Source organism: Bacillus sp. FSL R5-0820 (assembly GCF_038593385.1).
GTDB classification, from domain to species: domain Bacteria; phylum Bacillota; class Bacilli; order Bacillales; family Bacillaceae; genus Bacillus; species Bacillus altitudinis.
This window is the reverse complement of record NZ_CP151991.1, coordinates 2,604,736-2,662,406: the sequence shown is the minus strand read 5'-3', so window position 1 is coordinate 2,662,406 and position 57,671 is coordinate 2,604,736. Positions and strand designations below refer to the sequence as shown.

The following is a 57,671-nucleotide window of genomic DNA, read 5'->3' as shown; positions in this document are numbered from 1 at the left end:
TTATTTGTAACAATTCCAGCTGCTTGTCCGTCTTGATACAGAACGGTTTTAATCTTTTCATTCGTTCGAATGGTCACATTGAGCACGCGGAGCCTATCTAATAGGGCATCCACAACAGATTGTGCTTTGTTTGAGACAGGGAACATACGTCCATGGTCTTCTTCTTTTAGTTCAATACCTAGTTTTTCAAAGAACGAAATAATATCCTCGTTATTGAACTCAGAAAATGCACTATATAGAAAACGGCCGTTTCCGGGAATATGCTTGATGATTTCTTCTACTGGAAGGCGATTGGTCACATTGCAGCGTCCACCGCCAGAAATGGCGAGCTTTCTGCCAAGTTTGTTTCCTTTGTCAATTAACAGAACCGATGCACCGTGTTCTGCCGATGCAATCGCGGCCATCAGTCCAGAAGGTCCACCGCCAATGACAATGACATCATAATGTTTCATGTTACATTCCTCTTTCTACTTTCAGTCATTTCTCTATTATAACGAAGATTGGGGAAGGCTGAAATATGAATTGATTGGTTTTGTGACTTCTGTATTGGATTTGTTACCTGTGCGATGAAATGATGTGTTAAAATAGTTAAGTTGAATATTCATTAGAAAAATGGTGGTTAAGCGCATGTCTAATAAACTGCTTCGTGGTACGTTGGTTTTAACGATTGGGACTTATCTCTCTCGTATTCTTGGTATGATTTACTTAATTCCATTTAGCGCAATGGTCGGAGCGACTGGTGGTGCGCTATTCCAATATGGATACAATCAGTATACGATCTTTTTAAGTATTGCTACGCTCGGTTTTCCAACAGCGGTATCGAAATTCGTCTCTAAATATAATGCAATCGGCGATTATGAGACAACAAGAAAAATGTTCAGGGCGGGTATGTCGGTCATGCTTGTCACCGGTATTATCGCCTTTTCTATTTTATATTTGACCGCACCGATTTTCGCCAAGATTCAGCTTGGAGGATCGAATGAAACGGGCGGTTTGACGGTCGATCAAGTGGTTTATGTGATTCGGATGGTCAGTTTGGGTCTATTGGTTGTACCCATTATGAGTCTTGTGCGAGGGTTTTTCCAAGGGCACTCGATGATGGGCCCGACAGCTGTTTCCCAAGTCATCGAACAACTTGTCAGAATCATCTTCCTATTAACAGCGACGTTTATCATTTTAAAAGTGCTTGACGGCGGTCTTGTTATTGCGGTTGGTTATGCCACATTTGCCGCACTCATTGGTGCGTTTGGCGGTCTATTTACGCTTTATTTATATTGGCTGAAGCGGAAAGATCGGCTTTTGGCAATGCAGCCGAATACAGGGGACTATTCTGGATTATCTTATAAGCAAATGTTTACAGAGCTGTTCAGTTATGCAGCACCCTATGTGTTTGTTGGGCTTGCCATTCCGATTTATTCTTATATTGATACAAATACAATTAACAGAGCGATGATTGCATCAGGACATCAGGATATTAGTACAGCGGTCCTGTCTATTGTGACGTTATATTTACCGAAGCTCGTCATGATTCCAGTGTCACTTGCAACTGCATTTGGTTTAACATTGATTCCAACCATTACGGAATCCTTTACAGCACGTAATTACAAGCTGTTGAATCGGCAAATTGATCAAACGATGCAGGTTATTTTATTCTTCGTTCTGCCTGCTTCATTTGGTATCTCGGCATTGGCTGGACCAGTTTATTGGTTTTTCTATCCGTCTGTGCATCCTGAGATTGGAACTTCTATTTTGTTTTGGTATGCACCTGTTGCGTTATTGTTTTCTTTATTCACCATTAACGCAGCGATTTTACAGGGGATTAACAAACAAAAATTTGCGATCGTCAGTCTTTTGTTAGGGATCATCATTAAAACGGTTCTTAATATCCCGCTGATTAGCTGGCTGCAAGGAAACGGTTCTGTGCTTGCAACGGCATTAGGCTACAGCGCCTCGATTTTGTATATGTTCATCATGATCAAGCGCCATGCAGGCTATTCGTTCCGCAGGATTTTCAAACGGTTTATTTTAATTGGTATTTTAACGGCAATCATGGCTGTAGTGGCTTATGTGACATGTCAGCTTGTGAGTCAAGTCATTTCATATGAAGGTGGAATCGTACAAGCTGGTATTGTTATTTTGATTTCAATGATTACTGGCGGCGGTGTGTATATGTTCTTATCTTATAAAGTTGGATTGTTAGAGCGTGTACTTGGCAGCCGGATGCCGTCATTTTTAAGAAAAAAGAGTTAAGAAGAGGTGGAGAAGCATGAGGCTTGATAAATTGCTGGCCAATACCGGCTTTGGTTCAAGGAAAGATGTAAAGAAGCTGGTCAAGGCCCGGGCTGTCACAGTGAATGGAGAAGTGGCGAAGCAGGTGAAAGATCATGTCGATCCAACAAATGATGAAGTGCTCGTGCATGGAGAGCGTGTAGAGTATAAAGAATTCATTTATCTCATGATGAACAAGCCAGATGGCGTCATTTCAGCAACGGAGGATCTGCGAGATGAGACGGTTGTTGATTTACTAGAGCCAGAGGATATTGCAAGGGAGCCATTCCCTGTGGGGAGACTGGATAAGGATACAGTTGGTCTCCTCCTCCTTACAAATGACGGCCAGCTTGCTCATCAATTGTTATCTCCGAAAAAGCATGTTCCGAAAACGTATGAAGTTCATCTAAAATACCCGCTTGGAGATCAAGACATCACTCGTCTTGAAGAGGGAGTTGTGATTTTAGACGACTACCGGACGAAGCCGGCGAAGGTTGAAGTAGATGCCAATCAAGAGGCAGATACACGGATCCGTTTAACGATTACTGAAGGGAAATACCATCAAGTGAAGCTGATGGCACAAGCAGTGGGCAATGAAGTGATCTTTTTAAAACGGCTCTCAATGGGGGCTGTTTCATTAGACGAAGATTTGGCGCCTGGAGAATACCGTGAATTGACGGAAGAAGAGTTAGACAGCTTAATCAATCGTGATTAATATAGAGAAAAAGAAAAGAACCGGCATCCGCCGGTTCTTTTTGTTATATGGAAGTTCATTATTCGCTTATGATGATATTTTTACTTTTTTTCTCGTTGTTTCCCATTTGCCTCTGCTTGGACTATGAACAAGATCGTTATAGGCAAGCACGTTTAAGTCTCTTTGGATGGTTCTAGGTGTGATCCCGAATTCATCAACCAGCTCTTGTGTCGTCACAAGACCTTTCTCTTGAATGAACATATAAACTGATTTTATTCGAGTCATCATACGGTTTGTTGAAGGTTTCAAAAAACCACTCCCTATCAATAAGATCGGATGGACTTGACTAACCACAACTTACTACACTAAAACTGCGAAATAAGGACATGCAACAATGGTAAATGTTCGTGTTTCTTAATGTTTTATTCTATTATACACGTTATTATGCATCTAGTTCCACCAAAAAGTCAACTTTACGTGTTTTTAAACTTGTCTTCATGAATGAAATTATGGTATATATCATGATTTGAATCCGGTTACAACCCAATAAACACAAGGCGTATAAAGAAAATTGCCACTTGAGAAAGATCAAAAAATAAACACAGAAAATTTACAAAATAAAAAATCATTCATACAAAAAAGACACATTCAAATGAGAAATGTGTCTTTTTATTTTGGTTATCCTTCTAAGAAAAAGAGCTGCACGAAAAATAAGACGGCAAAAATGAGCACAAGAATATGCACTTCTTTCCATTTTCCTTTTGCCAGCTTCACAAGTGGATATGAAATAAATCCTAGTGAAATCCCAGTAGAGATGCTAGATGTCAGCGGCATGGAAAGAATCACAAGAAAAGCAGGAAATGCTTCGTCAAGCTCATTCCAGCGAATACGTGACACTGAATTCATCATCAAACAGCCGACAATGATTAAGACAGGTGAAGTGATGGACGGTAAAGCCGAAATGACTTTAATGAGTGGACCAAAAAACAAGGCCACAATAAACAATGCAGCAACAGTTAAAGAGGTCAGTCCAGTTCTTCCACCAGCGGCAACTCCTGATGAGGATTCAATGTAAGCTGTGGTTGGGCTTGTTCCAAACATTGAGCCAATTGTCGTCGCAGCAGAGTCAGCAAGTAAGGCTCTGCGTACTTTTGGGAGCTGACCATTTTTCATTAAACCTGCTTGTTCCGCAACCCCTATCATTGTTCCTGTTGTATCAAAAATTGTTACAAGTAAAAAGGAGAAGACAACAGCATACAAGTGATGGGAAAATACATCGCCAAACGCAGCGAATGGATTTGTAATCAGCATTCCTTCAGGCAGTGCTGGGGTATCCACTAACACTTTAGGAAAATGAAGCTGACCTGTTGCAAGTGCAATTAACGTGGTTGCTAACATGCCGATAAACAGCGCTCCGTTCACTTGAAGAACCATTAATATGACAGAAATCATTAAACCAACGAATGTCAAAATGACAACAGGTGAGCTTAAATTGCCAAGCTTCACAAGGTTTTGTGGATCAGCAGTGATGATTCCAGACTGTCTTAGCCCAATGAATGCAATAAATAGTCCGATACCTGCTGTAATCCCGTACTTTAAATTATCTGGAATCGCCTCAATGAGTTGTTTTCTAAGGGATGTTAACGATAAAATAATAAAGAGTATTCCAGCAACAAATACCGCACTAAATGCTGTTTGATAGCTGAGACCCCCACCACCGACAACAGTGACGGTGAAATAGACATTCAGCCCCATACCTGGTGCAATGGCAATCGGATAGTTTGCAAAGAGTGCCATCCAGAGGGTACCGACAACAGCAGCGATAATGGTTGCAGTAAAAACTTGGTCAAAAGGAATGCCTGCATCTGAAAGGATTCCTGGATTGACGGCTACAATATATACCATCGTAAAGAATGTCGTCATACCAGCGAGTAATTCTTTCTTTATGTTGGTTTGGTTCTCTTTTAACTGAAACATAAAATCCTCCATTTACGAACATTATTACAAAACACTTAATATAATATTCGTTTTAAGGGTGGATTGCAACCTTTTTTCAAGGAGGAATGGAAAAATGAATTGGGAAGCAGAAGTCATACGAAAAAAAGACAATTTGATTCAGGATACACAATCTTTTTTACAAATTGAAAGTGTCTTGGATGAAGAAGGCGGCACAGAAGGAAAACCGTTCGGTGAAAAAGTGGATGAGGCTCTTCAGTATATGCTCAAAAAAGGGCAGGACGAGGGCTTCAAAGTGAAAAATGTTGATGGTTATGCTGGTCATATTGAATATGGAGAAGGCGAAGATATCGTCGGTGTGCTATGCCATGTGGATGTCGTGCCTGCGGGAGACGGCTGGACAACCCCGCCATTTTCAGCGGACATAAGAGAAAATAAAATCTTTGCAAGAGGAGCCATTGATGATAAAGGGCCGACCATGGCGGCGTTTTACGCATTGAAAATGTTAAAAGATGCCGGTCTGCCGCTGTCGAAAAAGATTCGAATCATCATTGGCACAGATGAAGAAAGCGATTGGAGATGCGTCGATCACTATTTCAAGCATGAGACGATGCCGCAAATCGGGTTTGCGCCAGATGCTGATTTTCCAATTATTCATGCTGAAAAAGGGATCATAGATGCCATCGTATCCTTTACATACGAACAATCAGAAGAAAACAAGCGTTACATCCTCAAGCAATTCACATCAGGCATGAGGCTTAATATGGTCCCAGATGAGGCTCGAGCGATTGTGGCAGCAGCAAATGATCACGATGCTGAAGCCTTAAAAACGGCTTTTGCAGCCTATCTTGCGGAAAATCAGTTAACCGGTGAGACAAACCATACAGCAGATGGACTGACATTCACATTAAAAGGTGTATCAGTTCATGCAATGGAGCCGGCGAATGGCACAAATGCGGGCATTCATATGGCGAATTTCTTATGTGCGCATGAATTAGATGAAAGAGGGCTCGCTTTTACATCACAAATAAATGCTTTATTTGATCAAGACACAAGAGGACAAAAACTCGGCATCGCTTGTAAGGATGATATTAGTGGTGACTTGACCTTGAATGTTGGCACAATCCGCTATTCGCAAAACGAAGAAGCGAAGCTTGGGCTGAATGTCCGCTATCCCGTAACAGCGGACGGTGAGGAAGTCAAAAAAGGGATTGAACGAATAAAAGGGGCAGCGATTGAGAAATTTGATGACAGTCCTCCTCACCACGTCTCAAAAGACCATCCACTTGTGAAAACATTACAGCGTGTCTACGAAGAACAAACAGGAGATCCTGCCCATCTTATTGCGATTGGGGGAGGAACGTATGCAAGGTCATTAGAAGCAGGCGTTGCCTTTGGCCCTCTATTCCCTGGAAGACCTGATTGCGCACACCAAAAGGATGAATATATCGAAATCGATGATTTACTACGAGCAACTGCGCTATATGCACAAGCCATGTATGAATTGGCGAAATAAAAAAGGAAAGAGAAGAGGGGATTCACCGTGAAAAAAATGTTCTTATGCTCTTCATTCAAAGACAGCTATTCTCTCTTGTCTGACTTTGCAGGCGACACCTTAAAAGGAAAAAGTGTGACATTCATTCCGGTAGCCAGTGAAGTGGAAGAAGTCACGCATTATGTCGATGCAGCAAAAGAAGCCTTTCATCAATTAGAAATGCGTGTAGAGACTGTTCAGCTGACCGGGCAAACGGTTCAGGAGATCACACAGATCATTAGGAAGAATGATGTCATGTATGTATCTGGCGGCAATACCTTTTATTTGCTGCAAGAATTAAGAAAGCACGGGCTCGATCGTATATTGAAAGAAGAGATCAGCAAAGGCAAGCTGTATATCGGAGAATCCGCAGGGAGTATTATCATGGCGCCAAGCATTGAATACATCTCACTGATGGATGATCAGGAGAAAGCGCTAGAATTATCTTCCTTTGAAGGATTCAATGAGATCAACAGCTATCCGGTACCGCATATAAACAATCCTTATTTAGGTGAAGCCGCGCAGCACATCATAGAGAAAGATCAAAATACGCTCTCTTTATGCCCGCTCACTGATGAACAAGTTTTACTTGTGACAGGCGAACAGACTGAGGTCAAGACGGTCTTGTAGGAGTTGTTCATATGAAACGAAGAAAAAGGAACAGGAGCATACGCCCTGTTCCTTTTTTAATCTTGAAACACATCACTTGATAAATAACGTTCACCCGTGTCTGCTGTCATACAAATGACAATGTGATCCTTTGGCATTTGCTTGGCTGCTTCAATCGCTGCATAGCATGCCGCACCAGATGATGGACCGACTAAAATACCTTCAAGACGGGCGAGCTTTCGTGTGATGTCGTAAGCATCTTCATCACTCACTTGCACAATCTCATCATACACCTGTTCGTTTAAAATATGTGGGATAAATCCTGGACTTGTGCCAACAAGCTTATGTTTGCCAGGTTTCCCCCCTGATAAAACAGGAGACCCCTTTGGCTCTGCCACATGTATCGTCAATTCCGGGAATGCTTTTTTGAGTTCCTCTCCAGTGCCTGTAATGGTTCCGCCCGTTCCAGCAGTTGCGACAAAAGCGGCAAGCGGCTGCCCGATCTGTTGCACTGCATCGATAATTTCTACAGCCGTTGTCCCTCTATGAGCATCGGGGTTCGCACCGTTGTCAAATTGCATGGGAATAAAGCTGTTAGGAATTTGAGCAGCTAATTCTTCTGCCTTGCGAATACAGCCTGGCATTTTTTCCTCCCCTGGGGTTAAAACGACCTGTGCGCCGTATGCCTTTAAAATATTGATTCTTTCTTGGGTCATCGTATCAGGCATGACCAGAATGGCTTTGTAGCCTCTTGCAGCAGCGTTCATCGCTAAGCCAATTCCTGTATTCCCGCTTGTTGGTTCAATAATCGTTGCCCCTTTTGTGAGCTTTCCTTGTTTTTCTGCCTCAAGGATCATATTGTAAGCAGCCCGATCTTTTACACTTCCGCTAGGATTAAATGATTCCAGTTTTAAATAAACAGCAGCGCCATGTTCTGGCTGAAGGCGCTGTAATTTTACAAGTGGTGTATGACCTATTAATTCAGCTATATTTTGTGCAACCTTCATCATGTGACACCCTTTCTTCTCATTCCGCATTACTTTAGTTATACTATCATCAATGGGGATTCGTAAAGTTTGTTAAAAAGGACAGGTGAAAATATGGCCGAAAGCCGTCATTATTTTATCGGGATTCCAATCCCTGAACAACTCGCGCATCAAATAAAAGCGGATATAGACAAGAGGAGCGGACTTTCCTTTCAAAAATGGACAGCACCCATTGATTATCATGTCACTCTTGTGTTTTTAGGTGCGATTCAAGAGGACCGTTTAAATAAGATGTCTGAGCTACTTGCACAGCTGTCTCATGAGGTGTCTGCTTTCCCGCTGAAGCTCAATGAGGTAGGGGTATTTGGTCAAAAGGAGCGCCCGAGAGTCTTTTTTGCAAAGCCTAGCGAAAGTAAGCCTTTGATGGATCTAAGAGAAAAGGTGAAAGCAGCCGTTTTGACAGCAGGTCATCCTGTCGAAAAGAGACCCTTTCATCCACATATGACGATTGCGCGCAAATGGAATAGAGAACAGCCCTATATAGAACAAGCGCCCTTACGGAAAGAACCATATTCGATGGAGGTTTCTAGTATCGCTTTATTTGAAATTCGTCTAAAAGAAACCCCACGTTATCACGCGATCAAACAATTTACATTACATAAATGATTCTAGAGGTTGGAGTGAGCAGCAGATGGCGCAAATTATTAAAATCCAAGATTATATATCACGATATGAACAAGACCCGCATCATTACATCAATCAGTTTATTCGGTTGAAAAAACAAAGATGGGACGAGTTAAAAAAGGCTTCCAAAGAGCAGGTGCAAAAGCAGGCTGACCAAGCCACCGAGCAAGCACCTGAACAAGAGGAAGAAAAGAGAAAGAAATTCTCCTTAAAAAGAAAGCAAAAAGAAGCCGATATGAAAAAGGAACGGGACCTGAGTCTTTTTAACGAGCCAACAGATATAGAACAAGGTGTTTTTACGAACGTTCCTACCGATGAAACGAAGCTGATTCACTTTTTTAAAGATCATCTTTACGATGTTCAGTTAAAATGGGCTAGCTCGACGATCTCTCATATTTCAACTGTCTCCCATCACATTCGCTATGATGAAAAGCTGCGGATGCTTGCAAGGCAGCTGCCAGATTCTTATTTTGTGATGTACAAGCCGGTGCTGCTCATTCAAAAAGCTGAGATGGAATTGTGTCCAGTGCTCATTACGCCGCTTGAAGTCATCTGTTTATCTTTCTTAGAAGCAGAGCCAGACAGCGTATATATTGGATCGAAGGAACGTTTTTGGGAAAAGCGGGCGACGGGAAAAGCTGTTCAATCCGTTTTAAACCCTTGTGCAAGCCTTCTTCGCTCTGGAACTGTTGTGTCAAAAATTTTACAGCAAAGTGGTGTAGAACTTCCTGTGAAAAAAATCCTCATCAGCCGCACCTCGTATATTGATTTGCCCGAAGTTCCATTCGGGATGGAGGTTGTCGATAAGAAGAAAGCGCAGGATTGGTTTGACAAGCAGCGGAAAAACACCGCGCCGACAAAGCACCAGCAATTCAAAGCGACAAAGGCATTGCTCGCTTATGGTGAATCAGACAGCAAAAGAAGGCAGGAATGGCTCGATTAAAGGCATATCAAGGTCACCAAAAAAATGAGACCTGAGTGGAGCTAATATATGAATGAATGGTACTTTATCGTCAATCCAGCAGCAGGACAAGGAAAAGGACTCCGCACTTGGAGAAGCATAGAGAAAGAATTACAAAAGGTAGAGATCTCCTACAGATCGTTTCTTACCCAGCATGAAGGACATGCCGAAGTTTTGGCGAGACAGATTAGCGCTATGCAAGACGACAGATTGAAACGGTTGATCGTCATTGGCGGTGACGGCACATTTCATGAAGTACTGAATGGTTTAAAAGAAATTGATCATGTGCAGCTAAGCTTTGTCCCAGCAGGCCATTGGAATGATGCTGCGAAGGGGCTGGGCATCCAGCGTCATGATGTGATCAAAGAAGTGAGAAAACAAAAGAGGATGCTGACGAAAACATTTTCTCTCGGTTCCTTTCAAGATCATGCAGAAAGTCCGCAATCTGTTCTTTTTCTCAATCATATTGGTGTTGGGTTTGATGCGCATGTCTTGAAGAGAACGGTCCATTTTAGAGGGAAAAAGTGGCTCAACCGACTCAAACTCGGGTTTATCATCTACCCGCTGTCTTTTCTACATTCGTTATGGTCTTTCAAACCGTTTGACCTTGCTCTTTTTATTGAAAATGAGAGAAAAGTTTTTCGCCAAGTGTGGTTTGTGATCGTATGTAATCACCCATATTATGGAGGCGGGCTGGAAGCAGCGCCGGAAGCAAGTGCGAGGCAATCAGGATTTCAAACAATCGTTGTCACTGATTTGAATCCATTGAAAGTCCTCTTATTTTTAAGTGCAATGGTTTTTAAAAAGCACCTTGTAATGGAGGGAGTCACCCTTTTTCAGCATGAAGAAGCCTACTTGGAGGCAGATGAAAAAATCTTATTTCATGCCGATGGAGAAGTGATTGGCGCCACTCCAGTGTTTGTTAAGGCTAGTGAGCGATCGTTAAAATTACGTGGCTAAGAAGTAGCCAGTGTGCGCACGAGCAAAAGAAACATGAAAAAAGACTTCCCTTTTCATAAGGTTCTTGTCCTGTTTTTCTAGTTTTGCTTGACGAGTATAAGAAGGTAGCGATAAAATCTAAAGGACGGCTATTGTTTAGCATCTCATTCTCAATAGCTGTCCTTTTTGTTTTTATGATCATATAAATAAAAAATAAACAGCCAATTGATCTCAATCGGCTGAATTTTGTCGACTAAAAAAGCATGATTTAAAATATTTTAAGAAATGATGGGTTGAAAATTGATATGAACTGGTTGGGACAAATATTAGGTAGCGAATGGCACATCTCTCCTGCTGGAGGCGCTACGGGAGATGCGTACTTCGCAACACACAATGACCAAAAGCTATTTTTAAAACGCAATACGTCACCGTTTCTTGCGGTTTTGTCAGCTGAAGGCATTGTGCCGAAGCTTGTCTGGACAAAACGGATGGAAAATGGGGATGTCATCACTGCACAGCACTGGCTGAGCGGCAGAGAGCTGAAGCCAAAGGACATGAATGACCGTCCTGTAGCGGAGCAGCTAAGAAAAATTCATACATCAAAAGAGCTGCTCGATATGCTGAAACGATTAGAAAAGCACTCGCTTGACCCGGCATCGATCTTGATGCATCTCAAGGCATCGATCTTAAAAGAGCAGATTGACTCACATGATATCACGCGTGCCATCCAGTATTTAGAGAAACATGTGGAGGCAGTTCATTTCGAGGATAAGGTCGTATGCCATTGTGACCTCAACCATAATAATTGGCTGCTGACAGATGAAAATCAGCTCTATTTAATTGATTGGGACGGGGCAATGATTGCGGATCCAGCGATTGATCTTGGACCGCTCTTATACCATTATGTTGAAGAAGAGAACTGGGAAAGCTGGCTCTCTATGTATGGTGCTCCGCTGACCGACAACTTGCGAAAACGCATGGCATGGTATGTGCTGGCTGAAACCGTTTCGTTTGTCGTTTGGCATAAAAGAAAAGGAAATGAAAAGGCGCAAAAAGAAGTGCAAGCCGAGCTACATGCACTCTTAAAACGGTTAAACATCCATTAAGACAGTGGAATGTTCTCGACCCAGTTAGATAGATGAGATTGATGCGCTTCGATATGTGCATCAATTGAACTGACAGAGGTACCTTTTTGGCTGTAATCATAAATATCTGTTAGTAGCTGACGAACGTCAGTATCCAAATCTTCTTTTGCCAGCATTAATTGAATTACGCGTCCCACCTGTTCATATTCTGCAACAGTCCCGCAGCAATCCAGCTGGTGATCAGTTAAAATATCTTTGATTAATTGAAGCTGATGTTGGCGGTTTAATCCCATACGTATGCTCCTTTCAAGGCGTGTCATTTATGTGGTTAAACTGTGCATTCAGCTTTGATTTTATACATGAAGCAGACCAGCCCAATTAGCAGCTGGTCTTTTTCATATGTGCGGATAAGATGCTGTCTTGCGGCTCTTTATGTTTCATGGTATCTTGATAAAATGTAAAGAAAATAGAGGTGTATCAAATTGAGAATGCGACATAAACCATGGGCGGATGATTATTTAGCTGAAAATGCTCATATTGCTTTAGCCAACCCTGAACAATACAAAGGGAAATGGCATGAGCTGTTTGAAAATGATCATCCAATCCATATCGAAGTCGGTACAGGAAAAGGGAGCTTTATTGCCGGAATGGGCAAGCTTCATCCTGAGATAAACTATATCGGCATTGAATTATTTAAAAGTGTCATTGTGACGGCAGTCGATAAAATCAAAGAAACAGATGTAGAAAACGTAAAGCTTCTGAACATCAACGCAGAGACACTGACAGATGTCTTTGCGGAAAATGAGATTGACCGGGTGTATTTAAACTTCTCTGATCCGTGGCCAAAATCAAGGCATGAAAAACGTAGGTTGACGTTTAAAGCCTTTTTAAAGCGATATGAACAGATCCTCCGTCCAGGCGGTGAATTACATTTCAAAACCGATAACCGCGGACTATTTGAATATTCCTTGAAAAGCTTTTCGTCTTACGGACTCCTTTTAACGTATGTGAGCCTTGATTTACATGAGGATGGTCTCGAAGGAAATGTCATGACAGAATATGAAGAGAAATTCTCTTCCATGGGACAACCGATCTATCGATCAGAAGTAAAATTCCCTGAATAACAAGCGAACAAAGCTGGCTGCAACGAACGATTGCGGTCAGCCTTTTTTTGATAAAAAGATTAGCACATGCGATTTTCCTTTGTATTTGCTACGATAGAAAAAGGAGGGATGACAGCAATGGAGACAATGAAAATAGGTGAAATGGAACTGTTCTGGTTAAATGGGGGAGATACACACATGGATGGCGGTGCCATGTTTGGCGTGGTGCCAAAGCCATTATGGTCAAAAAAATACCCTGTGAATGATCGAAATCAAATTGAATTACGGTGTGATCCAATACTCATACGGTCGAACGGTCTTCATCTGTTAGTAGATTCCGGCATCGGGTCAGGGAAGCTGACAGAGAAACAAAAACGCAATTATGGCGTCACAGAGGAAACGAAAATAGAAGAATCACTTGCGGCTCTCGGTTTGCGCCCATCTGATATAGATTACGTCTTAATGACTCATTTGCATTTTGATCATGCAAGCGGGCTGACAAAACGTGAAGACGATAAGCTCGTGTCTGTTTTTCAACAGGCAAAAATCATCACGTCCAAAATTGAATGGGACGAAATGAGAGCACCGAACATCCGCTCAAGAAATACATATTGGAAAGAAAACTGGGAGCCTGTTGCCGATCAAGTCATGACATTTGAAGATAGCATTGAAGTAACAGAAGGCATTCGCCTGCATCATACAGGTGGACATAGCGATGGGCATAGCATCTTAACGCTCACAAGTCAGGGAGAAACAGCTATTCATTTAGCGGATATCATGCCGACACACGCTCATAAAAACCCGCTTTGGGTCTTGGCATACGATGATTATCCAATGACCTCGATCCCAGCGAAGCAAAAATGGCAGGCATTCGCCGAAGAAAACAATGCATGGTACTTGTTTTATCATGATGCCATCTACCGTGCTGTAAAGTGGGATGAAGACGGGGCAATGACCCATGAGGTCAAAAGAGAAACCGGAAGATAAAAGATCATCTGTATGTTTTTTCGCCTTTCACACAAAATAACGACAAAATGAACTTGTGAAAGGAAGAGTGCAGGTGAATCAATTTTATCGTGTACATGGTGATGTCATCGAGACACCGTTAAGAGGGATGGAAGTCATGTCTGTCCCTTATTTAAACAAAGGGGTCGCATTTACAAAGGAAGAGCGGGAAGAGCTTGGGTTAAAGGGATTTCTGCCGCCGAAGGTGTTAACACTAGAGGATCAAGCAAAGCGTGCATATGAGCAGTTCAAAGCACAGCCAGACGCACTTGGGAAAAATGTCTATTTAACTGCGCTTCATGACAGAAATGAAGTGCTCTTTTATAAATTATTAAATGAGCATTTGGCAGAAATGCTGCCGATTGTTTACACACCGACCGTAGGAACAGCGATTCAGCGTTACAGCCACGAGTATAGAAAGCCAAGAGGAATTTATTTATCCATTGATGACCTAGAAGGAATGGAAGAAATTTTTGCATCTTACGGAGTGGATGAATCAATTGATCTCATTGTCGCAACAGATGCAGAAGGAATTTTAGGCATCGGCGACTGGGGTGTTGGCGGAATTGCCATTTCAGTCGGGAAGCTGGCTGTTTATACAGCCGCAGCAGGGATTGATCCTAGCCGTGTGCTGGCAGTGGTGCTTGATGCTGGGACCAACCAGGAAAGCCTTTTAAATGATCCGCTTTATGTGGGAAATCAGCACTCCCGCGTTCGAGGAGAGCGCTATGATCAGTTTATTGATCAATATGTTGAGCTTGCCCGTGCGACTTTTCCAAATGCACTTCTTCACTGGGAAGACTTCGGTACAAAAAATGCCCGCGCCATTTTGGAAAAATATAAGGACCGTATTTGTACATTTAATGATGATATTCAAGGAACTGGAGCCGTCTCACTTGCTGCCGTTCTGGCTTGTGCAAAAGCATCGAAGGTTCCGCTGAAAGATCACCGAATCGTGATCTTTGGAGCAGGTACAGCAGGGATTGGTATAGCCGAGCAAATTCGTGATGCGATCGTGCGAGACGGTGTCAAAGAAGAGGAATCATATGATCATTTCTGGTGTATTGATAAAACGGGATTGCTCACAGATGATTCACCCGACATTCAGCCATTTCAAAAGCCGTATGCAAGACGTTCTGATGAAGTGAAGGATTATGCACGTAATGGTCCAAAGCATTCAATTGATTTGTTAGAGGTCGTGAAGCAGGCGAAACCTACGATCTTAATTGGTACCTCAACTGTAGGTGGGGCATTTACAGAGGAAATTGTGAAAGAAATGGCGTCACATGTAGAGCGGCCAGCGATTTTACCGATGTCAAACCCGACACCTCTTTCAGAGGCAAAGCCGGAAGATCTCATTGAATGGACAGAAGGACGTGCGCTTGTCACAACGGGAAGCCCGTTTGATCCGGTTGAATATGGTGGTGTGACATATGAAATTGGGCAGGCAAATAATGCTCTTGTGTTTCCAGGGCTTGGTCTTGGAACGATTGTGTGTAAAGCCCGCCTCATGACAGACAGCATGTTTGTTGCGAGTGCTGAAGCGATTGCGAGCATGGTCAATGTCGGAAAACCGGGTGCTGCGATGCTTCCAAGTGTTGATCAGCTCAGAACAGTTTCAGCGACAGTGGCTGTCCGTGTGGCACAAGCAGCGATTGACGAAGGAATTGCGGAAGAAACCCCTGATGATCTCATTCAGGCTGTGCAAGACGCCATGTGGCACCCTGTATACAAAAAAATCAAAGCCATCTAAAAAAAGCTTCGCAAGGACTTGTCTTTGCGAAGCTTTCTTATTAAGCAACAGAATCAATGACATCAACGATCATGCCTGTTTTTGCATCAATCATGACTTCATACTGTTCCAGCTCGCCAAAGGCGGAGCGTGTAATGCCAGATTTGTACACATCAATCGTTTCACCATTTACGGTATACGGTTCTGGTACAGTATAAATCCAAGAGCCATCAATCGGGCCGCGCTGTTTAAAAGCAGATTTCACAATTTTTAACGCTTTTTCAGACGAGATATACGTCGGGAAAAAGACTTTCTTTGCAACAATTGCAGCGGCTACGCCAATACTCGCACCAATCAGAACATGTTTTAACTTCAACGTGCTGCACCTCCGTATTGCTGTTTTTTCCATTATACAAAACTTGTCCAGCGATGTTAAGAAATCCGAATACTTGAAAGCATATTCAAAATTTCTGGAGAGATACTTGGAAAACCGAAAGAATTCTTATAGTATAAAGTGAGTGTTATTTTTATAGGAATTTATATGGTCATTACATAGAAATGAGGGTAACTGTCAAATGAACGAAGAAACAATGTCGCTTTTCCGAAATTTAACAGAATTACAAGGGGCTCCAGGTAATGAGCACCATGTGCGTGCTTTTATGAAAAAGGAACTTGAGAAATATTCCGATGAACTCATACAGGATCGTCTTGGCGGAGTGTTTGGTGTCCGCAAAGGCCCAGAGAACGCGCCGAAGATTATGGTGGCTGGTCATATGGATGAAGTCGGCTTTATGGTGTCATCCATTACGAAAAATGGAATGATTCGTTTTCAAACACTTGGCGGCTGGTGGAGTCAAGTGATGCTTGCGCAGCGTGTGGATGTTCATACGGATCACGGGCCAATTCCGGGCGTTGTATCGAGCACACCTCCTCATCTTCTGACACCAGAACAAAAAAGCAAACCAGTAAAACCGTCAGATATGCTGATTGATATTGGTGCAGACAGTGAAGAAGAAGCGAAAGAGCTTGGCGTTCGCCCAGGGCAGCAAATCGTTCCTGCAACGGTCTTTACCCCAATGGCCAATCCGAAAAAGATTTTAGCCAAAGCTTGGGATAACCGCTATGGGTGCGGACTTGCCATTGAATTATTGAAAGAATTAAAAGACGAAGCTCTTTCATGTCAGCTATATTCAGGCGCAACCGTCCAAGAGGAAGTAGGGCTCAGAGGGGCTGAGGTAGCTGCGAATATGATTAAACCGGATCTGTTCTTTGCTCTAGATGCGAGTCCTGCAAATGATGTGACGGGAGACAAATCACAATTTGGCCAGCTTGGAAAAGGTGCACTTCTTCGTATTTATGATCGCACGATGATTACGCACCGAGGCATGAGAGAATTTGTCCTCGATACAGCCGAAACAAACAATATTCCATATCAATATTTCGTATCGCCAGGCGGTACGGATGCTGGACGTGTTCATATCTCAAATCAAGGTGTACCATCTGCTGTTATTGGTGTATGTGCGCGTTACATTCATACAAGTCACTCTGTCTTGCATGTGGATGATTATGCAGCGGCAAAAGAATTAATTGTTCGTCTTGTGAAAAATTGTGATCAAAGCACGGTGGATTCGATTTATCAACAAGTGTAAACGATAAGAAAAAGGCTGCCTCTTTTAAGAGCACAGCCTTCAGCGTGTAGACAAACCCTCGCATTCGGTGTCAGTCCTGCGTGCTGGTGCTCACGAATGTGAAATTCGCTCCGCGCCAGTACTCGTCCTTCCTAGAGCTGCAAAGGTTTTCTATCACGCTGAAAAGAAGACAAAGGGCTAAAATAAAGTTCATTTTAGCCCTTTGTCAATAATATGAAGGCTGTCTCATTAAGAGCACAGCCTTTTTCTTATTCCTGTTCAAACACGTATGACAACGCCTTAATCGCTTGATTCACTGTTTCGACAGTGATATTTGCTTTGTTTGATAGTTCCTTTAGGGGATGATGTAATTCTTTAGGACGAATCAAAATAAGGGGTTTTCCTTTGGCGATGGCAGAAGAAGCATCCATTGCAGTATTCCACTGTTTATATTTCTCACCAAAGCGGGCGATGACGACGTCTGCCTTATTTAATAATAGTTCGGTGCGGAAATTGTTCAAATCAGAAGCCGCATCGTCTTTCAAGATGGCATTTGGCTGTCCGCCTAAAATATCTTCTCCGATGTTATCTGATCGGTCATGATTCTCCATTGGACCAACAAACGTCACTGGCAGTTTCAAAGACTGGCTTTTTTCCTTAATTTCATCGCGCCACTGGCTGTGAATTTCTCCAGCTAAATAAACCGTTAATTGCATAACAATCTCCTCCTTGTGCACAAACTTAGTAAAGGTTTGCCCTGTTTCTTTTCATGTTACACAAGAAGTGCTTGATAAAGCAAAAAAAATATGATTATGATATTCATGGTAGAGACTATTTTTCATCGTAAGAAGACTACATATAATGGGAAGGACAGGCCTCTTCGTCTTTCCTATGAGAAAGCAGGAAGACGACGTTGATGACTTATTTAAAAAGAAAGGGTATTTCCCTTTCGCCAAAGGTGTATTTTATTGATGCACTCTCTTATATGGCTTTAGGTCTATTTGCTACATTAGTGGTAGGGCTGATTTTAAAAACAGCAGGCGGCCTGTTATCATTTCCTCTCATCGTGGAAATGGGAACGCTCGCAATGGGGCTAATGGGACCAGCAATTGGCGTAGCGGTTGCTTATCGCTTAAACGCTTCTCCTTTAATTATTTTCGCAAGTGTTGTTTCAGGTGCCGCTGGAGCAGAGCTTGGGGGACCTGCTGGAAGCTTCGTGGCTGCTCTCATTGGTGTGGAATTAGGCAAACTGATCAGTGGTGAGACAAGAATTGATATTATTTTAACGCCGCTTGTTACGATTATCACAGGTTTTCTCACCGCTGCTTTCATCGGCCCTGGAATTCAGGCGGTGATGACAGGGCTCGGCAGGCTGATCGTATGGGGGACTGACCAAAGTCCACTCATCATGGGCATGCTGGTTGCAACCATTGTTGGACTTGCTCTTAGCTCACCGATTTCAAGTGCTGCGCTTGCGCTGATGCTTGATTTAAGCGGTCTTGCTGCTGGTGCGGCAACGATTGGCTGCTGCGCTCAGATGGTCGGCTTTGCTGCTGCAGGATTTAGGGAAAATCGTTTTGGCGGTCTTGCTGCGGTAGGCATTGGAACATCAAAACTACAGCTGCCAAACATTGTGAAAAATCCGCTCATTCTCATTCCGCCGACGATTGCAGGACTGATTCTTGCGCCAATTGGTATTATTGGCTTTGGGATGGTCAATAATGCGGCAGGAGCGGGTATGGGAACGAGCGGTCTTGTCGGCCAGCTCATGACACTCACAGTCATGGGATTTCATCCATCCGTTTTCCTCGCAATTGCTCTTTTGCATATCGTTGGCCCGGCAGTGATTAGTTTGGTAGTATCAGAATGGATGAGAAAGAAAGGCTATATACAATTCGGAGATTTAAGTATACAAACTGGAGGAATCAAACATGAAAAAAATTGAATCAAACGAAGAATTACAAAAAGTGATTCAAGAAGACTTAACCGTATTACTATTTTCAGCTGACTGGTGTCCGGACTGCACATTTATTGAGCCGTTTTTGCCAGAGCTTGAAGCAAACTATCCAGAATTTGAATACTTCTATGTGGATAGAGATCAGTTCATCGACACTTGTGCAGAGTGGGAAATTTACGGAATTCCAAGCTTTTTAGTCTTTAAAAACGGACAAGAGATCAACCGTTTTGTCAGCAAAGATCGTAAGACAAAGGAAGAGATTGAAGCATTTTTAACAGATTCTCTTTCTAAATAACGAAAGGAGGGTCTTATCATGGCGAAAATGACATCAAGACAGCTTGCCAATCAATTGAAAAGCCGTCTGACGAACGACAGCTGGACCCACCAGTTTGACAGGGAAAAAGATACGCTTCGTGTGGAAGATAAACATACAGGAAAGGGCATCACGCTTGAGCTCCCGCCGATTATTGCAAAATGGGAAGTAAAGCCTGATGAAACACTGGATGAGGTCGTTTATTATGTGAAAGAGGCGCTCAGCGCTATGAAAGGTGAAGCGCAGCATATCTCAGGTAAAGAGAAGCACATTTATCCGGTCATTCGTTCAACGTCCTTTCCAGAAACATCGAGTGATGAGATTCCGCTCGTTTTTGATGAGCATACAGCAGAGACAAGAATCTACTATGCACTTGACCTTGGAAGCACCTACAGATTAATTGACGAGAAGATGCTGCAAAAGGAAAACTGGACAAAAGAACGAATCAGAGAAACCGCAAGTTTTAACGTCCGTTCACTAAAGACTGTCGTGAAAATGGATGAAGTGGCGGGCAACCGTTTTTATTTCTTCCGTGCAAACGACGGGTACGATGCAAGCAGAATATTAAATGAATCGATTTTACAAGAATACGCGCAAAAAGTAGAGGGGCAAATGGCTATTTCCGTTCCCCATCAAGATGTGTTCATCATTGCAGATGTACGCAATGAATCAGGCTATGATATTTTAGGGCAAATGTCGATGAGCTTCTTCGCCAGCGGCACGGTTCCGATTACGGCCTTGTCATTTTTATATGACGAAGGCAAGCTTGAACCGATCTTTATTCTTGCAAAAAGCAGACCAAAACAGCAGTAGAAGGGAATTTTGAAGAATGAACGTTTTTTATAATGCAGAAGGTGTCGGCGACACACTCCTTATTTCATTGAAAGATGTAACAAGAGAAGAAGTAGGTCATGAAACGTTTGGAGATGTCGTAAGAATCTTCAATCAAGACACAAAAGAAACAACAGGTTTTAATATTTTCAATGCATCTACTTACATGAAAATTGAAGAAAACGGATCTGTACCGCTTTCTGAAACGCTTGTTCAAGATATCAATGAAATTTTGAACCGCAACGGTGTCAGTGAAACATTAACAGTTGATCTATCACCTAAGTTTGTGGTCGGTTATGTGAAGGAAAAAGAAAAACATCCGAATGCAGATAAACTGAACATTTGCCAAGTAGATGTTGGCGATGAAACCTTACAAATCGTGTGCGGTGCACCAAACGTTGATCAAGGTCAATATGTTGTGGTTGCAAAGGTCGGTGCTGTGATGCCAAGCGGTTTGGTGATCAAAGATGCTGAACTAAGAGGTGTTCCTTCAAGCGGAATGATTTGTTCTGCAAAAGAATTAGATCTTCCGAATGCGCCTGCTGAAAAAGGAATCCTTGTTCTAGAAGGAAGCCGCCAAGCTGGCGAACCATTTGAAGCGTAACCTCCCATAAACGGGTACAAATGAGCGAAGAATGTGTTATACCAAAAGTCACTAAGTACGTACTTAGTGACTTTTTTTCATCTACAGACAGCATGAACAGCAAAGTGTAGCACTTTTCTCGCTTTTCTGCATGAAAAAGCAATGGTATACTAAAAATCGCCCAAGAAAACGTAAGGGGAGTTAAAGTGAGTGATAAATGATGAGTTGGTTAGATAAATTTTTTAGTGTATTTTTAGGAGAAGAAAAAAAAGAAGAAAAAGCTGAGAGGCCTGAAACAGGTCCGATTGCACCAAAGCAGCCAGCTGTTGAACAGCATAAAGAATATAAAAAAGTTGAAGATACGAAAGTGTATTATGAATATCCAAAAGGCAATTTCCGCTTTCCTCTCGTTCCAGATGAACCTGCACGTGAGGCAGCAAAGCAGCAAGAAAGAAGGCGCACGCGGCCAAGTCAGCCAAAGGCAAAGCAGACGACCTATCAGCCAAAACAAACGGTGCAGCCTGATCTCAATAAAAAGCCTTTTAAACCAGAGCAAATCCCTTCACCCATCTATGGCTACCACCAGGATATGCGTCCAAAACATGCAGCAGCCAAAGAAGACACATCTTCTGTCAAAATGAAATCGGCAGAAGAAACGTCACAGCGTGTCACACTGTTATCAGAAGAAGCAGAGCGTGAACGGAATGTAAGACAGCAAATGAACATCCCGTCTATACGAAAAGAACAACGTATGGAAGACATGATGTCAGCCCAAACAGAAGAACAAGTACAGAAGCAACCTGTCACGACGCCGCTTACTTTGCAAGAGGAACTCGCTTATCAAGATCACGTTCAATCAACGATGGAACGTTTATATGACGAGCCTTTCAGTGAGACAGAGGATCAAGATCAAGCTTTGTCACAGACCAAAGACGATCGGGAAGCATTCTTACATATGGAGCAAGCTGAAGCATCTAACGAGCCTCTAGAGATGGAGCAAGAACAGGCAGTCACCATTGAACAAGAAGAGCCGATGATTCCGCTTGAAGATGATGCTGAGAAAAAAGAGAGCTTTACATTTGAAACAGCTGAAAGCCCATCACCAGCACTCGACATGGAGATAGAAAGCCCAGTAGAAGAAACTGCGGTGCTGGAAGAGAAGAACATAGAGGCTATGGAAGAAACAACAGAGTCTGCATGGATAGAAGAAAGTCAAGCAGACGTGTCAGTGGCAGCATTTGAACAAGAAGAACCGGTGATCATACAGGATTCGCAAGATGATGATTCTATGCCGGAAGAAGAAATGACAGATGATGAAGTCATGCCTGTATCAGAAGGATTCGCTGACTCTGGACAAGCAGAGATCGCCGCGGATATGGCAGAGCAGCATGAAGTAAAACGAGAAGCACCGAATCGTGAAGAACCAAAACAGGAAGAACCAAAACCGTCTTCTCCACAGCCAAAGCGCTCAAGCGGTCAAACCTCCACCGTTCCTTTTAACGTCATGATGTTAAAAAGTGATCAGCGCGTGCAAGGACAGAAGAAAACGGCAGATGCACAAGGATATGTATTTCCTAGTTTAGCCCTTCTAGACGTTCCGCCAGCACAAAAAGAAGAGGACGGAACATGGGTGAAAGAACGGGCAGAACTGCTCAATGCCACACTGAAAAACTTCAATGTCAGAGCAAGTGTTGTTCATGTGACGCAAGGTCCTTCTGTTACAAGGTTTGAAGTACATCCTGAACCAGGCGTGAAAGTGAACAAAATTACAAACCTGTCAGATGATATCAAACTTAGTTTGTCTGCAAAAGATATTCGAATCGAAGCGCCGATTCCTGGGAAGAACACGATTGGAATCGAAGTGCCGAACCTTCACAGTAAAATGGTTTTCTTAAGAGAAATGATCAGAAGCAGTGCCTTCAGAGACAATCCATCTCCATTAACGGCGGCGCTCGGATTGGATATTTCCGGTCAGCCCGTTGTGGTTGATTTGCAAAAAATGCCGCACGGCTTAATTGCCGGAGCAACAGGTTCAGGGAAAAGTGTCTGTATTAATACCATTCTCGTAAGCCTGATGTTTAAAGCCTCACCTGATGAAGTGAAAATGCTGTTAATCGACCCTAAAATGGTCGAACTCGCGCCGTATAATCACATTCCGCATCTTGTGAGCCCAGTTATTACTGATGCCAAGACAGCAACAGCTGCCCTGAAATGGGTAGTAGATGAAATGGAAAGACGCTACGAACTGTTTGCACACTCTGGTGTGAGAGAAATCAAACGATTTAACGAACTGGTGAAAGAAAAACAAATGGGTGAAAAACTACCATATCTTGTCGTTGTCATTGATGAGCTGGCTGATTTAATGATGGTCGCACCAAATGAAGTCGAAGAAAGCATTTGCCGAATTGCCCAAAAAGCAAGAGCATGCGGGATTCACTTACTCATTGCGACGCAAAGACCTTCTGTTGATGTCATTACAGGCCTCATTAAAGCAAACATCCCAACAAGAATTGCTTTCTCTGTTTCAAGCCAAGTGGATTCAAGAACGATCATTGATATGGCAGGTGCTGAAAAGCTTCTCGGAAAAGGAGACATGCTGTTCTTAGAAAATGGCTCTGGCAAACCGACAAGGCTACAAGGGAACTTTGTATCAGATCGAGAGATTGATGAAGTGGTAGCGCATGTGAGAAAACAGCGCAAACCTGTGTTTCTTTTTGAACAGGAAGAATTGATGCTCCAAGGCTCTGCCATTACAGACGAAGATGAATTGTTTATGGACGCATGCAGATTTGCCATCGAGCAAAATAGTGCAAGTACATCCAGTTTGCAAAGAAGGTTTAGAATTGGCTACAATCGAGCAGCGAGATTGATTGATATGATGGAACGTGAAGGGATGATCTCTGGGGCAAAAGGTAGTAAGCCAAGAGAGGTCCTCATGACACTGAGTGACTTAGAACAATTGATCTAAACAAACCACTTCATTTTTTTGATAAACATGGTATGATAGCACATAGGTGCAATTTTTGAATTGGACGCTTTTCGCATGCCTGTCTGAACGCTTTTTAACGAAAATGAGCGAAAGCAGGTGTTAGAAATGGGAAAGTTGTCGGATACTAATCATAGTTAATATTGATTAGAATAGGAAGATCGGAAAAAAATCTTTATTTGGAGCTGCGATTTGTGATCAGCTAGAGACAAAAATCACAAGTTGCAAATTGAAATGAGCGTCATATACTGTAAGTCAGATAGACGTTTGTTGGAGGTACAATTATGACTGTTTATCATTTTGTTGGAATAAAAGGGACAGGTATGAGTCCACTGGCCCAAATTCTTCATGATACTGGGTATACTGTCCAAGGATCGGATATCGAAAAACATATCTTTACACAAAAAGCATTAGAAGAACGAAATATTAAAATTCTTCCATTTGACCCAGATAATATTCAGCCAGGGATGACGGTGATTGCAGGAAATGCATTCCCAGATACACACCCTGAGATTGAGCGTGCTCTTTCTGAAGGGATTCCTGTTATTCGTTATCATAAATTTCTTGGAGAATACATGGATTCATTCACAAACGTTGCAATTACTGGTGCTCATGGTAAAACATCGACAACAGGTCTGCTTGCACATGTGATGCAAGCGGCAAAACCAACTTCCTACTTAATCGGTGATGGATCTGGAATGGGGAAAGAAAACAGCGAGTATTTTGTATTTGAAGCGTGCGAATACCGCAGACATTTCCTCAGCTACCATCCAGACTATGCGATCATGACCAATATTGATTTTGATCACCCTGATTATTTCACGGATATTGATGACGTGTTTGATGCGTTTCAAAACATGGCACTTCAAGTGAAAAAAGCCATTATCGCCTGCGGTGATGATGAGCATCTTCTCAAGATCCAAGCAAAAGTACCTGTTGTGTACTACGGATTCAATGAAGAAAATGATTTCCAAGCACGAAATGTTGTGAAAAACACAGAAGGCACCACATTTGATGTATTTGTACGTAATACGTTTTATGATACCTTCTACATTCCTGCTTACGGAAACCACAATGTCCTTAACTCATTAGCGGTTATTGCATTATGCCACTATGAGGCCATTGATGTAGAGCTCATCAAAGGTGCTTTAACGACATTTGGCGGTGTGAAACGACGCTTTAATGAAAAAGTAGTCGGTGAACAAGTCTTAATTGACGATTATGCGCACCATCCGACTGAAATTGAAGTCACGATCGAAGCAGCTCGCCAGAAGTATCCAGACCGTGATATTGTAGCAGTCTTCCAGCCGCACACTTTCACTCGTACACAGCAATTTTTAAGTGAATTTGCAGACAGTCTGAAAAAAGCGGACTATGTGTACCTCTGTGATATTTTCGGTTCAGCTCGTGAAAACATTGGGAAACTAAGCATTGAAGACTTGCGGGAAAAAATTCCGCAAGCCCAATTGATTGAAGAAGAAGAGACATCTGTGCTAAAAGCACATGAAAATGCGATCTTGGTCTTTATGGGAGCAGGAGATATTCAAAAGTATCTTCGTGCTTATGAGAAAGTCGCAGTATAATTGCCTGTCAAAAAGTGCCGATTCAATCGGCACTTTTTTATTTTGAATAGAATGTGACAAAGGGGCTAAATGTGACAAAGGGGCTAAATGTGACAAGATGTGCCGCTTTTTTTCGTTCGCTGTGGACAGGAATTGGCGAATAAGTGTAGAATTATTATTCAATCGGTCATTCTAGGCGATGTTTGAATGATACAACGAGAGGGTATTGAATTGAATATGCCCGCAGCAAAGGAGGTATCAGATGATTATTATTCTCTATTTAAGCGTTGCACTTATCGCAATTGCTTTCCTCATTCTTGTCATCTACTTGTCCAAAACATTGAAATCCTTACAGCTGACATTAAAGAATGTCGCATCAACTTTAGAAGGTCTTGAAGGACAGATGCAAGGCATCACCACAGAGACAGCACAGTTGCTACATAAGACCAATCAGCTTGCTGAAGATATTCAAGACAAATCGGCAAAACTTAACACAGTTGTGGATGCGGTGCAGGGAATTGGCGGCTCGATCAACCAATTTAATACAAGCATAAAGCAGGCAGCTGGTGCGGTTTCTTCATCCGTTGAACGAAATCAGGAGAAAGTCACGGATGTGGTAAGCTGGAGTAACGCAGCACTTGAAATCTATAAAAAATGGAAACAGCGTAAACAACAATAATCAACCATTTTCGCATAGGAGGAATAATCATGAGCAAAGACGGAATCAATAGCAAAGACTTTTTGATCGGAACACTTATCGGTGGCATTATCGGTGCAACAACGGCATTATTTTTAGCACCAAAGTCAGGGAAAGAGCTTCGCGATGATTTGAACACCCAAGCGAATGCCCTAAAAGAAAAAACAGATCGTCTTACAACAGATGCAAAGGAAAAAGGCACTGAATATGTGACGATTGCGAAAGACAAAACATCTGAGTTGTCTCAGCTCGTAGCAGAGCAGTCAAACCAGATTTTAGACAAAGTAAAAGACATAAAAGATCGTACAGCTGGAAAAGCTAAACAAGTAAAAAGCGAAGCAGAAGATGCTGCAGCAAATATTGCAAATGAAGCTTCAGATGTAGCAGATGAAGCAAAAGTAAGAGCACAAGAAGCAAAAGCAGACATTGAAGACGGCATCAAAGATGTCAAAGAAAAAGTAGAACAATCTACGAAAGGCTAACTCGCTGCTTAAGTTAGGAAGGAGCACATCATGTCTAAACAACTCATAGAAACAGAAGAACAGTTTGACCAACTAACAAATCAAGACGGAACCTTTGTCTTTTTTAAGCACAGTTTGACATGTCCAATCAGCCAAGCTGCTTTTCAAGAGTTTGAAGCGTTTGCGTCAGAACATGAGGATGTTCCTGCTTATTTCTTGCAAATTCAAAACACAAGAGAGCTTTCATCCTATGTGACTGAAAAGTCAGGGATCAAGCATGAAAGCCCGCAGGCACTCATCTTTAGCGGTGGCAAAGTAAAGTGGCATGCTTCTCACTCAAGCATTACAAAAGAAGCGCTTGAACATAACATGTAGAAAAACGTCAGCGATTGCTGACGTTTTTTTTATAAAAAAGGTTTACTTGTATCAAAAGTATGCTATAATCTTACACATAATACTTTATCGCTTAAAAGCGTTTGGGTAATAAAGAATTTTTTCGTGACAATTCCGAAATCTTTGTTTATAATAAACCCTATTATAAGAGATCAAAAATAAAAAGCGAGAGCGGGCAGAGGAAAGGATGACAAAAATGAGCAACAATGAATTGGAACAATTGAGACAGCAAGCAGATGAACTAAATCTTCAAATCTTAAAACTGATCAATGAAAGAGGAAACATTGTAAAAGAAATTGGAAAGGCAAAAGAAGCGCAAGGTGTCAACCGTTATGACCCTGTCAGAGAGCGCACAATGCTTAATCAAATTCTTGAAGAAAATGATGGCCCATTTGAAAATTCAACGATTCAACATATTTTCAAAGAAATTTTCAAAGCAGGTTTAGAGCTTCAAGAAGATGACCACAGCAAAGCACTTCTTGTTTCTCGTAAGAAAAAACCTGAAAATACAATTGTAAATATCAATGGAGAAGCGATCGGTGACGGAAAACAACGTTTCATCGTTGGACCATGTGCCGTTGAAAGCTACGAGCAAGTTGCAGAAGTAGCGGCAGCAGCGAAACAGCAGGGACTAAAACTTCTTCGCGGTGGGGCATTTAAGCCTCGAACAAGTCCATACGACTTCCAAGGACTTGGCGTAGACGGTCTAAAAATTCTAAAACGTGTAGCAGATGAATACGGTCTTGCAGTTATTAGTGAAATCGTGAATCCTGCTCATATTGAAGAAGCGATTGAGCATATCGATGTCATCCAAATTGGAGCACGTAACATGCAGAACTTCGAGCTTTTAAAAGAAGCTGGATCAGTGAACAAACCAGTTCTTTTAAAACGCGGTCTAGCAGCAACAATTTCAGAATTCATCAATGCAGCTGAATACATCATCGCACAAGGAAATGACCAAATCATCCTTTGCGAGCGAGGCATCCGCACATACGAAACAGCCACAAGAAATACACTAGATATCTCGGCTGTGCCAATCTTGAAACAAGAGACACATTTACCAGTCTTTGTTGACGTGACACACTCAACAGGACGCAGAGATCTACTTCTTCCAACAGCTAAAGCAGCTCTTGCGATTGGAGCAGACGGTGTGATGGCAGAAGTGCATCCAGATCCATCTGTTGCCCTATCTGACTCAGCGCAGCAAATGGACATTCCACAATTCGAAAAATGGTTAGATGCGTTAAGACCACTTGTCAACATTCACGCATAATCATAAATAGAAAAGCCGCCGGATGACAGCCCGGCGGTTTTTTCATGAAAAAATACGATTAAGATTGGCAATGAAAGGAAGAGAGCACATTGCAAGCTAAAAATATGCTTGTTCACAATGTTTTCATTTTTAAAATTCGATAGAATCTGCTAAGATCATTGTCATAGCTGACGTTCGCGACGATTTTTGGTGAAATATGATTCAATTTACAGGTAACAAGCTCATTAAAGTTTGTTTAATTTAGTTATAAAAAGAAAGGGAACGTTTTCATATGAAGAAAAAACGTGTATAATTTCATAAAAGAATGTCATTTTGATGTAGATTGAAAAATTATGTGTCTCTTTTCATCGTTTTAATGACAAATAGGATATTATTTTCCTCGTATCTGACATGTCTCTATCCAATTGGTGAATGCTATAGATATGAAGTGTATTTGAAGGAGTGATTTATGTGAATAATGTTACAATATATGATGTAGCAAGAGAAGCAAACGTAAGTATGGCAACGGTATCACGCGTTGTTAATGGTAATCCAAACGTAAAACCAACAACAAGAAAAAAGGTGCTTGAAGCAATTGATCGTCTCGGCTACCGTCCGAACGCAGTCGCACGAGGCCTTGCAAGTAAAAAGACTACAACAGTTGGGGTTATCATCCCTGATATTTCAAGTATCTTCTATTCAGAGCTTGCACGAGGAATTGAAGATATTGCGACGATGTACAAGTACAACATTATTTTGAGCAACTCAGACCAAAATACTGATAAAGAACTTCATTTGTTAAACACAATGCTTGGCAAACAAGTAGATGGAATCGTTTTTATGGGCGGAAACATTACAGATGTGCATGTGGAAGAATTTAAGCGCTCTCCTGTACCAATTGTACTTGCTGCATCTGTTGAAGAGCAGGCACAAACACCATCAGTCAACATTAACTATGAACAAGCCATTTATGATTCAGTTCAGCTATTAGTTGAAAAAGGACATAAACGAATTGCGTTTGTATCTGGACCAATGTCAGAACCAATTAACTCTATGAGAAAGCTTGCTGGTTATAAGCGTGCGCTTGAAGAAGCTGGTATCGCGTTTGACGAAGCGCTTGTTGCTGAAGGAGACTACTCATATGACTCTGGTATTGAAGCGCTCGCTAATCTGCTTGAGCAATCTGACAAGCCGACGGCTGTGATTGCAGCGACTGACGAAATGGCGCTAGGTGTCATTCATGGAGCGCAGGACAGAGGCGTATCAATTCCTGAAGATTTAGAAGTGATTGGCTTTGATAACACAAGACTATCCCTCATGGTGCGCCCTCAATTGACAACAGTTGTTCAGCCGACTTACGATATTGGCGCTGTTGCGATGAGACTTTTGACAAAGCTCATGAACAAAGAACAAGTAGAAGATCAAATTGTTGAATTACCACATAGAATTGAAGAAAGACAATCGACGAAATAAAAAAGAAAGCAGGCTCACTTGATCAGTGGACGCCTGCTTTTTTTATGCCTTTTTCTTTTCTCGTCGAACAGGCATGAGTGCTTTTTCTACCGTTTGCGCATTTTTTTCTGTAATTTCTGCTCTTCTTGGAATCGGTGGATATAAATCGTCAGGATCTAGCCATGTGGATGGAAGCGGAACAGGTGATTGTTTTTCCCATGCACGAATCCATTCCAGAGGAAGCACATCTGGTGGTGTAATGCCTTTCATCTCAAGCCAAATGTGGCTCCATGCTCTTGGGACGACACGCCAAATATCATAGCCGCCTCCGCCCACAGCGATCCATTTTCCATCACAATATTGATGCGCCAGCTCATGGGCAATTCTAGGAATTTCCTCATATATTTTCATGGTAGCAGATAAATGCGTCAAAGGGTCATAATAGTGGGCATCTGCTCCATTTTGCGTCAAAATGACATCTGGTTTAAAAAAAGCAGCAATCTCTGTCACTGCTGTTCGATAGGCTTCTAAAAATGATTCGTCTTCTGTAAATGCGTCAAGCGGGATATTATATGCATAGCCATAGCCTTTATCATGACCCCTTTCCTGTACTTGTCCAGTTCCAGGGAACAAATAGCGCCCTGTTTCATGAATGGAAACAGTACATACCTCTGGATCATCATAGAAGCTAAATTGTACACCATCGCCATGATGAGCATCTGTATCAATATATAAAATTCTAGCGCCATATGTCTTTTGAATATACTGAATGGCCACCGAGCTGTCATTATAAATACAAAAGCCAGAGGCACGTCCTTTAAATCCATGATGAAGCCCGCCGCCAAGATTGAGCGCATGCTGCGAATGTCCAAGCATCACTTGATCAACCGCTGTTAATGTCCCGCCAACTAGGAGAGAAGCTGCCTCGTGCATCCCTGCAAACATCGGGGTGTCCTCAGTGCCAAGACCATAACGTTCCCCCTCTGCGGTGGACAGTTTTCCTTCACTTGCCCGCTGTACTGCTTGAATGTAGTCTGCTGTATGGACAAGCTTTAACTCCTCCAGCGTCGCCATACGAGGTGCGACAATCTCATCATCCGTTAACGCCTTCATTTTTTGAAGAAGATCATAAGTTAAGTAGACACGAAGCTGATTGAAGGGATGATCTTGGTGAAACTGGTACGTTTGAAAAGATGGTGAAAAAACAAAGGTCGCTTCCTTCATTTGATCGTCTGCTCCATAGGCCAGAGCACTTTATAGCCTTTTGCACGAATCAGCTTCATCACATGATCTGCATGCATCGTTTGAAGGCGGAAGACGAGCACTTTAGAGGCTTCATTGGCATGTGGGTACACGAGTACACTCAGCATTTGAATATGCTGCTCTTTTAAAATGGCCGTAATGTCTGCAAGACCCTCTGTCACTTGCGCTACTTCAACCTCTAAATGTGATCCAGGCTGATCTGCACCTGTTAGTCTTACAAACGTACGAAGTAAATCTGTTTTTGTGATGATCCCTACAAGCTTACCACGTCTCACAACGGGAAGACAGCCAATTCCGTGTTCAAAAAAGACACTTGAAATCTCCTCAACGAAATCAAGCGGATGAGCGGTAATCGTCTCTAGCACCATGATGTCTTCAACCGGCCGCTGAATAAAAAGCTGCCTTTTCTCTGTTTCAAAAATACTAGGACTGGCATTTTTAATATCCCGATCTGTCACCATCCCAATGACAGATCCCTGCTCAGATACGATGGGAATATGCCGAATGTGATGTGCACTCATTTTTTGAATGGCTTCTTCAATCGTATCGGTTTTTCGCAGCGTGATCACATCACGCTCCATAATTTGTTCAATCATCATGTTTACCAATCCCCTTTGCCAAAAAAACGAATTGAACGTTAATACATAAAGCGCTGATGGAAGCGAAGACGATCAAAACGCTCGATTGAATCTGGACTCACATGTTTTCCGATCCGTGCCATTAAACAATTGGCTGGATGTGAGCTGATCTCTGGCTCATCTGTTGCAAACCAGACCAGACCGCCGGCGTTCATCATTTTCTCCATCATTTTGCGGTACTCCCACACGTTTTTCTTTGTCCCTTTTAAATCCCAATGCCAGTAATATTCGGTTGTAATGATAATGTAATTCTCCATTTGCTCATCCATCATGCTCACATCCAGTAAATGCTTGCCAAGTGAGCAGCCTCTGAATGGAGGAGCGACTTCAATGGCACCGAGCTCAATTAAATTGTCCATGTTGCCTTCTGACCAGCGTTCAAGCGGATCAGGGTACAAATACGTGACATAGCCTACGACAAGCTCATCCACCCTAGCAATGATAATACGTCCTTCAGGAAGATCTGCTATTTCAACAAGTGCTTGTTTCTGTTCCTCAGGCGTGCGAAATGCTGTTAGTCCTTCATGAAACGTATATTTCGCCAGCTCTGATGCAGGTACCGGGCCTTCAATCAGGATGGTGCCTGTTTCTCTCTCAATTGTTTTTGAATAATAAGTTTTAGGATGCTCCACGTATCCACCGCCTCAAATTCTAGTGAGTCGTCTCTATTTTATCTTAAATCTGACAATAATTAAAACGGTTTCATCATAAGTTTTTTAAAAATTGAGAAAAAAAGTCATCTATACTATAATGGTCATTGTAAACGTATGCAAAGGGGGACTGTTTGATGAAAGTGGAAACGCTACCATCAGTAAAAGGGGACTATCATTTAAATGATTATGAGCAAGCATACAAAGAATTTTCATGGGAGGAAGCGAGAAAAAATTTCTCTTGGTATGAAACAGGAAAAGTAAATGCAGCTTATGAAGCGATTGACAGACATGCGGACTCGTTTCGTAAAAACAAGGTGGCGCTTCACTACAAAGATTCACAGCGGGATGAAAAGTATACGTTCAGGGATATGAAAATCAAGACAAACAAAGCAGGAAATCTATTAAGAGAACAGGCACATGTGCAAAAAGGGGATCGCGTGTTTATCTTTATGCCAAGATCACCTGAGCTCTATTTTCTACTGCTTGGTGCTGTCAAAATTGGTGCAATCGTCGGTCCGTTATTTGAGGCATTTATGGAAGGTGCCGTCAAAGATCGTTTAGAAAATAGTGAGGCAAAAGTGATTGTGACAACGCCTGATCTGCTTGAGCGGATTCCGTTTGCAGAACTTCCAAAGCTTGAATCCGTCATCATTGTCGGTGGTGAAAAAGAGGATGCAGGTGGTGTGCGGACGATTCACTTTGAAGAAGCATTTGAGCAGGCAGCGAAGGAGCTTGAAATCGAGTGGATGGATGAAAAAGATGGATATCTGCTTCATTACACGTCAGGATCCACTGGTACGCCAAAAGGTGTGCTCCATGTTCATGGCGCAATGGTGCAGCAAGGCCAGACGGGTAAATGGGTACTTGATTTGAAAGAAGAAGATGTCTACTGGTGCACAGCTGATCCAGGCTGGGTAACAGGGACGGTGTACGGTATTTTTTCTCCGTGGTTGAATGGAGCGACGAATGTGATTTTAGGCGGCCGGTTCAACCCTGATACGTGGTACGAAACCATTGAATCGCTTGGTGTGACCGTTTGGTACAGTGCGCCGACAGCCTTCAGAATGCTGATGGGAGCAGGAGACGATCTCATTCAAAAATATGATCTCAGCTCACTCCGTCATGTGTTAAGTGTAGGAGAGCCACTTAATCCAGAAGTGATCCGCTGGGGAGACGCTGTATTCGGTAAACGAATTCATGATACTTGGTGGATGACAGAAACAGGTGCACAGCTGATTTGTAACTATCCATGCATGGATATCAAACCAGGGTCAATGGGGAAACCAATTCCAGGCGTTGAAGCTGCGATTGTAGATAATGCCGGAAATGAACTTCCGCCATACCGGATGGGGAACCTTGCCATCAAAAAAGGCTGGCCGTCTATGATGCATACGATCTGGAACAATCCTGAAAAATATGAATCTTACTTTATGCCGGGAGATTGGTATGTTTCAGGAGATTCAGCTTATATGGATGAAGACGGATACTTCTGGTTCCAGGGACGTGTCGACGATGTCATCATGACGTCAGGAGAGCGGGTCGGTCCATTTGAGGTAGAAAGTAAACTGGTGGAACATCCGGCCATTGCAGAGGCTGGTGTCATCGGAAAACCAGATCCTGTGCGCGGTGAAATTATTAAAGCATTTATAGCGCTTAGAAGCGGATATGAACCGACAGATGAGCTGAAAGAAGAGATTCGTACGTTTGTGAAAAAAGGACTCGCTGCACATGCAGCACCGAGAGAAATTGAGTTTAAAGACAAACTGCCAAAAACACGCAGCGGTAAAATTATGAGACGTGTGCTAAAAGCGTGGGAACTGAATTTACCTGCTGGCGATCTCTCGACAATGGAAGATTAATCACTTCCGTCAGTTGACTTGATATCAAAAGTATGTTAAAAATGACTTTAGTTGAATATGAAAAGGTTTTGACTGAGATTCAGTAGAATCATCTTTCCCTGTCCAAGAGAGCTGACGGCTGGTGCGAGTCAGTACAAAGAGATATTCGAATTACCCTCACGAACCGCTTTTACGAAAAGGAGCATATGCTATCTGATTAGTGAAAGAACGGATCTGTCCGTTATCAGTGTAAGTGAAAAGACGTGTTGTTTTGTCTTTTAAGCAGGGTGGTACCGCGATATATATCGTCCCTTCGTTCATTCGAAGGGGCGTTTTTTATGTTGAATTGTAAAAAAAGGAGATTTGGATATGAGTCAATTGATGGAAGATTTATCGTTCAGAGGATTAATTCAGCAGCAAACAGATGAAGAAGGTTTAACAAAATTATTAGCAGAAGAAAAAATCAAGCTATACTCCGGCTTTGATCCAACAGCTGACAGCTTGCACATTGGTCACTTACTCCCAATTTTAACATTGCGCAGATTCCAAGAAGCAGGTCATCATCCGATTGCACTTGTTGGCGGCGCAACTGGACTGATTGGTGACCCAAGTTTCAAAAAAGCAGAACGTTCACTAAACCCAGCAGAAATCGTCGAACAGTGGTCAGAGAAAATCAAAGGCCAGCTCTCTCAATTCCTTGATTTTGAAGCAGGTGACAACCCAGCTGTTATCGTCAATAACTATGACTGGATCAGTCAAATGAATGTCATCACGTTCCTTCGTGATATTGGAAAGAACTTCGGTGTCAACTTCATGCTCGCAAAAGATATCGTCAGCTCCCGTATTGAAACAGGGATTTCGTACACAGAATTCAGCTACGTGATTCTGCAATCGTTAGACTTCTTGAACCTTTACAGAAATGAAAACTGTAAGCTGCAAATCGGCGGAAGTGACCAGTGGGGAAATATCACATCTGGACTTGAGTTGATCCGTAAGTCTGAAGCAGAAGGCGCAAAAGCATTCGGTCTCACCATGCCGCTTGTGACAAAAGCAGACGGCACGAAGTTTGGGAAAACAGAAGGTGGTGCCATCTGGTTAGATAAAGAAAAAACATCACCATATGAATTCTACCAATTCTGGATTAACACAGATGACCGTGATGTCGTGAAATACTTAAAATACTTTACGTTCTTATCAAAAGAAGAGATCGCATCGTACGAAGAAAAAGTGCAAACAGCCCCTGAAAAACGTGAAGCACAGCGCCGTTTGGCAGAAGAAGTCACAACACTTGTGCATGGCCGTGAATCACTAGAACAGGCTGTCAACATCTCAAATGCGCTATTTAAAGGCGAGATCAAATCTCTTACAGCAGAAGAAGTGAAAGTAGGCTTTAAAGATGTGCCATCAATGGAGAAAGACAGTGGAGAAGAATTAACACTTGTTGATGTTCTTGTCGAATCAAAACTGTCTCCATCAAAACGTCAAGCACGTGAAGATATCACAAACGGTGCCGTCTACATCAACGGAGAGAGACAAACCGACAAAGACCATGTCCTTTCAGCTGAAGACCGAATTGAAAACCAATTTACCGTCTTAAGAAGAGGGAAAAAGAAATACTTCCTTGTAACGTATAAATAAATCCTTATGAAACAGTAAGTATCATGAAAAGCACCTCAAATGTTCATATACATTGAGGTGTTTTTCTTTTTTATTCAGAAGTAGGAATTAAGCTTTTACAGAGCGGCTTTCTCTCATTTGTCTGTTTCTTATTCAAGAAGTGAATCTTCGTTTGTATAAGCATGTTCTACCTTACAAATTCGGGTTGTATAGGATTCATACCAATCTTTTTTTCCTTTTTTTTGAACACGCTGATGTGCTGTATGTGCTTTCCATTCTTTGATGGCTGCTAATGAATCCCAGTAAGAGACAGTGATTCCAACACCATGTTCATCTCGTGCACTTTCTATTCCAAGAAACCCGTCTAGTTCTTTCGCTAATTGTTCCATTTTTTGAGCAGCAGCAGCGTATTCTTTCTGCTCAACATTTGTTCGTTTTGATGTGAAAATGACTGCATAGTAAGGTGATGCAGGTGTTTGAGTAAATAGCATCTAGTAGAACCTCCTTTTGTCTATTCACATTATATATGAAAGATAGAGAGGCCCGTAGTCTTTTTGTTTTAATTTAAAAAAGTCCAAGGTGCTTTATGATTATTTATATTTCTGTAAAATCATCTCATAAAACATTACCTTGTTCACTTTTCTGACATATTTTTCTTGTATAAAATAGAGTCGAATAAGATGAATAAGGGGGAATGAAAGTGATTCGATTTAAGAAAAAGAGTTTGCAAATTCTTGTTGCGCTTGCCTTAGTGCTAGGTTCAATGGTCTTCATCCAGCCGAAAGAAGTCAAAGCGGCTGCGCATAATCCGGTTGTAATGGTACACGGCATGGGCGGTGCGTCTTATAACTTTGCTTCGATCAAACGATACTTAGTGACACAGGGCTGGGATCAAAACCAACTTTTTGCAATCGATTTCATAGACAAAACAGGTAATAACCTGAACAATGGCCCGAGGCTCTCTAGATTCGTCAAAGATGTACTAGCCAAAACGGGCGCCAAAAAAGTAGATATTGTGGCTCATAGTATGGGTGGTGCGAACACGTTATACTATATTAAAAACCTAGACGGCGGAGATAAAATTGAAAACGTCGTCACACTTGGTGGAGCGAATGGACTCGTATCACTCAGAGCATTACCAGGCACCGATCCAAATCAAAAAATTCTTTACACATCTGTCTATAGCTCAGCCGATCTCATTGTCGTCAACAGCCTCTCACGCTTGATTGGCGCAAGAAACGTCCTCATCCACGGCGTTGGACATATCGGTCTATTAACCTCAAGCCAAGTCAAAGGCTATGTGAAAGAAGGATTGAATGGCGGAGGACAGAATACGAATTAAAAAATGAAAAAGACAGCGATTTGTGCTGTCTTTTTTGATGTCATGGTTATATGGGAGCTGCTAGATGTTGGAGAAGATTTTTAGGAGGATAAAAGATGACGCAAAAACTCAAATATGTTTTCTTAGGCTACTTTCTCTATTTCCCATGTTCATTTCTGATCATCTATATGATCTGGATGGCAATCGTCAAATCAGTGCAATGGACAGAAGTCATATCTAATTGTACATCCATCATTGGTATCTATTACTTAATAGCCAGTGTGTGGTTTGTCTTTTTACTGCAAAAACAGACAAAACATCGTACATAGCCAAATAAAAACATGTACAAATCAACCACCATTCCTTACACTACATATAATGAACGAGACTCTTTGGAGGTGGGGATTTGTGCAACAACATCAAAAGGCTTTGATTATGGTCGATGTACAGAAAGCATTCGAGCACGAAAAATGGGGAGAACGGAATAACCTAGATGCAGAGAAGAATATCAATCGTCTATTGACGTTTTGGAGAGAAAAAGGCTGGACAGTCATTCATATTCAGCATACATCGGATCAGCCGCACTCCTTATTTCATCCAGCAAATGAAGGGCACTCCTTCAAAGAGATCGCTAAACCGCTAGATGAAGAAACGGTCATACAAAAGAAAGTCAACAGCAGCTTTATAGGCACAAACTTAGAGGAACAGCTAAGATCAAACGAGATCGACACTGTTGTGATTGCTGGACTTACAACACCGCACTGCGTATCTACCACAACAAGAATGAGTGGAAACCTAGGCTTTGATACATACCTCATTTCAGATGCAACAGCCGCCTTTGGACTCGCAGATCAAACCGGTACATATTATGACGCAGAAACGATCCACCGCCTCTCACTTGCAACACTGCATGATGAATTTGCGACTATCCTGACAACTGAGCAGCTGATCACAAATTGGGCAAGCAAAAGCTCCTAGAATCATCTCTAGGAGCTTTTTGCTTGTTCATCCAGCGGCTGTTTTCGTTGTTCAATACTTGAGTAGATGAGATCTATTCCAATAAATAAGAAGCTGACAAAGAAAGATAAAATGAGTGTGCCGTGCTCCCAAATGGAGATATTTACTAGTTTTATGTAAAGGATATACTTAATCGAGAGGTGTAAAACGATCCAAGAACTGATCCACTCCAAAGCAAAAGTCAGCCATGAAGGGAATTTGAGTAAATAAGCCAGCCCTTTGCCTATGAAAAGAAGAAAAGGCGACCAAAAAACCACGATTCCACTCACCAATAAAGAGAACGAGATGAAAGAGAAAAATGAATCATATGTGATGTAATCTCCAAAAAGATAGTTTATCCCTAAAGCAACGATGCACAGCATGACACTTGGAACAGCGATCACGAGGCAGAGAGAAAAATAAAGCAGTAATATGAACGATATCGTAGCCAATAGGTTTGGTGGTGCATCTATGACCTGCTTTTTTCTTAAAAGAGAATAGGCGAAAATAGACAAGAAAAAGAGAACGAAAATCATGACTATGGTAAAAAACATGGAATTCCTCCAGCTTAGTGCGTTAGAAAAAGATCTCTATCATCATTGTACCAATAGACAAACGGCAGCTAAATGATATTTTTTTCCTATAGTTGCATGTGGGAATGACAATCACGTAATGAAGCGTGAAGGTGGTTATGCTGCGAAGAAAGGTTTTTGAATATGGAAGGTAACTTCCAATGTTTTCATGTATAATAGAGAGCGTGCAAATGTACGGCGTACTCAAAGGTGGTCTTGGCTAAATCCCCTTGAAAGGGGGTGCTGCCTATGTCAACTTTTCAAGCATTGTCCCTTATGTTTTTATTTGGGATGTTTATTCTTGCTTTGTTGACGTATATAGACAAAAAGAAATAGACCACCCTTTGAGCCTAGACAACTTGTAGGGTAGGTCCATTTATTGTGTACCTTCTAGCCAGCTCACTTTGAGCCAAGCATTTGTGCATTGCCGGGATGTGACAGCATCCTGGCTTCTTTTAATTTACGCTACATCTATTTGTATTATAACATAAAAGGGATTTTGTTAAACACTGTCATACATCCACTCTCATCTTGTTAGGTGTTAGAACATGATGGAATACAAACAAAAAACCCTAGAAATCCTTGAACAATCAAGGTCTCTAGGGTTTGTTTGATCACTCTCTGAGAGAGCAATGAAATTAACGAGAGTAGAACTCAACGATTAATTGTTCGCTGATTTCAGGTGCTAATTCAGAACGCTCTGGAAGACGAGTGAAAGTTCCTTCAAGCTTTTCAGCATCGAAAGTAAGGTATTCAGGTACGAAGTTGTTCACTTCAACTGATTCTTTCACAACTGCAAGGTTTTGAGATTTCTCACGAAGAGCAATCGTTTGACCTGGTTTCACAGAGAAAGATGGGATGTCTACACGGCTTCCATCAACAAGGATGTGACCATGGTTTACTAGCTGACGAGCTTGGCGGCGCGTACGAGCAAGGCCAAGACGGTATACTAGGTTGTCAAGGCGAGTTTCAAGAAGGATCATGAAGTTTTCACCTTGTTTACCAGGAAGTTTAGCAGCTCTGTCAAATAGTGTACGGAATTGACGTTCGTTGACACCGTACATGTGACGAAGCTTTTGCTTCTCTTGTAATTGTAAACCGTATTCAGATAGTTTTTTGCGTTGTCCTGGACCATGTGGGCCTGGAGCGTAAGGGCGTTTTTCAAGTTCCTTACCTGTTCCGCTTAATGAAATGCCTAAACGGCGGGAAATCTTCCAACTTGGACCTGTATAGCGAGCCATAATGTGACTCCTCCTTATTGTTTTTATTTGTGAAAAATAAAAACCGTCTGTTCTTTGTCTTTTCCGTCATTATGTTTTCATGCATCCTCGCTCCAGCAGCAGGGAGTTACAAGATGCACCTCCATATAGAAGGAACAAAATGATACAAAAAAGCCGAACAAAAAGGCTGCCATATTTCACACAAACTCTATTATATGACGCCAGATAGGAGAAGTCAACCTATTTAAAGAGGAGAATGTCAAACGTGGTCGGCATTCATTCGGGAAGAAAGCAAAACAAAAAAGCAGACACATTGTCTGCTTTTCAAGCATCATGACGCATCAGTAGATGCTGATAACGCATTTTGGACAACCTCTGTAAATTGAACTAAGTACGTTTCATCTATTTCATTGAAACGATCTTTCACTGGACTGTCAATGTCGAGTACCCCAATGATTTGTCCATTTACTTTAAGAGGGATCACAATTTCAGACTGCGATGCTGCATCACATGCAATATGACCAGGGAATGCATGCACATCAGCGATACGCTGTACATCACCTGTCGCAAATGCTGTACCACAAACCCCTTTTCCAGAAGGAATGCGTACACATGCGGGCAGTCCGTTGAATGGACCAAGCACAAGCTCTCCGCCTTTTGCTAAATAAAATCCTGCCCAATTGACCTCAGGAAGCGAGTGATAAAGTAGCGCCGCAGCATTGGCTAGGTTGGCAATGAGATCAGGTTCACCATCCGTAATCGCTTCTACTTGCTTGATGAGTAATTGATAGTCTTTCGATGGATCGCCAGACTGTTTTTCGACATGAAACATGAAAATCTCCTACTTTCTATCTCAAAAATACATAACTTGCGCTTCGCATGTGGGATTTGTCGAGCAATGATTAAAGGAACTTCCGCCTTCACCTTGAAGTATGTACACATGAAGAGGGGTGAGCGGATGAAAACATCAACAACTGTGCAAACAAAAGACCGTATTATTGAAGCTGCCATCAGACTTTTTAACCAAAAAGGATTTTCTGGAACCTCTGTCCGTGAGATTGCGAAGGAAGCAAACGTCAACGTTGCCCATATATCTTATTACTTTCAAGGAAAAGGAGGGCTACTCGAGCAGCTCGTATCCGATTTTTATGAAGGGTATATTCAAATGATTGAATCGCACATCCAGTACATGGAAACCCGTCATGCAAAAGAATGTTTACTTCATGTGGTTTTTGATATTTTATCTTATCAGCATGAAAACCGTCAATTAACCCGTTTCGTTTATCGAGAGGTGACCATTGATTCAACGCTGATCAGGGAAATCATGTCCACCTATTTAACAAAGGAAAAATACTTGTTTCAGCTCATCATTGAAAAAGGAAAAAGCACCCATGTGATTTGTAAGCAGCTGTCACTCTCATCATTTATGATCCAGCTAAAATCACTTCTGATGATGCCATATTTGCAGCCGCAATATTTAACAGAGGTGCTTTATATCAACCCAAACGAGCCTTACTTTTATCAAACGTACTATAAGGAACTGAGCCGGACGCTTCATCATTTATTAGAACCAAATGAACCCGCACTTGATTTTCACCTGAAACTCATGATGTCTTCAAATTGATCATACGCATACCCGAGATCTTCCGCTTGATGGGCATCAGACCCGAATATGAGCGGAATTTTTTTCTGTTTTGCAAAATCAATCATCCATTGATCTAAATAGATACTTCTGGCATATGTTTTACGAAGACCTGATGTATTAAAATCTAAGGACATGCCTTTTTTTGCCGTTTCTTCAAGACAAAGGGTAACCCTTTGACATAGTTCTGGCGACATTTCGTATGGAAAAAGCTGTTTGAATTTCTGGACAAGGGTGATATGGCCGATTCTCTTTGGCTTATATGGACCTAAAGATGATAGAATAGAAGAATGAATTTGGTCATAGTAGCTTTGGTAGACGTGTTCGATGCTGCCATAGATGCTGATCAGCTGCTCGAAGGCATGCTCATCAAAATCAAGACAAATATAATCATTGTCAGCAGGAAGAAAGTGAACAGATAAAATGCTATCGTCTAGTTCAGGTCCGTAGCAGTCTAAAAAGGCACTTGTTTCCTCTTCATACTCTTTGATATAGTCGACCTCAAGCCCAGTTTTTACTATTAACTGTCCTTTGTATTCCTGTTTCAGCTGATCCAGCTTCGTCAAATACGCTTCAAGGTCTTGAAGCTTCATGGCACTATCCTGCTCAGGCGTTGGATCTCGAAACGAAGGAGGCAGCGGGGCATGCTCGGTAAAGGTGATGGAATCAAATCCCTTTTTCATTGCTTTTTCAATATAAGAATGAAAAGGATCAAGCGTACCGTGCGGGCAAAATGGCGTATGTAAATGTGCATCTTGTTTCAACATGTCGTCACCTCTTGTCGATATTTTGAAAAACGTCATGTTTATCAGCGAAAATAATGAAAAATCATGACCAAAAATGCTGGTTACATGGTATCATAATAACAATGAAAACGACAGCTTCCGCATACATAAAAACAGGTCACATCAATACATGTGATCAAATGATAGAAAGCCTGAATGACTTTCTTGAAAAAACATACATAAAACCGTGAATGGATCGTATTGGCAAAATACAATCCTGCTTATAAAAAACAAATGCAAAGCGGACACGAAAGGGTTCTCAGGTCTACTCGGGACACTACCCTGACATCACTTAGATCACAACAAGGGGGCTCATTATGGAGTTTATCATCGGTTTAATTGTCATTTTGCTTGCTTTGTTTTCAGTCGGTTATTTCCTCAGAAAAAATATATATAAAGAGATTGACCGATTGGAAGCATGGAAAATTGAAATTTTAAACAGATCAATTGTAGAAGAAATTTCAAAAATCAAACATTTAAAAATGACCGGAGAAACAGAGCAGTTTTTTGAAAGATGGCGTGCAGAGTGGGACGATATCGTCACAGCCCATCTTCCAAAGGTAGAGGAGCTATTATATGATGCAGAGGAGTATTCTGATAAATATCGATTCTCCAAAGCGAAGCAAGTTCTTGCACATATAGGAGATCTGCTCACCGCTGCTGATTCAAACATCGAAGACATTTTAAAAGAGATTGCAGACCTTGTCACAAGTGAAGAGCAAAACCGAAAAGACATCGAGAAGGTCAAAGAGCAATATCAAACGGTACGAAAAAATCTGCTTGCGTACAGCCATTTATACGGCACCCTTTATGACAAAATGGAGCAGGACTTAGATGAGGCCTGGGAGGGGATCAAGCAGTATGAAGAAGAGACAGAAAACGGAAACTACATGACAGCAAGAAAAATTTTGCTTGAGCAAGACCGCAGACTCGATCAGCTGCAATTATATATCAATGATGTACCAAAGCTCATCGCAGACTGCAAGCAAACTGTGCCAGGTCAGCTGACGAAGCTGAAAGACGGTTATAAAGAAATGACAGATAAGGGCTACAAGCTAGAGCACATCCAGATCACAAAAGAGCTGGAGAACTTGAATAAACAGCTGACCCGGGCGGAGAAGCTGCTGATTGATGAACTCAACTTAGATGAAGCATCAAGCATTCTGCAAATGATTGATGATGCGATTCAGACGCTGTATGATCAGCTGGAAGCAGAAGTAGAAGCAGGTCAGGAAATCAAGAGCAAAATGCCTGAGCTGACCGAGGCATTTGAAAAACTTGAACAAGACCACACGCAGACAAAGGCAGAAACGGCTCTTGTGAAAGAAAGCTACAAGCTGACAGCAGGAGAGCTGGATCAGCAGAAAGCCTTCGAAAAGCGATTAGAAGAAATTGAAAAGCTCATGAAGCAAATACGAGAGAAGCTTAATCGTGACCATGTCGCATACACATTATTAATGGATGAAATCAATCAGCTTGAGACCTTTATCGAGGATGCCAAAACGCTTCATGAAGCGTTTAAAGATCACCTTCAATCGTTACGAAAAGAAGAATTACAGGCAAGAGAAACATTGGCTGAACTTAAAACCATGCTGACAGATACAGTGCGCCAGCTGCACAAAAGCAACATTCCAGGTGTACCTGCTGACATCAAAGAACGTGCTGAAAAAGCGCAGGAGATGATTCAGCAAGTGCAGGAGCAGCTAGAAAATTTGCCGCTGAATATGCCAGCAGTGAACCAGCAATTAAAAGAAGCCTCTGAAACAGTCAGACATGTCGTTGATGAAACACATGACATGCTTCGTAAAGTGGATCAAATTGAACGGATTATACAATACGGCAACCGGTTTAGAAGTCAAAACCACATTCTTTCAGAGCAATTAAAAGAGGCAGAACGAAGATTTTATGCCTATGATTATAACGATTCATTTGAAGTGGCAGCAGCAGCTGTCGAAAAAGCATCACCTGGAGCCGTTCAGAAGCTTTTAACTCAGCAAGAAAAAGAATATCAGCATCAATAAAAAAAGCTGAAGTCCATTTTAGGACTTCAGCTTTTTCCATGTTATGAAGCTTGCTTTTGACGTTCTTCTGAAGCAGAAGAAGTGAAAAGAGAGATCACAAATCCAATCACGACTCCGAGTATGGCAGGCATAATCCAGCCAATGCCAAGGTCATATAGCGGCAAGGTCTTTTGAAAGAGATCTTTCACAGGACCAATCGGCAGTTTCGCCGCTGCTAAGCCGTCAAACAGACTGACGCAGCCAGTTAAAATCAAAGTAAGGATATACACAGGTCTTCTATGACCAAGCCATTTGTCAGCAAGTGATAAAACAATAATCACAATCGCTAACGGGTAAATCGCAGTTAAAACAGGTACTGAAAAAGCGATAATATGAGCAAGTCCAAAATTTGAAATGATAAAACTGAATAATGTCACGAGTGTCACAACTGTTTTATAAGAAAGTTTAGGTAGTAATTTTGAGAAATACTCTCCGCACGATGTCACAAGACCGATGCTTGTTGTTAAACAGGCAACCGTAATCGCCGCGCCTAACACAATATTACCTAAACTGCCAAAAAGAAATTGCGAAGACTGAGCCAAGATCTTACTGCCATCTCCAACAAAACCAATGGCGTGTGTACTTGAAGCGCCTAAATAAGCAAGTGATAGATAAACAAATGTTAATCCGCAAGCTGCAATTAGACCTGCTTTGATACAAGCAGATGTCAGCGCCTTTTTACTTGTCACGCCGCGTCCTTTAATGGCGTTGATGACAACAACTCCAAACACAATAGATGCAAGAGCGTCCATGGTTTTATAGCCTTCTAAAAACCCTTTGAAAAATGATCCATTGCTATAGGACACATCAGGTGTGCCAATGACGCCCATCGGTGTCAAAATGGCTTTGACGATAATAATCAAAATGATCGTAAATTTAATCGGTGTTAACACTTTCCCTACACGATCCACAATTTTCGTTGGATTTAGTGCAAGATAATACGTAATACCAAAAAAGGCCAGTGTAAATAAAAGAAGTGAGAGCCAAGCTGGTACTCCTGCTAAAAAGGGTAGTGCGCCAATCTCATATGAAACCGTTCCTGTACGAGGAATAGCGAAAAGTGGCCCGATAGATAAATATAAAATGACGGTAAACGCTGTTCCGAAAGCTGGGTGAGCTTTATCAGCTAGTCCTTTCGCATCTCTACCTGTTAAAGCAATCGCAATAATCCCAAGAAGCGGTAAACCGACACCTGTTAATAAAAATCCGCCCATTGCTTTCCACACATTTTGCCCAGCATATTGACCTAGCTCAGGTGGATAGATCATATTACCGGCGCCGAAGAATAGAGCAAACAGCATAAAACCTATGATAACCGTATCTTTCGTCGACAAAGTTGCCTTCATTGCATTTAAAGCCTCCATTATTATGTTGAAATATTCTGTTAATTAGTTGCTAGGTAACCGTTCATCATTAACAATCACTAATTATAAAGGATGTACGCCTGATGTCAACATGTGTTTTCGTACAAAAGTCATGAATTTTTCTATTTTAGTATATGGAGGACAATAAAAAAACATCCCCTTCACTTTGGAAGAGGATGTTTAAAGAATGATTAGGATGCAAGCTGTTTAGGCGGGCCAGTCAACATAGAGATGAGTACGCCAATCCCTGCGCCGATGATCGCTGGTACAACCCACCCAATGCCTAAATCGTAAAATGGAATGAATGAATCTAAGAAGTTAGGTAAACCCCCTAGATTGAATTTGGCAGCAAGTAAGCCGTCAATAATGGCAAAAAATCCAGTGAAGATCAAGGATACGACATAAATCACTCGTCTGCCGTTAATCCAGCGGTCAAGGAACGATAATAAAATAATGACAATGGCCAGTGGATATATCGCCACAAGTACAGGGACTGATAGAGAGATAATTTGTGCCAGTCCAAGGTTTGCAACGAATGTGCTAAATAAAGAAACAATTAGAACGACGGTACGATAAGAAAGCGCTGGGAAAAGCTTTGAAAAATATTCCCCGCATGACGAGACAAGTCCAACACTTGTTGTGAGACAAGCGAATAAAATGGCTGCGCCAAGAACAATGTTACCAGCAGAACCGAATAAAAAGTTTGCAGAAAGTGAAAGTAGTTTTCCTCCTTCATTTGCTCCGACCATTCCAGTTGCATCAGGGCTTGAAGCACCAACATAAGCAAGTGAAATATACACGAGTGCTAGTCCCACTGCTGCAACAAGACCAGCTTTTATACAAGCCGATGCAAGTGATTTTCGTTCTGTGATCCCTCTATCTTTCACAGCTGTTACGACCACGATTCCAAAAACGATAGAAGCAAGAGCATCCATTGTTTTATAACCTTCTAAAAACCCAGTAAAGAGAGGGTTTGCTTTATATGTCGCATCAGGCGCACCGATCATTCCCATCGGTGTAGCAATGGCTTTAAACACAATAATGGCAATAACTGCTAATAAGATTGGTGTCAGCACTTTACCAATTCGATCAACCAGCTTTGAAGGGTTTAAAGCAAGAAGATACGTAATGGTGAAAAACACCAGAGTAAAGATGAATAATGGAATCCATGATTCAGCCTGTCCTTCAGAAAGAAATGGAGCTAATCCAATTTCATAAGAAACGGTACCTGTTCGCGGAATGGCGAAAAATGGCCCAATGGATAAATACAGAATAACGGTGAAGATGGTCCCGAATTTAGGGTGAGCTTTATCCGCAAGACCTTTGGCTCCGGTACCTGTAAGGGCGACAGCAATAACCCCTAATAGCGGAAGACCTACGCCTGTAAGTAGGAATCCGCCGATGGCAAGCCATACGTTTTCACCAGCATATTGTCCAAGAACAGGCGGGAAAATCATATTTCCTGCGCCAAAGAATAATGCAAAAAGCATTAGTCCAATAGCCAATGTTTCTTTTATACTTAAACTATTTTTCAAAATAGTCCCTCCTCAATCAGTGTATTGTGTCAAATTTAAATATTCTGACAATTTAGGTGTTTATATGACAATTGCACTATGGATGATATAGTGAAAATGAAAAGTTGTCAACTGCCATTTTCAGAAAATTCTCTGTCTGACTTCATTATGGTAACATATAAATGCATTTATTTTTTAAGTTTTTTTGTAAGGAGTTTAAGATATGATTTATCTTGATAATAGTGCCACAACAAAGCCTTATCCAGAGGTTTTACAAGTGCATCAGCAAGTGAGTGAGCGTTTTTTTGGGAATCCGTCTTCGCTGCATCAACTTGGAATTGATGCAAGCCGTCTATTAAGTGAAACGCGAAAACAAATCCTTCACTATACAGGCTTTACACAATATGAGATTATTTTTACTTCAGGTGCAACAGAAGCAAATAACATTGCCATCAAAGGGGCTGCTCTTGCCAAGATGAACCGAGGCAGACATATTGTCACAACAGCGATTGAGCATCCATCTGTCATCGAATCGTTTGAACAGCTGAAAACATTATTTGGCTTTGATATTTCCTATATTCAAGTAAATGAGCATGGCCGTGCAGATATGACGCATTTAAAAGAAGTGCTTCGCCCTGATACAGTGCTTGTCAGTCTCATGCATGTAAACAATGAAACAGGCGCGATTCAGCCGATAGAGGAAGCGGCCAGCATCATTCGGACGTATGCCAAAGAGGCAATTTTTCATGTCGACGGCGTACAAGGAATTGGCAAGGTTCCGCTGCCTAAAGAGATGGATATTGATCTTTTAACGATGTCAGGCCACAAAATTCATGGCTTAAAAGGCACAGGAGCGCTCTTTTTAAAGAAAGGTGTAGTGCTTGCCCCTTTTATCACAGGAGGAGAGCAGGAACTAGGCCTTCGCTCAGGGACTGAGAACCCTGCTGGAGCTGTCAGTTTAGCAAAAGCCATAAAGCAATCATTTGAATATTTAAACAAGCATCATGATGAGATGATCGCCTTAAAAACGGAGCTAGAGCAGCAGCTTGGAAAGATAGAAGGCGTCGTCATAAACACACCGCTGACGCATAGCGCACCGCACATTGTGAATTTTTCAGTGCCAGGTATTCAAATCGAAGTCCTTCTGCATATGCTTGAAAAAGAAGGCATTTACGTTTCGACAACGTCTGCTTGTTCTGCTAAGAAAAAGGAACCAAGCCGTGTCCTGCTGGCGATGGGGAAATCAGAAGAAGCAGCCAAAAGCAGCATGAGAATCAGTTTGACATATGGACAAGGACCAGAGCTAGCGCCGCAAATCATCACATCGATCGCACAAAGTGTGAAAAAATTAAAAGGAATGAGATAACAACATGAAGTATGACCATATTTTAGTCCGTTTTGGTGAGATTTCAACAAAAGGGAAAAATAGAAAGAAATTTATCGAAAAACTAAGACAGCATATCCGGTTTGTATTAAAAGACTTTGAAGCATTAAAGTATGCATCTGATAGAGACCGCATTACGATCATGCTAAACGGAGAAGACCCTGAACCGATTTCAGAACAGCTTAAAGGTGTATTTGGCATTCAAAGCTTTAGCCTGGCTGTGAAATGTGAGACAAATCTTGATGCCATCAAAGAAGCGGCACTCTCAGCGGTTCAGGAAGTGTATGAACAAGGAAATACATTTAAGGTCTCAACGAAACGCTCTTATAAACAATTTGAGCTTGATTCAAATGAAATGAACCGAGAAATTGGTGGACATGTTCTAAGGAATACAGACAACTTAACCGTTAATGTGAAACAGCCAGATGTTCACTTGCGAATTGAAATAAGAGAACACGCGACGTACATTACATTTAAAGATGTAAAAGGTGCAGGCGGACTGCCAGTTGGTTCAAGCGGAAGAGCGATGCTAATGCTCTCTGGCGGCTTTGACAGCCCAGTGGCAGGCTATCAGGCAATGAAACGAGGCATTCAAATTGAAGCTGTTCATTTCTTTAGCCCGCCTTATACAAGTGAACGTGCCAAGCAAAAGGTCATTGATCTAGCGGAATGCTTAGCTGCTTATGGAGGCGAAGTCAAGCTTCACATCGTTCCTTTTACGAAAATCCAAGAACTCATTCACAAACAAGTACCAGAAAACTATACGATGACTTCAACGAGAAGAATGATGCTCAAAATTGCAGATAAAATAAGAGCCAAGCGTGATGCGCTTGCCATTATTACAGGTGAAAGCCTTGGTCAAGTGGCAAGTCAGACACTTGAAAGCATGTATGCCATTAATCATGTCACAAACACACCGATCATTCGCCCACTGATTGCCGTGGATAAGAATGACATAATCGAAGAAGCGAGACGAATTGGCACATATGAGACAAGCATTCAGCCATTTGAGGATTGCTGCACGATCTTTACGCCGCCATCTCCAAAAACAAAACCAAAACTTGAAAAAGTAGAACGCTACGAAAGCTTTGCTGAATTCGAGCCAATGCTTGATGAGGCAGTGGAGCAGATCGAAACAATCGTTGTCACAAATGAAAAGAAAGCAGCTGACAAATTCGCTGATTTATTCTAAATAAAAAATTTCATAATAATTACCATAAAATCAATCGCATGAAGTCATGTGTTTCTACACATTCTATATTCACAAGGAGGTGAGAACACATGGCTCAACAAAACAGACAAAGCAGTTCTAATCAATTAGTCGTTCCAGGCGCTGCACAAGCGATCGACCAAATGAAGTACGAAATCGCTTCAGAATTTGGCGTAAACCTTGGACCAGAAACAACAGCTCGCGCTAACGGATCAGTTGGTGGAGAAATCACTAAGCGTCTTGTATCTTACGCTCAACAACATATGGGTGGCGGATCTTTCTAAGACACACAATTAAAAAGCTATGGCTTATGAGCGGGTTTATTCCCGCTCTTTTTTTGTACATAAATTGTTAGAATATTTTTAAAAAAGAAGACGAAATGAAAAAATTATGGCATAATACTAGGAGTAGGTCCTAATTCAAGCATTTTTCAGTTATGAGTGTTAGAATAGGTAAATTGAAACATGATTCGTTTCATAGAAAGAGGCTAAAAGGAGCTGTACCATGAAAAGAGAAGACTTAATTGCACCAGAACAATATAACTTAGTCAGTGAGATTGAAGCGTTCAGTCATGACCAGGAGAAAATCGCCCTGCACTGGCAGGACGGGAATGGCCATGAAGCGCATGTGACATATGCAGCATTAGTAGAAGAGGCGAATAAAATTGGTCATGTTCTATTAAATGCAGGCTTTAAAAAAGGCGATAAAATCATTGTGATGGTGCCTCGTATGCTAGAGGCATACAGCATTTATTTAGCCATTTTAAAAACAGGAATGGTTGTAATTCCTTGTTCAGAAATGCTTCGCGCTAAAGATATAGATTACCGAATTGAGCATGCAGAAGCAAAAGGAGCGATTGTTTACGCATCATTCATTCAATCGTTTGAAGGAACTAATCAGCCAAAAGATTTTAAAACATTCTCAATTGGTGAGAATGATCATGGCTGGACAAACATTGTTGCGCAAAAGGAAGAGCAGTCAAGCGAGTTGAAATTGGCAGACACAACACGTACGGACATGGCGTTTCTCTCTTATACATCAGGCACAACAGGTAATCCCAAAGGGGTTGTTCATACACACGGCTGGGCGTATGCACATTTACGTACAGCGGCCAAAGCATGGCTCTCCATTAATGAAGGGGATAAAGTATGGGCAACAGCAGGACCAGGCTGGCAAAAATGGGTGTGGAGTCCTCTCTTATCTGTTTTAGGAAGCGGAGCAGAAGGTTTTGTTTATGGAGGAAAGTTTAATCCGGATACGTACTTAGAGCTGCTTCAAAAAAATGAAATCAATGTTTTATGTTGTACACCAACGGAATATCGGTTTATGGCAAAAGTAGATGACCTCAGTCAGTACGAGCTGCCGAAATTGCATAGTGCTGTTTCTGCGGGAGAGCCACTCAACCGTGAAGTCATCGATACGTTCAAAAAACATTTCGATATCGAAGTGCGAGATGGTTACGGGCAAACAGAAAGCACGCTGCTAGTCGGGGTGCTGAAAGGAATGGACATCAAGCCGGGCAGTATGGGCAAACCAACACCTGGCAATGAAGTAGAGATTATTGATGAGAATGGCCAGATCTGTGCTCCAGGAGAAATAGGTGACATTGCCGTTCATCTTGAAACGCCGGCTTTATTCAAGGAATACTACAAAGATGCAGAGCGTACAAAGGCGCAGCGCCGCGGGGATTACTTTATTACCGGTGACCGTGCGAAAAAAGATGAAGACGGGTATTTTTGGTTTGAAAGCCGCAGAGATGACATCATCGTCAGCTCAGGCTATACAATTGGTCCATTTGAAGTCGAAGATGCACTGATTAAACACCCAGCAGTGAAAGAATGTGCGGTCGTGGCAAGTCCAGATGAAATCAGAGGATCAATCGTGAAAGCATACGTCGTCCTGCGTGATGCATCTGCACAAAGCGATGAGCTGATTAAAGAACTGCAAACACACGTGAAAAATACAACAGCACCGTACAAATATCCAAGAGAAATCGAATTCATTGACGAGCTACCAAAAACTCCGTCAGCGAAAATTCGACGTGTCGAGCTGAGAGAAAGAGAGCTTGCACGAAAATCATCATAACAGTAGAAACAATAAGCGTCTGGATGGAAAATCATCCAGCGCTTTTTTTATTGGACAAATCAAATATGTAAAATTCGTTCATGATGTTTTATGTTAAAATGTGTAAGGATGACTTGAAAAGGAGAATGTTCTGAAAATGTCGATTGCGATAATTCATGGGATTGTGCTTGCCTTTGGTCTTATTTTACCTTTGGGCGCACAAAATGTATTTGTATTTCAGCAAGGAGCCCTTCAGCCTCGATTATATCGCGTACTGCCTGTTGTCATCACAGCTGCTCTCTGCGACACACTTTTAATTACTTTAGCTGTCATTGGGGTTTCGGTTGTTGTACTCACCATCCCTATCTTGCAAATGGGTCTTTTTATCATTGGATTTTTCTTTTTACTTTATATGGGGTGGTCAGTTTGGAACACGAGCTCCGCAACAGGTAATCAAGAAAAGATGAACCTGATGCCTGTGAGAAAACAAATCATATTTGCCTGTTCCGTTTCACTTTTAAATCCTCACGCGATTCTCGATACAATAGGAGTGATAGGAACGAACTCTCTTCAATATCATGGGGCGGAAAAGGTGGCATTTACCGCAGCCTGTATCATTGTCTCGTGGTTATGGTTTATGGGTCTTGCCCTTCTCGGGAAAATGTTAGGAAAGCTAGATACAAACGGCAAGTGGATGAACCGGATCAATAAAGCATCAGCCGTCATGATCTGGCTGGTTGCATTATATATCGCCTATCAGCTTATTGGATAAAGGATACATAGAGCAAAAGAGACGTGATGCATGAAAATGAGTGCTGAACATGTCATGGGAAAAAGCGTTGGATGGAAAACATCTGGCGCTTTTTTGTTGACTACTGTCTCGGGGCAAGCATCAGTTACACCCCGTTCATTTATCTCAGACATACTGACGATTCACTTACCTGGAGGAAATGATATCAAGTAGGAGATATGCTACATTATTTATAGTGGGTTTTTTTGGTAAATAAGCCTCTTATGCCATTTTCCATAAAAAGGTATAATTTTTATGGGATTTATTAAAGGAGGCTACATAATGAAAGTAAGGAAGATGCTTGTTGTTTTATTATTCATTTCACTTCTATGCGGACAATATCCTGTGGGGAAAGCTGTTAGCATAGAAGAGGATATGCCTTTTGAAAAGATACAAAACAATAAAGTGGCTGAAAGGCTCATAAAAAAAACAAAAAAGAGCTTTCAATTTTTACAGGCAAAAGAAATAGCCTACAAAAAAGGGTATCAATTAAATGGAGAAAGTGTAGCAGTTCATTTGAATGATGCTAAAGCGAATGTTGTTTATTTTTATCTAACAAAGAAGAAAGCAGATAATCAGCTAGTAAGCACAGCATCATTTATTTCAATTTCACTAAGTCAGATAAAGTCCTATTATATTCAACTTGCGGAATACGATGAGCAAGGTAATTTACACTCATATTTCATTCAAAATGGAAAGTTGAAGAATGAGTTTCATATCAATCCAAATGGGGAGTTTTTAAAAGGATCTTTTACCTATGGTGAAAACGGTGCGAAAAAAGATATGATGGAATTAAATAGAAAAATTATGAATGCTGAAGATTCGGAAATTCAAACGAGCTTTAATTGGAACAAATTTTGGAGTTGTTTAAAAAAGAAAAGTGGCCCGAATGAATCTCTTCCGCTTCGTTCAATGGTTCTTGGGGCTTGTTATTATGTTTGTTTAACAGGACCTGTTGGTTGTATAGCATGTACAGTCATTAATGCAGGAATATCGGCTGGGATAGCAGGTTATTGTGTGAAAAAAGTTTGGTGAATTGGAGGTTTTCAAATGGCTCATAAAGAACAGCGTAAAGGGGCAGTGCTTGCTGTCTTTGATACATTGACGTTTGGTGTACCAGTCTTGTTGTGGAATTTATATAAGAATACGAATAAAACATTGAAGCTGATGATCCCGATTATTCCAATAGTAGGTTTCATCACGTATCTTTTAGCATCTCTTTACTAATGTGTTCAAAAATCATTTGCATGAGCGATACGCTCATGCTTTTTTCATTCGATCATTTTTTGAAAATGGTTTGATTTAATAGACGGAGAGCTTGTACGATATCATCCATTTGATTTCGGTCAGAGGAAGAAAGGCTGTCCATGAGCATGGATTCAATTTGTTGAAATGCTTTGTCCATACACGCACGGCCTTTTTTAGACAGCATAATGACATGTTTTCGCTTGTCATCTTTATCTTCTTGTCTATCAATGAATTGTTTTTCGTGAAGCTTTTTCAATTCTCTGCTGACATTCGGAAGAGACATGTGCTGACAATCGGCGATTTCGCTAGGTGTTAGCGGCTCACTGACGGCTAACTGCTCCAGAATCAAATATTGTAGAGTGGTTAGATCAGAGGGTTTGATCTTGCTCATCATAGCATGTTTCAGCTCAGAAAAAGTAGAAGCAAATGTGACAAACTCTTTGAAAAAATGTGGGTTTTTCATCCTGTTTCACCTCCTACGTACCATACCAAATTTATTATCAAAAAACAATTATCATTTGACAACTAAAAAAGAGGGGTGTATGCTTTTGGTTATCAAATGATAACTAAAGGAGCCGAGCCATGAATGTACTCATTATTTATACCCACCCCCATCACAATAGTTTAAATGGTGCTTTTTTTAAAGAAATCCTAAAGGGCAGTGAAGAAAATCCAAACGTTCAAGAAGTGAGAATCATCGATTTATACCAAGACAAATTTGATCCTGTACTTATTTTTAATGAAGAGAAAAAAAGACGTGATATGCATAAGGACCCTGAGATTCAAGAATATCAAGAGAAAATCAAATGGGCAGACAACATCGTGTTTGTTTATCCGATTTGGTGGGGGCGGCCGCCAGCCATGCTGCTTGGTTTTATTGATCGCATGTTTGCAGCGAATTTTGCTTATCGTCAAACAGGCGGGCTGCTTCCAGAAGGCTTGTTAAAAGGAAAGAGGGCTGTATGTGTTTCGACAATGCAAGGACCGACCCACTATCCTTTCTTCTTTTTGCAAAATGCTCATAAGATGTTAATGAAACGAGCTCTTTTACAATATGTCGGGATTAAACCGGTGAAGTTCTTTGAATTTGGCATGATGGAAAGTCCGAAAGGGAAGCATGACGTGAAATTAAAACGGATATACAACTATTTTCGGAATATCAGCTCATAAAACCACATTCCTTGAGTCACTTTTCTTCTAATTTGAACCTGTTATGTCTTAAAATGACAGAGAGAGTGAGTGACTCATTCTCTTTATTTGAAAAGGGGGATATGGATGAAGAAAACATTGTTTAAAGATGCGGCTCTTATCACACTTGATCCATCTTTAGGTTTTCTGGAGAAGGGAGATCTATTAATTGAAGGGGCACATATTGTAGAAGTCGGACCTTCGATTGAAGCAAGCGGTGCTGATGTTGTGGATGCGTCTGACATGGTCATTATGCCAGGGCTTGTGGATACCCATCGTCATGTGTGGCAGTCTGTCATACGGGGGATCGGAACAGATTGGTCTTTGCAAACGTATTTGAGCAAAATTTATTATGGCAACTATGGGGCGATGAGACGTCCATCAGATGATCGAATTGCTAATTATTTAGGCGCATTAGAGGCATTAGATGCAGGAGTGACCACGTTTTTCGACTGGACGATGATCAATTCTATGGATCATACAGAAGAACTCATTGGAGGTTTAAAAGATGCGGGTATTCGAGCGGTCTTTGGTTTTGGTACCTCTGGAGATGCAGCGTATTGGGACAGAGAGAGTACGCTCACGAATATGGAAGACGCAGCCCGCGTGAAACAAAAACATTTTCAATCATCGGATCAGCTGTTGACGATGGGACTTGCCATTCGTGGACCTGAATTTTCTTCATGGGAGACGACTGTCTTTGAAATTGAAACAGCGAGATCACTAGATGCATTATGCAGTATGCACATTGGCTTTGGAAATTGGGGAGCAGCGGATCGATCGATTGAGCGGCTTCATCAAGCAGGGCTGCTCGGTCCTGATTTGAATATGGTGCATATCAATGCAATTGATGCAGATCAAATGAAGATGTTAGCTGACAGCGGAAGCTCCATCTCTATTACACCTGAGATTGAAATGATGATGGGACACGGATATCCTGTCACAGGGCTCGCCATTGAAAATGGCGTTCTGCCAACGCTTGGTGTAGATGTGGTGACAGCGACAGGCGGAGATTTATTTACCCAAATGAAATTCGGACTACAGGCGGAGCGGGCGATTCAAAATCAATCTTTATTGATGGAAGGGACGATGCCAGGGCCTGAACTTGGATTGTCTGCACAGCAAATGCTTGAAGCAGCCACCATAAACGGGGCTCGTGCCTTGAAGCTTGATGACAAAATCGGCTCACTCACACCTGGAAAAGAAGCCGATTTTATCTTGATCGATCGGACAAGCATGAATCTTCTTCCGATGACAGATCCAGCTGGGGCAGTTGTGCAAACGGCACACCCTTCAAATGTTGATTCTGTCTATGTGGCTGGAAAAGCAGTGAAACAAAATGGGAAGCTAGTTGGAGTGAACTTAGAAGAGGTCAAACAAAAAGCTTATGCGGCAAGAGATCACATTTTATCGCATCAGTTTGAATCAACAAAATGAATGAAGCACAATATCCCCATAGGCCAGTGCCTATGGGGAATACTTTACAACGATTCTTTAATGACTTTTTTATAATATTGGACAGATAGGAATCCGAAGACGGAGTATAAAACGGTATAAATCGTCATCACAATCAGCATAGGAGTCCACAGTTCGCTGCCAAATAAAAACCAGCCAGATTGTACAGCAAAGTAGCTGTGCAGCAGTCCGACGAGAAGCGGAATGCCAAAGTTGAAGAGCTGTTTGAGTCGAATGCCTTTTAAGAGATCTTTCTCCGTAAAACCAAGCTTACGCAGAATCGTGTATGAGCTTTGTTCCTCTTCACTCTCATTCATCTGTTTAAAGTATAAAATACAGCCTGATGTCACAAGGAAGCTGAGGCCTAAAAATCCGACTACAAACATCATCAGTCCGATGGTTTGTTTTTGCTGCTGAGTGTTAGCAAATCTAGACATGCTTTCATCACTCAATTTCGCAGACATAAAGACGTCATTGGCTTGTTCAACCTTTCCCTCATCTTTTATATTGATCGCAATATATTGATTATTCTCACGCTGCAGTTTAGGATCTTTGTTTTGGTCGAGCTGCTCAAAAACACTTTCACTGACGACAGCAACAGGTAGGCCGCCAAAAGTAAACTGGTAAGAGATTAAATGATCCTTTTTCATATCAATTACTTTTAAATCAATTGGTTTTTTTATTAAAAGTTTCACATCACCGGTGCTTTGAATCGGCATGAATTTTTTCAATAAATCATTGTAGCCGCTTAACATGACTTCGTTGTTCTCTACATGAATATTTGGTGCGTTTTTCTCGCTGATCACAGGTAGTGTCAAGACTCCTGGAGCTTTATTCACACTGCTTAACTTCGTATCGATGATCTGATTTGCATCAAAATCGGCTTGAATGACCTCGAACTGCTTTTTCTCATAGGCAATATGCTGATCAGAAAGTGCACGAGTGAATGTGCCAGCATCTTTCTCTGACCCCATGACAAAATGTGCTGGAATTTGTTGTTCAGCTGTTTTTTCTGCTGAGTAGTAGGAAATATAGCTGAGTGATAACAAACCGATGGCAAGTGCAGATACTGTAGTAATAATCGTTAACAGCAATGCATTTGATTTTAAACGGAACATTATCGACGATAAAGACAAGACTTCATGAATGGCAAGATAGCCATTTTTTCTTTTTCGTAC

The 57,671-nt window shown here is 41.7% G+C and carries 59 protein-coding genes and 1 other annotated feature (2 of these 60 only partly in view); of the genes, 40 read left to right on the top strand and 19 right to left on the bottom strand.

The window, feature by feature from the left end:
• Positions 1–452: the 5' portion of an NAD(P)/FAD-dependent oxidoreductase gene (locus tag NST15_RS13700; RefSeq protein WP_255234025.1), read on the bottom strand. The gene continues 820 nt to the left of window position 1, outside the view; 452 of the gene's 1,272 nt are visible here — the first part of the coding sequence; its start codon is at positions 450–452; the stop codon falls past the left edge of the window.
• A gap of 175 nt (positions 453–627) precedes the next feature.
• Here NST15_RS13700 and NST15_RS13695 point away from each other — a divergent pair, with 175 nt between their 5' ends.
• Positions 628–2,250, top strand: coding sequence for a polysaccharide biosynthesis protein (locus NST15_RS13695; RefSeq protein ID WP_019743707.1), 1,623 nt, complete (start codon positions 628–630; stop codon positions 2,248–2,250).
• Positions 2,251–2,266: 16 nt separating this feature from the next.
• On the top strand, positions 2,267–2,983 hold the full coding sequence (locus tag NST15_RS13690; RefSeq protein WP_017367874.1) for a pseudouridine synthase: 717 nt from the start codon (positions 2,267–2,269) through the stop codon (positions 2,981–2,983).
• 66 nt (positions 2,984–3,049) lie between these two features.
• Here the strand turns inward: NST15_RS13690 and NST15_RS13685 are convergent, their stop codons facing one another.
• Together NST15_RS13685 and NST15_RS13680 are read right to left on the bottom strand one after the other, a co-directional pair.
• The gene (locus NST15_RS13685; RefSeq protein ID WP_008356419.1) at positions 3,050–3,271 is read right to left on the bottom strand and encodes a DeoR family transcriptional regulator; all 222 of its coding nucleotides are present in this window, start codon (positions 3,269–3,271) and stop codon (positions 3,050–3,052) included.
• A 369-nt stretch (positions 3,272–3,640) separates the two neighbouring features.
• Positions 3,641–4,939 carry an NCS2 family permease gene (locus NST15_RS13680; RefSeq protein WP_342498593.1) on the bottom strand — a complete coding sequence of 433 codons (1,299 nt, stop codon included), beginning with the start codon at positions 4,937–4,939 and terminating at the stop codon, positions 3,641–3,643.
• A gap of 94 nt (positions 4,940–5,033) precedes the next feature.
• Here NST15_RS13680 and pepV point away from each other — a divergent pair, with 94 nt between their 5' ends.
• Together pepV and NST15_RS13670 are read left to right on the top strand one after the other, a co-directional pair.
• Positions 5,034–6,434, top strand: coding sequence for a dipeptidase PepV (gene pepV / locus NST15_RS13675; protein ID WP_342498592.1), 1,401 nt, complete (start codon positions 5,034–5,036; stop codon positions 6,432–6,434).
• 27 nt (positions 6,435–6,461) lie between these two features.
• Positions 6,462–7,082: a Type 1 glutamine amidotransferase-like domain-containing protein gene (locus NST15_RS13670; RefSeq protein WP_342498591.1), complete on the top strand. Its 621-nt coding sequence runs from the start codon at positions 6,462–6,464 to the stop codon at positions 7,080–7,082.
• Between the two features lie 56 nt (positions 7,083–7,138).
• Here the strand turns inward: NST15_RS13670 and cysK are convergent, their stop codons facing one another.
• Positions 7,139–8,071 carry a cysteine synthase A gene (cysK, locus tag NST15_RS13665; protein WP_277687633.1) on the bottom strand — a complete coding sequence of 311 codons (933 nt, stop codon included), beginning with the start codon at positions 8,069–8,071 and terminating at the stop codon, positions 7,139–7,141.
• A 90-nt stretch (positions 8,072–8,161) separates the two neighbouring features.
• Between cysK and thpR the strand changes: the two genes are divergently transcribed.
• From thpR to NST15_RS13645, 4 genes are all read left to right on the top strand, one after another.
• The gene (gene thpR, locus NST15_RS13660) at positions 8,162–8,713 is read left to right on the top strand and encodes an RNA 2',3'-cyclic phosphodiesterase (RefSeq protein WP_342499058.1); all 552 of its coding nucleotides are present in this window, start codon (positions 8,162–8,164) and stop codon (positions 8,711–8,713) included.
• A 25-nt stretch (positions 8,714–8,738) separates the two neighbouring features.
• Entirely contained in the window at positions 8,739–9,674 is a 936-nt protein-coding gene (locus NST15_RS13655; protein ID WP_268448881.1) for a hypothetical protein, read from the top strand.
• A gap of 48 nt (positions 9,675–9,722) precedes the next feature.
• Positions 9,723–10,652 (top strand): YegS/Rv2252/BmrU family lipid kinase, encoded by a 930-nt coding sequence (locus NST15_RS13650; protein ID WP_007501831.1) that lies wholly within the window; start codon positions 9,723–9,725, stop codon positions 10,650–10,652.
• Between the two features lie 284 nt (positions 10,653–10,936).
• Positions 10,937–11,737, top strand: coding sequence for a phosphotransferase family protein (locus tag NST15_RS13645; RefSeq protein ID WP_025207816.1), 801 nt, complete (start codon positions 10,937–10,939; stop codon positions 11,735–11,737).
• Here NST15_RS13645 and NST15_RS13640 read toward each other — a convergent pair.
• Positions 11,734–12,009 carry a YtzH-like family protein gene (locus NST15_RS13640; RefSeq protein WP_039964133.1) on the bottom strand — a complete coding sequence of 92 codons (276 nt, stop codon included), beginning with the start codon at positions 12,007–12,009 and terminating at the stop codon, positions 11,734–11,736. The genes NST15_RS13645 and NST15_RS13640 overlap by 4 nt on opposite strands.
• Before the next feature lie 189 nt (positions 12,010–12,198).
• Between NST15_RS13640 and trmB the strand changes: the two genes are divergently transcribed.
• From trmB to NST15_RS13625, 3 genes are all read left to right on the top strand, one after another.
• Positions 12,199–12,840 carry a tRNA (guanosine(46)-N7)-methyltransferase TrmB gene (trmB, locus tag NST15_RS13635; protein WP_007501825.1) on the top strand — a complete coding sequence of 214 codons (642 nt, stop codon included), beginning with the start codon at positions 12,199–12,201 and terminating at the stop codon, positions 12,838–12,840.
• A gap of 117 nt (positions 12,841–12,957) precedes the next feature.
• Positions 12,958–13,806, top strand: a complete 849-nt coding sequence (locus tag NST15_RS13630; RefSeq protein WP_039964131.1) for an MBL fold metallo-hydrolase — start codon at positions 12,958–12,960, stop codon at positions 13,804–13,806.
• 73 nt (positions 13,807–13,879) lie between these two features.
• Positions 13,880–15,577: an NAD-dependent malic enzyme gene (locus NST15_RS13625; protein WP_008343042.1), complete on the top strand. Its 1,698-nt coding sequence runs from the start codon at positions 13,880–13,882 to the stop codon at positions 15,575–15,577.
• Between the two features lie 40 nt (positions 15,578–15,617).
• Here NST15_RS13625 and NST15_RS13620 read toward each other — a convergent pair whose 3' ends face one another.
• Complete coding sequence (locus NST15_RS13620) at positions 15,618–15,932, bottom strand: PepSY domain-containing protein (protein ID WP_003217759.1); 315 nt, start codon at positions 15,930–15,932, stop codon at positions 15,618–15,620.
• A 199-nt stretch (positions 15,933–16,131) separates the two neighbouring features.
• Here NST15_RS13620 and NST15_RS13615 point away from each other — a divergent pair, with 199 nt between their 5' ends.
• The gene (locus tag NST15_RS13615; protein ID WP_076822445.1) at positions 16,132–17,205 is read left to right on the top strand and encodes a M42 family metallopeptidase; all 1,074 of its coding nucleotides are present in this window, start codon (positions 16,132–16,134) and stop codon (positions 17,203–17,205) included.
• 248 nt (positions 17,206–17,453) lie between these two features.
• Here NST15_RS13615 and NST15_RS13610 read toward each other — a convergent pair whose 3' ends face one another.
• Positions 17,454–17,900 (bottom strand): YtoQ family protein, encoded by a 447-nt coding sequence (locus NST15_RS13610; protein WP_007501817.1) that lies wholly within the window; start codon positions 17,898–17,900, stop codon positions 17,454–17,456.
• 200 nt (positions 17,901–18,100) lie between these two features.
• Here NST15_RS13610 and NST15_RS13605 point away from each other — a divergent pair, with 200 nt between their 5' ends.
• From NST15_RS13605 to ccpA, 11 genes are all read left to right on the top strand, one after another.
• Positions 18,101–19,129, top strand: a complete 1,029-nt coding sequence (locus NST15_RS13605) for a PTS sugar transporter subunit IIC (protein ID WP_019743715.1) — start codon at positions 18,101–18,103, stop codon at positions 19,127–19,129.
• Entirely contained in the window at positions 19,116–19,436 is a 321-nt protein-coding gene (locus NST15_RS13600) for a thioredoxin family protein (RefSeq protein ID WP_003217665.1), read from the top strand. The genes NST15_RS13605 and NST15_RS13600 overlap by 14 nt, the downstream gene beginning before the upstream one ends.
• An 18-nt stretch (positions 19,437–19,454) precedes the next feature.
• The gene (locus NST15_RS13595) at positions 19,455–20,267 is read left to right on the top strand and encodes a DUF1444 domain-containing protein (RefSeq protein WP_342498590.1); all 813 of its coding nucleotides are present in this window, start codon (positions 19,455–19,457) and stop codon (positions 20,265–20,267) included.
• 16 nt (positions 20,268–20,283) lie between these two features.
• Positions 20,284–20,889 carry a YtpR family tRNA-binding protein gene (gene ytpR, locus NST15_RS13590; protein WP_007501813.1) on the top strand — a complete coding sequence of 202 codons (606 nt, stop codon included), beginning with the start codon at positions 20,284–20,286 and terminating at the stop codon, positions 20,887–20,889.
• A gap of 196 nt (positions 20,890–21,085) precedes the next feature.
• Positions 21,086–23,836: a DNA translocase FtsK gene (locus tag NST15_RS13585; protein WP_342498589.1), complete on the top strand. Its 2,751-nt coding sequence runs from the start codon at positions 21,086–21,088 to the stop codon at positions 23,834–23,836.
• Positions 23,837–24,138: 302 nt separating this feature from the next.
• Positions 24,139–25,437: a UDP-N-acetylmuramate--L-alanine ligase gene (gene murC / locus NST15_RS13580; protein WP_008343047.1), complete on the top strand. Its 1,299-nt coding sequence runs from the start codon at positions 24,139–24,141 to the stop codon at positions 25,435–25,437.
• A gap of 241 nt (positions 25,438–25,678) precedes the next feature.
• On the top strand, positions 25,679–26,095 hold the full coding sequence (locus tag NST15_RS13575) for a DUF948 domain-containing protein (RefSeq protein ID WP_017367864.1): 417 nt from the start codon (positions 25,679–25,681) through the stop codon (positions 26,093–26,095).
• Positions 26,096–26,124: 29 nt separating this feature from the next.
• Entirely contained in the window at positions 26,125–26,595 is a 471-nt protein-coding gene (locus NST15_RS13570; RefSeq protein WP_007501807.1) for a YtxH domain-containing protein, read from the top strand.
• 30 nt (positions 26,596–26,625) lie between these two features.
• Entirely contained in the window at positions 26,626–26,949 is a 324-nt protein-coding gene (ytxJ, locus tag NST15_RS13565) for a bacillithiol system redox-active protein YtxJ (RefSeq protein WP_007501805.1), read from the top strand.
• A 214-nt stretch (positions 26,950–27,163) separates the two neighbouring features.
• Positions 27,164–28,240, top strand: a complete 1,077-nt coding sequence (locus NST15_RS13560; protein ID WP_017358315.1) for a bifunctional 3-deoxy-7-phosphoheptulonate synthase/chorismate mutase — start codon at positions 27,164–27,166, stop codon at positions 28,238–28,240.
• 450 nt (positions 28,241–28,690) lie between these two features.
• Complete coding sequence (gene ccpA / locus NST15_RS13555) at positions 28,691–29,692, top strand: catabolite control protein A (RefSeq protein ID WP_008343056.1); 1,002 nt, start codon at positions 28,691–28,693, stop codon at positions 29,690–29,692.
• Between the two features lie 42 nt (positions 29,693–29,734).
• Here the strand turns inward: ccpA and NST15_RS13550 are convergent, their stop codons facing one another.
• Genes NST15_RS13550 through NST15_RS13540 form a run of 3 tightly spaced genes read right to left on the bottom strand, consistent with a single transcriptional unit; the run spans position 29,735 to position 32,204 of the window.
• The gene (locus NST15_RS13550; RefSeq protein WP_046526505.1) at positions 29,735–30,895 is read right to left on the bottom strand and encodes an acetoin utilization protein AcuC; all 1,161 of its coding nucleotides are present in this window, start codon (positions 30,893–30,895) and stop codon (positions 29,735–29,737) included.
• Entirely contained in the window at positions 30,892–31,533 is a 642-nt protein-coding gene (locus NST15_RS13545) for a CBS and ACT domain-containing protein (RefSeq protein WP_041092583.1), read from the bottom strand. Before NST15_RS13545 ends, NST15_RS13550 begins: the two co-directional genes overlap by 4 nt.
• 38 nt (positions 31,534–31,571) lie before the next feature.
• Entirely contained in the window at positions 31,572–32,204 is a 633-nt protein-coding gene (locus NST15_RS13540) for a GNAT family N-acetyltransferase (protein ID WP_272511799.1), read from the bottom strand.
• Between the two features lie 155 nt (positions 32,205–32,359).
• On the opposite strand from NST15_RS13540, the gene acsA reads away from it, so the two are divergent.
• Both acsA and tyrS read left to right on the top strand, forming a co-directional pair.
• The gene (gene acsA, locus NST15_RS13535) at positions 32,360–34,084 is read left to right on the top strand and encodes an acetate--CoA ligase (protein ID WP_041507654.1); all 1,725 of its coding nucleotides are present in this window, start codon (positions 32,360–32,362) and stop codon (positions 34,082–34,084) included.
• 59 nt (positions 34,085–34,143) lie between these two features.
• Positions 34,144–34,379, top strand: a binding site (T-box leader).
• A gap of 53 nt (positions 34,380–34,432) precedes the next feature.
• A complete protein-coding gene (tyrS, locus tag NST15_RS13530; protein WP_165379045.1) occupies positions 34,433–35,701 on the top strand; it encodes a tyrosine--tRNA ligase in 1,269 nt (422 codons plus the stop codon).
• Between the two features lie 128 nt (positions 35,702–35,829).
• On the opposite strand, the gene NST15_RS13525 is transcribed toward tyrS, so the two are convergent.
• Complete coding sequence (locus tag NST15_RS13525; RefSeq protein WP_165379044.1) at positions 35,830–36,171, bottom strand: antibiotic biosynthesis monooxygenase; 342 nt, start codon at positions 36,169–36,171, stop codon at positions 35,830–35,832.
• 203 nt (positions 36,172–36,374) lie between these two features.
• On the opposite strand from NST15_RS13525, the gene NST15_RS13520 reads away from it, so the two are divergent.
• The 3 genes from NST15_RS13520 (at position 36,375) to NST15_RS13510 (ending at position 37,979) form a co-directional block, all read left to right on the top strand.
• The gene (locus tag NST15_RS13520) at positions 36,375–37,022 is read left to right on the top strand and encodes a triacylglycerol lipase (RefSeq protein ID WP_165379043.1); all 648 of its coding nucleotides are present in this window, start codon (positions 36,375–36,377) and stop codon (positions 37,020–37,022) included.
• Positions 37,023–37,117: 95 nt separating this feature from the next.
• Complete coding sequence (locus NST15_RS13515) at positions 37,118–37,330, top strand: hypothetical protein (protein WP_017358306.1); 213 nt, start codon at positions 37,118–37,120, stop codon at positions 37,328–37,330.
• Positions 37,331–37,379: 49 nt separating this feature from the next.
• Entirely contained in the window at positions 37,380–37,979 is a 600-nt protein-coding gene (locus NST15_RS13510; protein ID WP_342498588.1) for a cysteine hydrolase family protein, read from the top strand.
• Positions 37,980–37,987: 8 nt separating this feature from the next.
• On the opposite strand, the gene NST15_RS13505 is transcribed toward NST15_RS13510, so the two are convergent.
• Complete coding sequence (locus tag NST15_RS13505) at positions 37,988–38,551, bottom strand: hypothetical protein (protein ID WP_058213923.1); 564 nt, start codon at positions 38,549–38,551, stop codon at positions 37,988–37,990.
• A gap of 267 nt (positions 38,552–38,818) precedes the next feature.
• Between NST15_RS13505 and NST15_RS13500 the strand changes: the two genes are divergently transcribed.
• The gene (locus tag NST15_RS13500; RefSeq protein ID WP_017358303.1) at positions 38,819–38,905 is read left to right on the top strand and encodes a putative holin-like toxin; all 87 of its coding nucleotides are present in this window, start codon (positions 38,819–38,821) and stop codon (positions 38,903–38,905) included.
• A 302-nt stretch (positions 38,906–39,207) separates the two neighbouring features.
• Here the strand turns inward: NST15_RS13500 and rpsD are convergent, their stop codons facing one another.
• Entirely contained in the window at positions 39,208–39,810 is a 603-nt protein-coding gene (rpsD, locus tag NST15_RS13495; protein ID WP_007501777.1) for a 30S ribosomal protein S4, read from the bottom strand.
• Positions 39,811–40,120: 310 nt separating this feature from the next.
• The gene (locus tag NST15_RS13490) at positions 40,121–40,621 is read right to left on the bottom strand and encodes a GAF domain-containing protein (protein ID WP_046344223.1); all 501 of its coding nucleotides are present in this window, start codon (positions 40,619–40,621) and stop codon (positions 40,121–40,123) included.
• Positions 40,622–40,747: 126 nt separating this feature from the next.
• On the opposite strand from NST15_RS13490, the gene refZ reads away from it, so the two are divergent.
• Positions 40,748–41,413, top strand: coding sequence for a forespore capture DNA-binding protein RefZ (gene refZ, locus NST15_RS13485; RefSeq protein ID WP_342498587.1), 666 nt, complete (start codon positions 40,748–40,750; stop codon positions 41,411–41,413).
• Here refZ and hisJ read toward each other — a convergent pair.
• Positions 41,383–42,198 carry a histidinol-phosphatase HisJ gene (hisJ, locus tag NST15_RS13480; RefSeq protein WP_058213921.1) on the bottom strand — a complete coding sequence of 272 codons (816 nt, stop codon included), beginning with the start codon at positions 42,196–42,198 and terminating at the stop codon, positions 41,383–41,385. The genes refZ and hisJ overlap by 31 nt on opposite strands.
• Positions 42,199–42,533: 335 nt before the next feature.
• On the opposite strand from hisJ, the gene ezrA reads away from it, so the two are divergent.
• Positions 42,534–44,237 (top strand): septation ring formation regulator EzrA, encoded by a 1,704-nt coding sequence (ezrA, locus tag NST15_RS13475; protein WP_058213920.1) that lies wholly within the window; start codon positions 42,534–42,536, stop codon positions 44,235–44,237.
• A gap of 41 nt (positions 44,238–44,278) precedes the next feature.
• On the opposite strand, the gene brnQ (NST15_RS13470) is transcribed toward ezrA, so the two are convergent.
• Positions 44,279–45,622 carry a branched-chain amino acid transport system II carrier protein gene (gene brnQ / locus NST15_RS13470; protein WP_058213919.1) on the bottom strand — a complete coding sequence of 448 codons (1,344 nt, stop codon included), beginning with the start codon at positions 45,620–45,622 and terminating at the stop codon, positions 44,279–44,281.
• A 209-nt stretch (positions 45,623–45,831) separates the two neighbouring features.
• A complete protein-coding gene (gene brnQ, locus NST15_RS13465; RefSeq protein ID WP_057079202.1) occupies positions 45,832–47,175 on the bottom strand; it encodes a branched-chain amino acid transport system II carrier protein in 1,344 nt (447 codons plus the stop codon).
• 202 nt (positions 47,176–47,377) lie between these two features.
• Here brnQ (NST15_RS13465) and NST15_RS13460 point away from each other — a divergent pair, with 202 nt between their 5' ends.
• From NST15_RS13460 to NST15_RS13430, 7 genes are all read left to right on the top strand, one after another.
• Positions 47,378–48,520, top strand: coding sequence for a cysteine desulfurase family protein (locus tag NST15_RS13460; RefSeq protein ID WP_025207795.1), 1,143 nt, complete (start codon positions 47,378–47,380; stop codon positions 48,518–48,520).
• A gap of 4 nt (positions 48,521–48,524) precedes the next feature.
• Positions 48,525–49,730, top strand: coding sequence for a tRNA uracil 4-sulfurtransferase ThiI (gene thiI, locus NST15_RS13455; RefSeq protein WP_007501769.1), 1,206 nt, complete (start codon positions 48,525–48,527; stop codon positions 49,728–49,730).
• Positions 49,731–49,819: 89 nt separating this feature from the next.
• Entirely contained in the window at positions 49,820–50,032 is a 213-nt protein-coding gene (locus tag NST15_RS13450; protein ID WP_003216385.1) for an alpha/beta-type small acid-soluble spore protein, read from the top strand.
• Between the two features lie 220 nt (positions 50,033–50,252).
• A complete protein-coding gene (locus NST15_RS13445) occupies positions 50,253–51,833 on the top strand; it encodes an acyl--CoA ligase (protein ID WP_056705515.1) in 1,581 nt (526 codons plus the stop codon).
• Positions 51,834–51,969: 136 nt separating this feature from the next.
• Positions 51,970–52,584, top strand: a complete 615-nt coding sequence (locus NST15_RS13440; protein WP_057079206.1) for a LysE/ArgO family amino acid transporter — start codon at positions 51,970–51,972, stop codon at positions 52,582–52,584.
• 300 nt (positions 52,585–52,884) lie between these two features.
• Positions 52,885–53,637 carry a hypothetical protein gene (locus tag NST15_RS13435; RefSeq protein ID WP_135226569.1) on the top strand — a complete coding sequence of 251 codons (753 nt, stop codon included), beginning with the start codon at positions 52,885–52,887 and terminating at the stop codon, positions 53,635–53,637.
• A gap of 15 nt (positions 53,638–53,652) precedes the next feature.
• Positions 53,653–53,829, top strand: a complete 177-nt coding sequence (locus NST15_RS13430; protein WP_008356320.1) for a hypothetical protein — start codon at positions 53,653–53,655, stop codon at positions 53,827–53,829.
• A 52-nt stretch (positions 53,830–53,881) separates the two neighbouring features.
• Here NST15_RS13430 and NST15_RS13425 read toward each other — a convergent pair whose 3' ends face one another.
• Entirely contained in the window at positions 53,882–54,313 is a 432-nt protein-coding gene (locus NST15_RS13425) for a MarR family transcriptional regulator (RefSeq protein ID WP_008343103.1), read from the bottom strand.
• A gap of 119 nt (positions 54,314–54,432) precedes the next feature.
• Here NST15_RS13425 and NST15_RS13420 point away from each other — a divergent pair, with 119 nt between their 5' ends.
• Positions 54,433–55,020, top strand: a complete 588-nt coding sequence (locus NST15_RS13420; protein WP_326110802.1) for an NAD(P)H-dependent oxidoreductase — start codon at positions 54,433–54,435, stop codon at positions 55,018–55,020.
• Positions 55,021–55,125: 105 nt separating this feature from the next.
• The gene (locus NST15_RS13415) at positions 55,126–56,475 is read left to right on the top strand and encodes an amidohydrolase family protein (RefSeq protein ID WP_342498586.1); all 1,350 of its coding nucleotides are present in this window, start codon (positions 55,126–55,128) and stop codon (positions 56,473–56,475) included.
• A gap of 44 nt (positions 56,476–56,519) precedes the next feature.
• Here the strand turns inward: NST15_RS13415 and NST15_RS13410 are convergent, their stop codons facing one another.
• Positions 56,520–57,671 carry the 3' portion of an ABC transporter permease gene (locus NST15_RS13410; RefSeq protein WP_342498585.1) on the bottom strand. Its footprint extends 786 nt past the window's final position, so 1,152 of the gene's 1,938 nt are visible here — the last part of the coding sequence; its start codon lies off the right edge, out of view — the gene reads right to left on this strand; the stop codon is at positions 56,520–56,522.

What these genes read in the sequence shown, in the direction of transcription:
- NST15_RS13695 (WP_019743707.1), top strand. Translation starts at nt 628, where the DNA reads ATGTCTAATAAACTGCTTCGTGGTACGTTGGTTTTAACGATTGGGACT.
- NST15_RS13690 (WP_017367874.1), top strand. Translation starts at nt 2,267, where the DNA reads ATGAGGCTTGATAAATTGCTGGCCAATACCGGCTTTGGTTCAAGGAAA.
- NST15_RS13680 (WP_342498593.1), bottom strand. Translation starts at nt 4,939, where the DNA reads ATGTTTCAGTTAAAAGAGAACCAAACCAACATAAAGAAAGAATTACTC.
- pepV (WP_342498592.1), top strand. Translation starts at nt 5,034, where the DNA reads ATGAATTGGGAAGCAGAAGTCATACGAAAAAAAGACAATTTGATTCAG.
- cysK (WP_277687633.1), bottom strand. Translation starts at nt 8,071, where the DNA reads ATGATGAAGGTTGCACAAAATATAGCTGAATTAATAGGTCATACACCA.
- thpR (WP_342499058.1), top strand. Translation starts at nt 8,162, where the DNA reads ATGGCCGAAAGCCGTCATTATTTTATCGGGATTCCAATCCCTGAACAA.
- NST15_RS13655 (WP_268448881.1), top strand. Translation starts at nt 8,739, where the DNA reads ATGGCGCAAATTATTAAAATCCAAGATTATATATCACGATATGAACAA.
- NST15_RS13650 (WP_007501831.1), top strand. Translation starts at nt 9,723, where the DNA reads ATGAATGAATGGTACTTTATCGTCAATCCAGCAGCAGGACAAGGAAAA.
- NST15_RS13645 (WP_025207816.1), top strand. Translation starts at nt 10,937, where the DNA reads ATGAACTGGTTGGGACAAATATTAGGTAGCGAATGGCACATCTCTCCT.
- NST15_RS13640 (WP_039964133.1), bottom strand. Translation starts at nt 12,009, where the DNA reads ATGGGATTAAACCGCCAACATCAGCTTCAATTAATCAAAGATATTTTA.
- NST15_RS13630 (WP_039964131.1), top strand. Translation starts at nt 12,958, where the DNA reads ATGGAGACAATGAAAATAGGTGAAATGGAACTGTTCTGGTTAAATGGG.
- NST15_RS13615 (WP_076822445.1), top strand. Translation starts at nt 16,132, where the DNA reads ATGAACGAAGAAACAATGTCGCTTTTCCGAAATTTAACAGAATTACAA.
- NST15_RS13610 (WP_007501817.1), bottom strand. Translation starts at nt 17,900, where the DNA reads ATGCAATTAACGGTTTATTTAGCTGGAGAAATTCACAGCCAGTGGCGC.
- NST15_RS13605 (WP_019743715.1), top strand. Translation starts at nt 18,101, where the DNA reads ATGACTTATTTAAAAAGAAAGGGTATTTCCCTTTCGCCAAAGGTGTAT.
- NST15_RS13600 (WP_003217665.1), top strand. Translation starts at nt 19,116, where the DNA reads ATGAAAAAAATTGAATCAAACGAAGAATTACAAAAAGTGATTCAAGAA.
- NST15_RS13595 (WP_342498590.1), top strand. Translation starts at nt 19,455, where the DNA reads ATGGCGAAAATGACATCAAGACAGCTTGCCAATCAATTGAAAAGCCGT.
- ytpR (WP_007501813.1), top strand. Translation starts at nt 20,284, where the DNA reads ATGAACGTTTTTTATAATGCAGAAGGTGTCGGCGACACACTCCTTATT.
- NST15_RS13585 (WP_342498589.1), top strand. Translation starts at nt 21,086, where the DNA reads ATGATGAGTTGGTTAGATAAATTTTTTAGTGTATTTTTAGGAGAAGAA.
- murC (WP_008343047.1), top strand. Translation starts at nt 24,139, where the DNA reads ATGACTGTTTATCATTTTGTTGGAATAAAAGGGACAGGTATGAGTCCA.
- NST15_RS13575 (WP_017367864.1), top strand. Translation starts at nt 25,679, where the DNA reads ATGATTATTATTCTCTATTTAAGCGTTGCACTTATCGCAATTGCTTTC.
- NST15_RS13570 (WP_007501807.1), top strand. Translation starts at nt 26,125, where the DNA reads ATGAGCAAAGACGGAATCAATAGCAAAGACTTTTTGATCGGAACACTT.
- ytxJ (WP_007501805.1), top strand. Translation starts at nt 26,626, where the DNA reads ATGTCTAAACAACTCATAGAAACAGAAGAACAGTTTGACCAACTAACA.
- NST15_RS13560 (WP_017358315.1), top strand. Translation starts at nt 27,164, where the DNA reads ATGAGCAACAATGAATTGGAACAATTGAGACAGCAAGCAGATGAACTA.
- NST15_RS13550 (WP_046526505.1), bottom strand. Translation starts at nt 30,895, where the DNA reads ATGAAGGAAGCGACCTTTGTTTTTTCACCATCTTTTCAAACGTACCAG.
- NST15_RS13545 (WP_041092583.1), bottom strand. Translation starts at nt 31,533, where the DNA reads ATGATGATTGAACAAATTATGGAGCGTGATGTGATCACGCTGCGAAAA.
- acsA (WP_041507654.1), top strand. Translation starts at nt 32,360, where the DNA reads ATGAAAGTGGAAACGCTACCATCAGTAAAAGGGGACTATCATTTAAAT.
- tyrS (WP_165379045.1), top strand. Translation starts at nt 34,433, where the DNA reads ATGAGTCAATTGATGGAAGATTTATCGTTCAGAGGATTAATTCAGCAG.
- NST15_RS13525 (WP_165379044.1), bottom strand. Translation starts at nt 36,171, where the DNA reads ATGCTATTTACTCAAACACCTGCATCACCTTACTATGCAGTCATTTTC.
- NST15_RS13520 (WP_165379043.1), top strand. Translation starts at nt 36,375, where the DNA reads ATGAAAGTGATTCGATTTAAGAAAAAGAGTTTGCAAATTCTTGTTGCG.
- NST15_RS13515 (WP_017358306.1), top strand. Translation starts at nt 37,118, where the DNA reads ATGACGCAAAAACTCAAATATGTTTTCTTAGGCTACTTTCTCTATTTC.
- NST15_RS13510 (WP_342498588.1), top strand. Translation starts at nt 37,380, where the DNA reads ATGAACGAGACTCTTTGGAGGTGGGGATTTGTGCAACAACATCAAAAG.
- NST15_RS13505 (WP_058213923.1), bottom strand. Translation starts at nt 38,551, where the DNA reads ATGTTTTTTACCATAGTCATGATTTTCGTTCTCTTTTTCTTGTCTATT.
- NST15_RS13500 (WP_017358303.1), top strand. Translation starts at nt 38,819, where the DNA reads ATGTCAACTTTTCAAGCATTGTCCCTTATGTTTTTATTTGGGATGTTT.
- rpsD (WP_007501777.1), bottom strand. Translation starts at nt 39,810, where the DNA reads ATGGCTCGCTATACAGGTCCAAGTTGGAAGATTTCCCGCCGTTTAGGC.
- NST15_RS13490 (WP_046344223.1), bottom strand. Translation starts at nt 40,621, where the DNA reads ATGTTTCATGTCGAAAAACAGTCTGGCGATCCATCGAAAGACTATCAA.
- refZ (WP_342498587.1), top strand. Translation starts at nt 40,748, where the DNA reads ATGAAAACATCAACAACTGTGCAAACAAAAGACCGTATTATTGAAGCT.
- hisJ (WP_058213921.1), bottom strand. Translation starts at nt 42,198, where the DNA reads ATGTTGAAACAAGATGCACATTTACATACGCCATTTTGCCCGCACGGT.
- ezrA (WP_058213920.1), top strand. Translation starts at nt 42,534, where the DNA reads ATGGAGTTTATCATCGGTTTAATTGTCATTTTGCTTGCTTTGTTTTCA.
- brnQ (WP_058213919.1), bottom strand. Translation starts at nt 45,622, where the DNA reads ATGAAGGCAACTTTGTCGACGAAAGATACGGTTATCATAGGTTTTATG.
- NST15_RS13460 (WP_025207795.1), top strand. Translation starts at nt 47,378, where the DNA reads ATGATTTATCTTGATAATAGTGCCACAACAAAGCCTTATCCAGAGGTT.
- thiI (WP_007501769.1), top strand. Translation starts at nt 48,525, where the DNA reads ATGAAGTATGACCATATTTTAGTCCGTTTTGGTGAGATTTCAACAAAA.
- NST15_RS13450 (WP_003216385.1), top strand. Translation starts at nt 49,820, where the DNA reads ATGGCTCAACAAAACAGACAAAGCAGTTCTAATCAATTAGTCGTTCCA.
- NST15_RS13445 (WP_056705515.1), top strand. Translation starts at nt 50,253, where the DNA reads ATGAAAAGAGAAGACTTAATTGCACCAGAACAATATAACTTAGTCAGT.
- NST15_RS13440 (WP_057079206.1), top strand. Translation starts at nt 51,970, where the DNA reads ATGTCGATTGCGATAATTCATGGGATTGTGCTTGCCTTTGGTCTTATT.
- NST15_RS13435 (WP_135226569.1), top strand. Translation starts at nt 52,885, where the DNA reads ATGAAAGTAAGGAAGATGCTTGTTGTTTTATTATTCATTTCACTTCTA.
- NST15_RS13430 (WP_008356320.1), top strand. Translation starts at nt 53,653, where the DNA reads ATGGCTCATAAAGAACAGCGTAAAGGGGCAGTGCTTGCTGTCTTTGAT.
- NST15_RS13425 (WP_008343103.1), bottom strand. Translation starts at nt 54,313, where the DNA reads ATGAAAAACCCACATTTTTTCAAAGAGTTTGTCACATTTGCTTCTACT.
- NST15_RS13420 (WP_326110802.1), top strand. Translation starts at nt 54,433, where the DNA reads ATGAATGTACTCATTATTTATACCCACCCCCATCACAATAGTTTAAAT.
- NST15_RS13415 (WP_342498586.1), top strand. Translation starts at nt 55,126, where the DNA reads ATGAAGAAAACATTGTTTAAAGATGCGGCTCTTATCACACTTGATCCA.